This window comes from uncultured Serinicoccus sp. (assembly GCF_947487915.1).
Classification (GTDB): Bacteria; Actinomycetota; Actinomycetes; order Actinomycetales; family Dermatophilaceae; genus Ornithinicoccus.
The window spans coordinates 171,007-227,611 of the sequence record NZ_CANKYH010000009.1 but is presented as its reverse complement, the minus strand read 5'-3'; the positions used below and the strand labels follow the sequence as shown (position 1 = coordinate 227,611).

Sequence of the window (56,605 nt, the reverse complement as noted above, 5' to 3'; positions counted from 1 at the left end):
CGCGGATCGTGTGGGACCGGGTGACCGACACGCTCAGCGCGCGGCGCGGGGCGCAGCTGCTCGCGGTCACCTCCGGCGGGACCATCCCCGACCGCGGCATGTATGCCGTGATGCTCGCCACCGGCGAGGGTCCCGGGCGCCGGGTCGGCGAGCTCGACGAGGAGATGGTCTACGAGTCCCGCGTCGGTGACGTGTTCACGCTGGGCACCACGAGCTGGCGCATCGAGGACATCACCCACGACCAGGTGCTCGTCACCCCCGCACCGGGTCAGATCGGCCGGCTCCCCTTCTGGAAGGGAGAGTCCCTCGGACGCCCCGCCGAGCTCGGGGCGGCGGTCGGCGAGTTCGTGCGGCGGATCGCCGGGCAGCCGCGGGAGGCCGCGCTGGGCGAGCTCACCGAGCAGGGGCTCGACGGGTTCGCCGCCGACAACCTCGTCACCTACCTCGGCGAGCAGCGCGAGGCCGTGGGCCACCTGCCCGACGACCGCACCCTCGTCATCGAGCGCTTCCGCGACGAGATCGGCGACTGGCGAGTCGTCGTGCACTCGCCGTGGGGCAGCCCGGTGCACGCCCCGTGGGCGCTGTGCCTGGCCGCGCGGATGCGCGAGCGCTTCGGCACCGACGTGCAGGCGCTGGCCGCCGACGACGGCATCGTGCTGCGCCTGCCCGACCTCGGGGGCTGGGACGACGCGGGCGGCTCGGGTCCTGCGGACGACGGTGCAGACGGCTCCCGGGCGGGTGGCCCTGGTGATGGCGCCAGCGGAGCTCGGGGAGGCGGCTTGGAGGCGGCCCGGCTGGACGCTGAGATCGCCGAGCTGCTCACCCTCGACCCGGACGAGGTCGCCGACCTGGTGACCCAGGAGATCGGGGGCTCGGCGCTGTTCGCCGCCCGCTTCCGCGAGTGCGCGGCGCGGGCGCTGCTGCTGCCCCGGCGCAACCCCGGCAAGCGGCAGCCGCTGTGGCAGCAGCGGCAGCGTTCCGCCCAGCTGCTGGAGGTGGCGGCGCGCTACCCCACCTTCCCCATCGTGCTGGAGGCGGTGCGCGAGTGCGTCCAGGACGTCTACGACGTGGACGCGCTGCGCGAGCTCATGCGGCGGCTCGCCGCTCGCGAGGTCCGACTCGTCTCGGTGGCCAGCCAGCGCCCCTCCCCCTTCGCGTCCTCGCTGCTCATGGGCTACATCGCGCAGTTCCTCTACGAGGGCGACTCCCCCCTGGCGGAGCGGCGAGCGGCGGCCCTCTCGCTCGACGCCGGCCTGCTCGCCGAGCTCCTGGGCCGCGGGGAGGGCGCGGCGCTGCGCGACCTGCTGGACCCCGAGGTGGTCGCCCGCACCGAGGCCGAGCTGCAGCGGCTGGCCCCGGACCGCCGGGCGCGCGACCCCGAGGAGGTCGTGGACCTCCTGCGGGTGCTGGGCCCCCTCAGCCGGCAAGAGGTGACGGACCGCACGACCGAGGAGGCCCAGGACCAGGTCGAGGGCTGGCTCGCCTCGCTCCTGGACTCCCGGCGGGTCATCGAGGTGCGGATCGCCGGGGAGCAGCGGGTGGCCGACGCGCAGGACGCCGCGCGGCTGCGCGACGCGCTGGGGGTCGCGATGCCGGTCGGGGTTCCCGCGACCTTCCTCGAGGGCGTGGAGGACCCGCTCGGTGACCTGGTCGTCCGGCACGCGCGCACCCATACCCCCTTCACGGTCGAGTCGCTGGCGGCCCGTCTCGGCCTCGGCACCGCGGTGGTGCGGGACGCCGTGCGGCGCCAGGTGTCGTCGGGGCGGATGGTGGTCGGCGCGCTGGCCCCGTCCGGCACCGGCGAGGAGGACGTCTGCGACGCCGAGGTGCTGCGGCTGCTGCGCCGTCGCTCCCTGGCCGCCCTGCGGCAGGAGGTCGAGCCGGTCACCCAGGCGACCTACGCCCGCTTCCTGCCCCGGTGGCAGTCGGTCGGCGAGCTGCGCGGGCTGGACGGCACGGTGCGCGCGGTGGAGCAGCTGGCCGGGGCCCGCATCCCTGCCTCGGCGCTGGAGTCGCTCGTCCTGCCCGCCAGGATCGTCGACTACTCCCCCGCCATGCTCGACGAGCTCATGAGCTCCGGCGAGGTCCTGTGGCAGGGGCACGGGTCGCTGCCCGGCGACGACGGCTGGGTCTCCCTGCACCTGGCGGACACCGCGCACCTGACGATGACGCCGCCCCCGGAGCAGTCGGCCGGGGCGGGCGGACCGCAGGAGGACGCGACGGCCGACGACCTGGGCGGGACCGCGCGCGCGGTGCTCGAGGTGCTGGAGCGGGTGGCCGGCGGGGCCTACTTCTTCCGGGCGCTCAGCGACGCCGTGGGCTCGTTGGACGATCAGCAGCTGGCGGGCACCCTGTGGGACCTGGTGTGGGCGGGTCGCGTCGGCGCCGACACCTACGCCCCGGTCAGAGCGCTGCTGGCCGGCGGTCGCACCACCCACAAGGCCCGTCGCGCCCCGTCCCGCACGGGCCGCTGGTCACGCACCTCCGTGGGCCTGGCGGCCTCGCGTGGTGGTAGCGCCTCCCGCCCGGGTCGTCCGACGCGGTCCGGGCCCCCCGCCACCGTCGGCCGGTGGTCCCTCCTGCCCCCCGTCGAGACGGACCCGACCGTGCGCGCGCTGGCGGGCGCCGAGCAGCTGCTGGACCGCTACGGCGTGCTGACCCGCGGCTCGGTGGTGGCCGAGGGCGTGCCCGGCGGGTTCGCCGGGGTCTACCGCGTGCTGTCCGGGGCTGAGGAGGCCGGGCGGGTCCGCCGCGGGTATGTCGTGGAGGGCCTCGGCGCGGCGCAGTTCGGCAGCAGCGGGGCCATCGACCGGCTCCGCGCCCTCAGCCACGAGCGCCGGCCCGGGTCCTCGGCCGACGGGTCGGACCAGGGCCCCGAGGTCGTCCTGCTCGCGGCGACCGACCCCGCGAGCCCGTTCGGGGCCAGCGTGCCCTGGCCCGAGCGTGGCGACGACGAGGGCTCGCACCGCCCGGCGCGCAAGGCCGGCTCGATGGTCGTCCTGGTGGACGGCGCCCTGGCGCTCTACCTCGAACGCGGCGGCCGCCGGGCGCTCACCATGGAGCTGCCGCCCGAGGCCGCGCCCGACGTGGTCTGGCCCGCGGCTGCCCGCGCCCTCGTCAGCGCCGTCCGCCGCGGGTCGGTCAGCGGCCTGACGATCGCCACGATCGACGGCGGGGGCGCCCTCTCCTCCTCGCACCCGCTCGCCGCCACCCTGACCGACGCCGGCTTCCACACCGCGCCGCAGGGGTTGCGGCTCCGCCGCTGACGTCGCCCCCCTAGCCTGGGGTGGTGCACGAGCCACCCCGCAGCGTCACGTCGGACCAGGTCCTCAGACAGGTCCGCTCCCTGTGGGACAGCCGCGTGGTCGGTGTGGAGCACCTGGCCGTCGGGTTCGGGGCCTGGCACTGGCGCGCCGACGTCCCCGGCCGGGATGGACCCCCCCAGCCGGGCTACTTCGTCACCCTCGACCCTCCGTGGTGGCACTCGGCGGCGACCCTGGAGGCGACGTATACCGCCGCGGCCTCCTTGGGCGAAGCCCTCCCGTTCGTCCATCCGTGCGTGCGGACGTCCACCGGCAGGTTCACCATCCCCACCGGTGACGGCAGCCTCAGCCTGACGTCGTGGGTGCCCGGCCACCGACCAGGATCGCTCGGGCCGGAGGCGGTCCGGGCCCTGGCCGACCTCCATGCGAGCCGGCCGCCGGAGGGGATCCTCACCTGGGAGCCCTCGGTCGGACCAGACCTGGTGGACCACCTCGCGGAGTGGACACGCAGCGCGTGGACGGACGGTCCGCTCGGCGAGGCGGCGCGAGACGCCGTCCGGGAAGGAGCGGCCGACGTCCGACGGGGCTTCGCGGACTACCTCCGGCTCGTCCAGCGTCTCGACCCGCAGACCTACGTGCCGACCCACGGCGTGCCCGGAGTGCACAACCTGTGGCGATCGGACGACGGTCGCCTGCTGCTGCTGGACTGGGAGACCCTGCGCCTCGCACCCCCCGAGCGCGACGTGCTGGCGGGCTATGCCTCCGCGATCCCCCACGACCCGGCGTTGCTGGAGCTCTTCCGGCTGGAGTGGCAGCTGAGCGAGGTCGGCTCCTACAGCGACTGGCTCCGTGGCCCCCACGACGACGACGCGGACACCCGCACCGCCCTGAACGGGCTGCGCGCGGAACTGGACGGCCTGCGGACGTCGACTATCCGGTCGCGCCGGGCGGAGGGGAGCGCCTAGGCTCGGCGCCATGTGGATCTCCTGAGGCTGCCCCGCGCAGCACGACCGCCTGCCCGCTGCCCCAGGAGACCCATGTCCGTCACCTCCCACCTGCCGTCCGGCGACGCCGCCGGCCCGCTCCACCTCCGGGTGGACGGGGTGTCCAAGTCCTTCCCCACCCGTCGGGTGCTGACCGACGTGTCGCTCGTCGTGCCCTCCGGCGGACGGGCCTGCCTCATCGGCGAGAACGGCTCCGGCAAGTCGACGCTGCTGCGGATCGTGGCCGGACTGACCGCACCGGACGCCGGCCAGGTCCAGGCGCCCGGCACCGTGGGCCTGCACCACCAAGAGGTGCCCTTCGACCTCGGGCTCACCGTGGTCGAGGTGCTGGATGACGCCGTCGCCGCGGTCCGCCGACTGGCCGACCGGGTCGAGCAGGCGGCCGAGGCGCTGGCCCGTGCGGAGCCCGGCGCCGGTGCTGCGCTCGACGCGGCGATCGAGGACGCCCGCCGGCACGCTGCCTGGGACGTCGAGCACCGTGCCGAGCGGGTGGTCGACGGCCTCGGTCTGGGCCGTCTCCCCCGCGACCGCCGGGCCGGCGAGCTCTCCGGCGGTCAGCTCTCCCGGCTCTCGCTCGCCTGGACGCTGCTGCGCTCGCCCGACACCCTGCTGCTCGACGAGCCGACCAACCACCTCGACGACGCCGGCACCGCCCTGCTCACGGACCTGCTGCGCTCCTGGTCCGGGCCGGTGCTGCTGGCCAGCCACGACCGGGCCTTCCTGGACGAGGTGGCCACCACCGTGCTGGACCTCGACCCGACACCGGTGCCGCACGCCCGGGTCGCCGCCGACGACGACTCGCCCGGTTCGGGATACGGGCTGACCCGGTACACCGGCAGCTACACGGCATACCTGCAGCAGCGCCGGGAGGACCGGCGGCGCTGGGTGCGCCGGCACCGGGACGAGCAGGCCGAGCTGGTGCGGCTGCGGCGCAAGGTGGCCGACGACCACACCGTCGGCCACGCCGACCGGGGACCCCGCACCGAGGCCCGCGCCAGCAGGAAGTTCTACGCCGACCGCAACGCCAGGGTCGTGGCCCGGCGGGTCAACGACGCGAGCGCCGCGCTCGAGCGCCTCGAACGTGAGCAGGTGCGTCGCCCGCCCGCGCGGCTGCGCTTCCGTGGGCTCGGCGCACCTCAGGGTGGGCCGGCGGCGCGCGCCGGCGCCGACCCCCTGCTGCGCGCCGTCGACGTGCGCCTGCACGGGCGGCTCGCGCCGCTGTCCCTGGTCGTGCCGGCCCACGGGCGACTGCTCGTCACCGGCGGCAACGGCTCGGGAAAGTCCACGCTGCTCGACCTGCTGGCCGGCACCCTGCGCCCGAGCGGCGGGCGCATCACGTGGGCGCCCGGGCTCAGCATCGGCCTGCTGTCCCAGGAGCCGATGCCGCACCCGACGCGCGACACCGCCCGGTCGGAGTATGCGCGCCGGGTCGGCCACGAGCGCGCCGCCCGGCAGCCGCTGGCCGGCTTCGGGCTCCTCGCCGGCCGCGACCTCGACCGACCGGTGGCGGAGCTGTCGGTCGGCCAGCGGCGGCGTCTGGACCTGGCCGTGGTCCTGGCCGACCCACCGGACCTGCTGCTGCTGGACGAGCCGACCAACCACCTCTCGCTCCTGCTGGTCTCCGAGCTCGAGCTCGCGCTGCCCGCCTACCCGGGAGCGGTGGTCGTCGCCAGCCATGACCGGTGGCTGCGCGAGGACTGGTCGGGTGAGCGCCTGCACCTCCAGGAGCCCGCCCACGTGCAGTCCGCCGGGCCGGAGGAGACACTGGGCACGTGAGGGCACCCGACATCACCCGGCGGACGGGTCTGAACCGGACGGTGCTGCTGCGCCCCGGCGCGACCTGGCACGGGCGGCCTGCGGGGCGGGTGCTGGGCGCCACCGGGTTGTCCGCGACCGTCCGGGCCGCGGCGTCCGAGGCCGAGGTCGCGGTGGAGGGTGCGCCGCTGCTGGTGCTCGACCGTGCCCTCCGGGCCGGGGACGCGTGGGCGGAGGGGGTCGCCGAGGAGTGGGTCGACGCGTTCGCGCACCTGCTGCGGACCGTGCGCAGCCCGACCGCCGCCGACCGTGCGGCCCGCGCCGAGTGGACCGAGGCGGACTGGGCCCGGTGGGAGACGGCCGCTCGTGTGGTCGTGTGCGGTGGCGTCGTCGCCGGCGAGCTGGGGTCCCGTGCCTCCGGAGACCCCCGGCTGCGGGCGCACGGCGCGGAGGTGGCGCCCGACCCGGGCCGGGCCGCGCTGGTGGGCCTCGCGGTCGGCGTCGGTGACGACCCGGGCGTCGTCCTCGACCTCGGTCACTCGAGCATCAAGGCGTCCCGGGTCCGCCAGGGCCTGCTCGGGCCCTCGGTGGCGGTGGCCGTCCCCTGGACCCCCTTCGAGACGCGCACCTGGCCGGCCCCCACCGCCCTCCTGGACCTCGTGGCCCAGGCGTGCCGACGGGTCCTCCCGGACGACCACGAGACCGGTCCGCTGCGGGTGCGCGTCGCCATCGCCAACTACGTCGTGGACGGACGGCTGGACGACGACGAGACCTACGGCACGATCGCCCGGCCCGAGGAGGACCCCCGCGCCCGCCTCTCCGGCGAGCTGTCGGCCCGCCTCGGCCGGCCGGTCCAGGTCGACCTGCTGGTCAACGACGGAGCGGCTGCCGCCCTGTCCGTGCCCTCGCCCCTCCCGGCGGCCGCGGTCATCAGCATCGGCACGTCGCTCGGGACGGGGTTCACCGGTGCCTGAGGGCGACGCGGTCTGGCGGACGGCGCGGCGGTTGCACCAGGCCCTGGCCGGCGAGGTTCTCGAGGGCTCGGACGTGCGGGTACCCGCCCACGCCACGGCCGATCTCTCCGGACGCCGGACCCTGGAGGTCGTGCCCCGCGGCAAGCACCTGCTGCACCGGGTCGAGGGTGACGTCACCGTCCACAGCCACCTGCGGATGGAGGGGTCCTGGCGGGTCCACCCGGTGGCGCGCCGGCACGCGCTGGCACGACGGCATACCGTGCGGATGCTGGTGTGGACCGGGCGCCGGGTCGCCGTCGGGGACTCCCTGGGGATGCTCGAGCTGGTCCGCACCAGCGAGGAGCACCGGGTGGTCGGCCACCTCGGTCCGGACCTGCTGGACCCGGCGTACGACGGCGAGCTCGCCCTGTCCAACGTGCGCTCCGACCCGGCACGGACCGTCACCGAGGCCTGCCTCGACCAGCGCAACGTGGCGGGCATGGGCACGATCTTCACCGCCGAGCCGCTCTTCCTGCTCGGCATCAACCCGTGGACCCCCGTCGGAGAGCTGGACGAGGAGCAGGTGCGCGAGCTGCTCGAGCTGGCCCGCCGACTGCTGGTCGTCAGCTGCCGGGCGGGCCGGACGACCATCACCGGACGGGGTGACGTCAACGATGACGACGCGTGGGTGCACGGGCGCATGGGGCTGCCCTGCAAGCGCTGCGGGAGCACGATCCGGCTGGCGCCGATCGGCCGCCAGCCCCAGGAACGCGTGATGTTCTCCTGCCCCCGCTGTCAGGGAGGTCGCGCCCCGACCGACGACGGGCGCCCGCAGTCGCCCCTCGGGCACGGGCGGCGGCCGAGCTACTGACCCTCTCCTGCGGTCCCGGCACGCACGCGGGTCAGGCCCGGGTCCCGGGCAGGATGCGGCGCACCGCGTCGCGGGTCCGTCGCGCCCGGGCCCGCGACTCCCGGCGCGCCCGCCCCCGCAGCCGGGACCACCGCTCCTGCGGCGGGTGGGCCTCGAACCAGTCCACGAGGGCCTGCTGCGCCGCGGCGCGGTCCTCGCCCCGCACGTCGTAGTCGCGCACGGCCTGCTCCTCGGCGGGGCTCATCGGCGGGGCCACCCGGTGCAGCCAGTCCGAGACCTCCTCCCGGTAGGGCTGCGGGACCAGCTCGAGCGCGGGGTCGAACGAGCGCGAGAGCCACGGCAGCGGGTCCGGGCCGACCTTGCGGGCGACGAGGCGCAGCAGGGCGCTGTCGCCCCCGTCGGCGAGGTAGCGGTGGACGGCGTGGGCGATCACCGGCTCCACCTTGATCGGGTCGGCGAGCAGGTGGGCCCGCGGCTCGGCCCCGCGCCACTGGCGCTCGAGCGTCGATGCCGAGGGCCATCGACCGGTCACGGCACCGGCGAGCAGCGTCTTGCGGGCGCACTTCGCGCACCGGCCGCACGGCGAGCCGAGCCGGGGCCCACGCACGCACGACTGCGCGGCCGCGCCCAGCGCGTGGGTGTGGACGATCCTGCTGGTGACCAGCTCGGAGACACCGGCGATGGGCACGCACACCGGGAGCCCGACCGCCTGGAAGACCGGGCCCCACTCGGCCACGAAGGGCGAGTCGGCGAAGTCACGGTAGTGACCGCGCTGCAGCCGGTAGGTCGCCTCCAGCGGGGCACCCCAGGCGATGACGTCCACCCGGTCCCGGTCGGCGTGCAGCAGGAGGGGGACGGCGGTGGTGAAGTCGTGCGGGAAGCCCATCGACTCGCGGAGGTACTCCACGTCGCTGCCCACGACATCGACCCGGCGACCGTGTCGCCGCACGACCTCGCAGGACTCCTGCGCGGCCCGGGTGTCGAACATCGTGGCGCGCCGCTCGCCCTCCGGCGCCCGTCGGAGCAGGTGGTAGGAGCGGGTGGTCTCCGGCATCACGGCGAGTGTGGCGACGCTGTCGGTCCCGCCGCTGAAGCACAGCCCGGGCACCCCCGGCTCGGGCCTGCGCCGCGGGGGCAGGGCCGGGTCCACCGACCCGAGCCGCAGCCCCGGTCCCGAGGCCAGGGCTCCAGCCAGGGCGGGGCTCCCGGACAGGTTGCTGGTCACCGGCGTCTGGCGGCGGATCCACGGGCGGGCGCAGAGCACGGCGGAGAGCACCAGCAGGTCGGGGTGCAGGCTGCGCGGGGCGACGGTGACCGCGAACGACGCGGTATGCCTGGCCAGCGCGCCCTTGCGGGTGTCGGGCTCGCGGTCGCCCGGGGTCAGCGTGATGTGGACCCGGCCGGGCTCGTGGTGGATGTCGAGGTGCATCAGCGATGCGCCGTGGTCGGGCTCAGGCGGCGGAGACCACGGAGTCGCGGCGACCGACGCGGCGCGGGTCGATCGGCTGCGCCAGACCCTCGGTGAGGACCGTCGTCATCTGCGTCTCGGCGGTCTCGGTGAGGCTGACCCGGTCGGCGACGGTCGAGAGCATCTGGGACAGCGGCACGTCCAGGGCGCGGCAGATCGAGGCCAGCAGCTCCGAGCTCGCCTCCTTCTCCCCCCGCTCGATCTCGGAGAGGTAGCCCAGCGAGCAGGACGCCGAGGCACTGACCTCCCGCAGCGTCCGGCCCTGCGTCTGCCGCGTCTCCCGGAGGGCGTCCCCGAGCTCGCGTCGTAGGAGCACCATGGTCATCCCTCCTCACCTCTCGCGTCCGCTGTGCCCGGTGCCGCTGCGTCGACCCATGCCGACCCGGGGGCCGGACCGGATGCCGTGGCGGCACCTCGTACCTCTACCGTACCGTCCCCGCCCGACACACCTCTCCTCAGGCAGTCCTGCAGCAGGTCGAGCGCGACGCTCACCGTCGCCCTCCTGATGTGGTCACGGTCACCATGGAGGGAGAACATCCGGTGGCCCACCACCTGTTCCCGGCGGGCGACGGCCACGTGCACCGTGCCCGCGGGGGCGCCCTCGCTGGGTCCCGGCCCGGCCACCCCGGTCGTCGAGACGCACCAGTCGGCCTGCAGCACCCGGGCCCCTCCGAGGGCCATCGCCTCGGCGCACTCCTGCGAGACCGCCCCGGGCCCCTCCAGCACCATGTCACCGACCCCCAGCACCTGCTCCTTGACCGGGTTGGCGTAGGCGACGACCGAGCCGCGCACCGCGCCGCTGGCGCCCGGCACGTCGGTCAGCGCGGCGCACACCAGGCCCCCGGTCAGCGACTCGGCGGTGACCACGGACTCCTCGCGAGCCAGGAGGTCCCGCACCAGCACCGCGGCTCGCGACTCACCCGCGGACCCTGTCATGACGCGGCGGCGGTCGGCGGCCTGCCCGCCGGCGCCAGGGCCTGACGGACGTAGTCGACGCCGGTCACGACCGTGACCAGGGTCGCGGCATACATGACCCACAGCCCGAGGTCCTGGAACCAGCCCGCGACCGGTGCCAGGAGCACCGCGATCCCCACGGCCTGCAGCACCGTCTTGAGCTTGCCGCCCTTGCTCGCCGGGATGACCCCGCGCCGGATGACGACGAAGCGCATGAGCGTGATGCCGACCTCCCGCACCAGGATGACGACGGTGACCCACCACGGCAGGAGGGAGAGGAGGGAGAGGCCGACGAGGGCGGTGCCGATGAGCGCCTTGTCGGCGATCGGGTCCATGAGCTTGCCGAAGGCGGTGATCAGCCCCTGCCGGCGGGCGAGGTGGCCGTCCACCCAGTCGGTGCCGATGGCCACGAGGAAGACGGCGAGCGCCCACCACCGCAGCCCGAGGTCGTCCCCGCCACCGCTGAGCAGCAACCACCCGAAGAGGGGGACCAGGGCGATCCGCAGGACGGTGAGCGCGTTGGGCAGGTTCCAGGGAGAGACGCGCTGCGAGGCCGTGGCGGTCGCCAGGTCAGGTCCGTCGGGGTCGTGCGGGCCGATCATCGGCCGGGCTCCTCGCTGCCGGGGGACGCGATGGGACATGCCACCAGATCCACACCCTCGGTGTCCACCACCCGCGCCGTGACGACGGCACCGGGGACGAGCGCAGGCATCCGGCCCTCCTCGTCCACGAGGTAGGTCACACCGTCGACGTCCGGGCCCTGCTGGCCCGCGCGGCCGACGAGCCGCAGGTCCTCGTCGTCGTCCTCGACCGCCTCGACGAGCACCTCCACGTGCGTCCCGACCCGTTCGGCGGCCCGCTGGGCGGTCAGCTCCTCGACGAGCGCACCGACGTGCTCGACGCGCTCCCGGATCACCTGCTCGGGGACCTTGTCGGCATACCCCTCCGCCTCGGTGCCGTCCTCGTCGGAGTAGCCGAAGACGCCGACCACGTCGAGGCGCGCCGCCCCGAGGAAGTCGGTCAGCTCGGCGACGTCCTCCTCGGTCTCGCCCGGGAAGCCGACGATGACGTTGGTCCGTATGCCAGCCTCGGGGACGCGGGAGCGCACCTGCTCGAGCAGGCCGAGGAAGGACTCACGGTCGCCGAAGCGGCGCATCCGGCGCAGCAACGGTCCGGAGGCGTGCTGGAAGGAGATGTCGAAGTAGGGCACCACGCCAGGGGTGCCGGCCATGGCGTCCAGCAGGTCGGGACGGATCTCGGCCGGCTGCAGGTAGGACACCCGGACCCGCTCGATGCCCGGCACCCGGGTCAGCTCGGGCAGCAGCGCGTCCACGAGGCGCAGGTCACCCAGGTCCTTGCCGTAGGACGTGGTGTTCTCGCTGACGAGGAACAGCTCCTTGACGCCCCGCTCCCCCAGCCAGGCCGCCTCGGCGAGGATCTCCTCCGGCGTCCGCGACACGAAGGCGCCGCGGAACATGGGGATCGCGCAGAACGCGCACCGCCGGTCGCAGCCCGAGGCGATCTTGAGCGGGGCCCACGGCCGTCCGTCCAGGCGGGCGCGGACCACCCGCGGACCGGTGGCCGGTGCCACCTGCTCGAGAGGGACGGCCGGCTCGACCCCGGTGCGGGTCGGAGTCCCCCCCGGCTGCTGGTGGCCGGGCAGCGCCACCCCTGCGCTGGAGGTATGCCGTGCGCTGGGTGAGATGGGCAGCAGCCGGCGCCGGTCGGCGGGGACGTGCGAGGGCACGCTCCCGCCCCCGAGGATGGTGCGCAGGTGCTGGGACATGTCCCCGTAGGAGTCGAAGCCCAGGACGGCGTCCGCCTCCGGCAGCTCCGTGGCGAGCTGCTCGCCGTAGCGCTCGGCCATGCACCCCACGGCGACCACCTTCTGGGTGCGCCCGGTGCGCTTGAGGTCGTTCGCCTCGAGGAGGGCGTCGATCGAGTCCTTCTTGGCCTGCTCGACGAAGCCGCAGGTGTTGACCACCGCCACATCGGCGTCCGCGGCGTCCTCGACCAGGGTCCAGCCCTCGGCCGCCAGTCGCCCCGCCAGCTCCTCGGAGTCCACCTCGTTGCGGGTGCACCCCAGGGTGACGACGGCGACGCTTCGCGTGGACTCCAGCATCCCTCGAGTGTAGGTGCGCCCTCCCCGTGCCTCGGCCGTCGACGCCGCCCCCCGGCCCGGGACGCGGCCCCCGTGGTCAGATGTGCCCATGGACGAGCAGGCGGACCCCGGGTCCGGGAGCGGTCGGCACCTGGTCATCGACGGGCACAACGACCTGCCCTGGGCGCTGCGCGAGCTGGTCGGCACCGAGCGCGGCCCGGAGGTCGACCTGCGCGTGGCCACGCGGGGCCGTGGTCTGCACACCGACCTGCCCCGGCTGGGCCGGGGAGGGGTGGGCGGGCAGTTCTGGTCGGTCTACGTCCCGTCCTCGCTGGGCGAGGCTGAGGCCGTGGCGACCACGCTCGAGCAGATCGACCTCGTGCACCGCCTGGTCGAGCGGTATGCCGACCGCCTCACGCTGGCGACCACCGCCGCGCAGGTGCGCGAGGCGATGGCGCAGGGGCGGGTCGCCTCGCTGCTGGGCGCCGAGGGCGGGCACTCGATCGGCTCGTCGCTGGGTGTGCTGCGGGTGCTGCACCGGCTGGGGGTCCGCTACCTCACCCTCACCCACAACCACAACACCCCCTGGGCCGACAGCGCCACCGACGCTCCAGAGCACGGCGGCCTGACGGACTTCGGCCGCCGGGTGGTCGGCGAGCTCAACCGCCTGGGCATGCTCGTGGACCTCTCCCACGTCGCGGCCACGACGATGCGTGACGCGCTGGCGGCGGCGACGGCACCCGTGCTGTTCAGCCACTCCAACGTCCGCGCCCTCTGCCCCTCGCCGCGCAACGTGCCGGACGACGTGCTGGCCTCGATGGCCGCCGCGGGAGGGGTCTGCATGGCGACCTTCGTGCCGCAGTTCGTCTCCCCCGCCTGCTGGCGTTGGCAGGTCGACGCACGCGAGGCGGCGCAGGACGCGGGGCTCGACCCCAACGACCACCCGACGATGACCCGCTTCGCCGTCTCCTGGGAGCAGCGTCACCCCCGGCCGGTGGCGACGCTCCGGCAGGTGGCCGACCACCTGGACCACCTGCGCGCCGTCGCCGGCGTCGCGCACCTCGGGCTGGGCGGGGACTTCGACGGCACCGAGCAGGTCGTCGTCGGGCTCGAGGACGTCTCGACCTACCCGGCCCTGCTCGCCGAGCTGCGGGACCGGGGGTGGTCCGCCGCCGACCTGGACGCGCTGGCCCACGGCAACGCCCTGCGCGTCCTGCAGGACGTCGAGAACGCGGCGACGGCCTGACCGAGGCCCTAGAGCCAGGGCGGCAGCTGCGGCAGCCCGCCCCCGGTGGCCGCGACCGGCAGCGTGACCGGGCGCCCGGTCACCCAGGCCGCCAGCGCGCGGACGTCGCCGACCACCTGCGGCGCCCCCGGCCCGGGGCGACCGACCTCCCAGCGGGCCCGGCCGTCCTCCTCGCGCAGGACCAGGCTCGGGTGGCCCTCCACGCGGGACCGCTGCCGGGAGACGTCGCCCAGGAGGGCGTGGGCGAAGGCTACGGGCAGGTCCTGGTCGCAGGCCCCGGCGCCCAGGTCGAGCGCGTGCAGGAAGACCTCCCGCGCCCGGAGCCAGGGGATCGTGTCCGCCGCGATCGCGGTGCCCTGCCGGACGCGCACCCGGACCTGCCACTGCTCCGCCCCCAGCTGCCCCATCCCCTGCGCCAGCGCCTGCGCCTCCTCGCGCGAACGCACCCGCAGGACCTGCGCCGGGGCGCCGGCCAGCTCCTCGATGTCGGCGTCGCGAGCCTGCGGCGAGGCATACATGGGCGTCTCGACGCCGGTGCGGGCCCAGGTGACGAGGTGGCCCAGGGCGCGGGCGTTGAGCGCGACGTGCGCCACGACGTGCGCCCGGCTCCACCCGGGCAGCAGCGAGGGTGCCCGCAGCGCCTGGTCCTCGACGGACGCGAGCGTCGACTCCCAGAGGCCGGTCCCGGCCGCGACCCACTCCCACGAGCTGCGGCGCCCGGGAGCCACGTCAGTCACGCCCCGTGAGCGACCAGGCGTCCTCGCTCTCGGGTTCCTCCTCGTCCTCGACGTAGCTGCCGCTGATCGGGTCGCCGTCGTAGCGGGTGTCCCGAGGGGCCGGGTGGGCCGGCGCGCCGTCTCCGCGCGGGGAGCCGGACAGCTCCTCGTCGCCGGCGTCGTCCTCGGCGTCGACCTCCGTCGGGTCAGCGTCGAAGGGGGCGGTGTCGGACTCCACCTCGGGTCGGGGCGGGTCCTGACCCTGCATCAGCGCGAGGGTGGTCGCGAGGTCGTCGGGCTTGACCAGCACGTCGCGGGCCTTGCTGCCCTCGGACGGTCCCACGATGCCCCGGCTCTCCATGAGGTCCATGAGGCGGCCCGCCTTGGCGAAGCCGACGCGCAGCTTGCGCTGCAGCATCGAGGTCGAGCCGAACTGGGTCGTGACGACCTGCTCGGTGGCCTGGAGGAGGAGATCGAGGTCGTCGCCGATGTCCTCGTCGATCTGCTTCCTGGCCGGAGCGGCGATGACCTCCTCGACGTACTTCGGCTTGAGCTGCCCGGTGACGTGCGCGACGACGTCGTGGATCTCGGACTCGGTGACCCAGGACCCCTGCACGCGCATCGTCTTGCTCGCGCCCATGGGCAGGAAGAGCGCGTCGCCCATGCCGATGAGCTTCTCCGCACCCGGCTGGTCCAGCACGACCCGCGAGTCGGCCAGCGAGGACGTCGCGAAGGCCATCCGGCTCGGCACGTTGGCCTTGATGAGGCCGGTGACCACGTCGACGCTGGGGCGCTGGGTGGCGAGCACCAGGTGGATGCCGGCAGCCCGGGCGAGCTGGGTGATGCGCACCACCGACTCCTCGACGTCGCGCGGGGCGACCATCATGAGGTCGGCGAGCTCGTCCACGACGACGAGCAGGTAGGGGTAGGGCTGCAGCACCCGCTCCGACCCCGGCGGGGGCGTGACCTTGCCGGCCCGGATGGCCTTGTTGAAGTCGTCGATGTGCTTGTAGCCGAACGCCGCGAGGTCGTCGTAGCGGTGGTCCATCTCCTTGACCACCCAGGCGAGCGCCTCGGCGGCCTTCTTGGGGTTGGTGATGATGGGGGTGATGAGGTGCGGGACGCCCTCGTATGCCGTGAGCTCGACCCGCTTGGGGTCGACGAGGATGAGGCGCACCTCGTCGGGGGTCGACCGCATGAGGATCGAGGTGATCATCGAGTTGACGAAGCTCGACTTGCCGGAGCCGGTGGCCCCGGCGACGAGCATGTGCGGCATCTTGGCGAGGTTGGCGATGACGTAGCCACCCTCGACGTCCTTGCCGACGCCCATGACCATCGGATGGGTGTTGTTGCGCGCCGTCTGGCTGCGCAGGACGTCGCCGAGGCTGACGTTCTCCCGGTCCGCGTTGGGGATCTCCACGCCGACCGCCGACTTGCCCGGGATGGGCGACAGGATGCGCACGTCGGCGCTGGCGACGGCATACGCGATGTTCTTGGACAGCGCGGTGATCCGCTCCACCTTGACGCCGGGTCCGAGCTCCACCTCGTAGCGGGTGACGGTCGGCCCCCGGCTGAAGTCGGTGACCTGGGCGTCGATGTTGAAGTCCTCGAGCACGCCGGTCAGCGCCTCGACCACCTTGTCGTTGGCCTCCGAGCGTTCCTTGTGCGGGGTGCCGGGCTTGAGCAGCGCGGACTCCGGGAGGGTGTAGGTGATGTCGCCGGCGAGTTGCAGCTGCTCCACCCGCTGTGGCAGCTGGGCCGTCGGCGGTGCCTCGAGCTCGGACTTCGCCGCCTTGGCCTTCTCGACCGCGGTGGGGGCGGCCGGCCGCTTCTGCCCGGGACGGGGCCCGGGGATCTCGTCCGTGGAGTCGCCCTGGGCGTCCCGGGCCGGAGCCGCCCTCGGCCCGGGCCGGGGGGCGGCCTTCGCCGTGGTCCCGCCGGTCGCCGGTGGCGTGACCTCCCCCGCGCTGTCGTCGCCGGCCGCGGCCTTGCGGGCCCCTGCCCGCCGGGCACGCCGCGCCGCGCGGTCGACCTCCGCGGCCTGGTCGAAGGGCACGTCCCCCTCCCGTGGGCCGTCGACGTCCCCGGCGCCGCGGCGACGACGCGGCAACGGGTTGCCGTCGGCGTCGACCTCGTCGAAGCGGGCGGAGTCGAAGAGCTGCTGCTCGACCTCGCGGATCCGGTCGGGGATGCGGTGCACGGGGGTGCGCGTGAGGACGAGGAACCCGAAGACACCCAGCAGGGTGAGCACGATGTAGGCCCCGGTCACGGTGATGGCCGACGCCGGGATGGAGGAGGCCATGAAGCCGAGGATCCCGCCGGAGCGCTGCAGCACCGCCGAGCCCTCGGCGTAGTCGGGGTTGCCGGTCGCGAGGTGGGTGATGCCGCTGGCGGACACGAGGATGGCGGTCATGCCGATGCTCATCCGGTTAGTCGCCTGCTGCTCCCCCGGGGCGCGGAAGAGTCGGACGGCGAAGAAGAGGAGCACCGCCGGCAGGACGAGCGCGACCCGCCCGAAGGTGCCTGCGGCCGCGACGTGGATGACGTCACCGACGTAGCCGTCCAGGCCCCACCACTCCCGCAGGGCCACGACCAGGGCCAGGGCGAGCAGGAGGAACCCGGCGCCGTCGCGCCGGTGCTCGGGGTCCAGGTCGTGGGCCGTGTCGGTCATCGCCCGCACCGTGCCCCCGGTGACCCCCGCGATGCCGCGCAACGCCCGGCCCGGGAGCGAGGGGCCGTCGGCCGGCCGGGAGGCGGCGGGCTTGCCCCGGCCCGAGCCGGCCGAGCCGCGGCCCTTGGTCGTCGTCGATCGGCTCGCGGGGCGCCGGGAGGCGCCGCCGGAGCCGGCTCGGGTCGAGGTCGCAGTCTTGGCCACGGTCGCACCGTACCCAATGGTCACCGTCGTCACACCGGTCCCACGCCGTCCGTCGCCCGACCGGGGTTCGCCGTGCCCGTCGTGACGGGGCACCCGGCCACCCGCTGACAGGTGTCACGCCCCCCGTGCCGCTGCGCCGTCTAGCGTCGAGGCATACCGTCCGACCAGCGAGGAGCTGCCATGACCATCCCGGTGCAGGGCCGACCCGGCCCGTTCGACACGACCGGTGCGACGGGCGCCCCGCCGCCGCTGCCCGTGCCCGGGACGGGCGGGGCGGAGGAGCTGCCCGGGCAGCCGAGACCGGGGCGGGTGGGCGGCTTCCCGGCGTGCGGCCCGCACGGCCGGGGCGGCCTGACCGCCAGCCGGGACAGGGTCGTGCGGGCGGCAGCGCTCATCGGGCTGCTCATCGCCGTCTGGGCGGTGAGCGGCGGCGGACACTTCTGGCCGGTCTGGGTCATGATCGGGTGGGGCTTCTGCCTGGTGCCCGACGTCGCGCGGATCCTCGACGGGCGAGCGGGACGTGGCCGTGGCCCGTTCTGAGTACGCTGGAGCGGTGAGCCAGACACCGCAGGGACCGCACGACCCGGTCGAGGGGAGCTTCCCGCTGCAGCCCTACCGGCCGCACACCGAGCTCGACCCCGAGATGCGCGAGCGGGCGCTGCAGCGGCTCCAGCAGCGCAAGGAGTTCGCCCAGCACCTGTCGGTCTACCTCATCGTCATGACGCTCCTGACCGCCATCTGGCTGGTGTCCGGCATGGGCTACTACTGGCCCATCTGGCCGATGCTGGGCTGGGGCGTCGGCGTCGCGATCCACGCCACCACGCTGCGTCTGGACCGCGAGCCCACCGAGGCGCAGATCGCCGCGGAGGCGGCCCGCCTGCGTCGCCGGCTCGGTCGCCCCGACCACCCCGAGGACTGACGGCAGCCGACCCGGCTCAGGCGTCGATGACGATGGGGATGATCATGGGGCGGCGGCGCAGCTTGTTGCCGACGAAGGACCCGACCGTGCGGCGGATGACCTGCTGCAGCTGGTAGCTGTCCTGGGTGCCCGTGCGCTGGGCCTCCTCGAGCGCCGCGACCAGCTTGGGGCGGACCCGCTCGAAGACGTCCTCGCCCTCGGCGAAGCCGCGGGTCTGGATCTCGGGACCGGCGGCGATCGCCCCCGAGGAGGCGTCCCGGACGAGGATGATCGTCACGAAGCCCTCGTCGCGCAGGATCCGGCGGTCCTTGAGCAGCGTCTCGTCCGCGGCGCCGACGAGCGAGCCGTCGACGTAGACGTAGCCGCAGTCGACGGCTCCCGCGATGCGGACCTGCCCGTCGAGGAGGTCCACCACGACGCCGTCCTCGGCGATCACGACGTTGTCGCGGGGCACGCCCGTCTGGACGGCGAGGTCGGCGTTGGCCACCATGTGCCTCCACTCGCCGTGCACCGGCAGGACGTTGCGGGGACGCACGACGTTGTAGCAGTAGAGCAGCTCGCCGGCGCTGGCGTGCCCGGAGACGTGCACCAGCGCGTTCTCCTTGTGCACAACGTCCGCCCCGCGGCGGGTCAGCCCGTTGATGACGCGGTAGACGGCGTTCTCGTTGCCGGGGATGAGCGAGGAGGCGAGCAGCACGGTGTCGCCCTCGCCCACGTCGATCTTGTGGTCGCCACCCGCCATGCGGGACAGGGCCGCCATGGGCTCGCCCTGCGACCCCGTGCAGACGAGCACCTGCTGGTCGTCGGGCAGCCGGGTCAGCCGGTTGAGGTCGACGAGCACGCCGTCCGGGATGCGCAGGTATCCCAGGTCCGCAGCGATGCCCATGTTGCGGATCATCGAGCGACCGACCATGGCCACCTTGCGGCCTGACTCCTCGGCCGCGTCGAGCACCTGCTGGACGCGGTGCACGTGCGAGGAGAAGCAGGCGACGATGATGCGGCGGGCGGCGTTGTGGAAGACCCGCTCGATGGCCGGGGCGATCTGCCGCTCGGGCGTCGTGAAGCCCGGGACGTGGGCGTTGGTCGAGTCGGTCATGAACAGGTCGACGCCCTCCTCCCCCAGCCGGGCGAAGGCACGCAGGTCGGTGATCCGGCCGTCCAGCGGCAGCTGGTCCATCTTGAAGTCGCCGGTGTGCAGGATCGTGCCGCCGGACGTGCGGATGAAGACGGCCAGGGCGTCGGGGATGGAGTGGTTGACGGCGACGAACTCGCAGTCGAACGGGCCGAGCTGCTCGCGCCCGCCCTCGGTCACGCCGAGGGTGAGCGGGGTGATCTTGTGCTCCTTGAGCTTGGCCTCGATGAGCGCGAGGGTCAGCTGGGAGCCGACCAGCGGGATGTCCGGCTTGAGCCGCAGGAGGTAGGGGACGGCGCCGATGTGGTCCTCGTGCCCGTGCGTCAGCACGATGGCGACGATGTCGTCCAGCCGGTCCTCGATCGCGGTGAAGTCGGGGAGGATGAGGTCGATCCCGGGGTGGTGCTCCTCGGGGAAGAGCACGCCGCAGTCGATGACCAGCAGCTTGCCGCGGTGCTCGATGACGGCCATGTTGCGGCCCACCTCACCGAGCCCCCCGAGCGGGATGACGCGGACGCCCCCGTCCGGCAGCGGCGGGGGCGCGGACAGCTCGGGATGGGGGTGGCTCATGGCGCACCAGGGTAGCCCCCCGGTGCGGCGTCCGACCGCCGCGGCGACGGGCCCGCGGGGCGGCCGATCGCGCTCGGCTGTCGGGGTGCGCCTCTAGAGTGGGCGGCATGCAGGCATACCTCGACCTCCTGGAGCGGATCCGCACCGAGGGGGTGCGCAAGGAGGACCGCACCGGCACCGGCACGCTGTCGGTCTTCGGCCACCAGATGCGCTTCGACCTCACCGAGGGCTTTCCCGCGCTGACGACCAAGAAGCTGCACCTGCGCTCGATCGTCGGCGAGCTCATCTGGTTCCTGCGCGGCGACACCAACGTCCGGTGGCTGCAGGAGCGCCGGATCACCATCTGGGACGAGTGGGCCGACGAGCACGGCGACCTCGGCCCCGTCTACGGGCACCAGTGGCGCTCCTGGCCGGCCCCGGACGGGGGGACCATCGACCAGATCCAGCGGCTGGTCGAGGGCCTGCGCGCCCACCCGGACTCGCGGCGCCACGTCGTCAGCGCCTGGAACGTCGCCGACGTCGACCGGATGGCGCTGCCGCCGTGCCACACGATGTTCCAGTTCTACGTCGCGCCGGCGGCAGCCGACGACCCCGACCGGCGGGGCTGGCTGTCCTGTCAGCTCTACCAGCGCAGCGCCGACACCTTCCTCGGCGTGCCGTTCAACATCGCCTCCTACGCCCTGCTGACGCACCTGGTGGCGCAGGTCACGGACCTGCGGGCCAAGGACTTCGTGCACACCCTCGGTGACGCCCACCTCTACCTCAACCACCTCGACCAGGCCGCCGAGCAGCTCACCCGCACCCCGGGGCCGCTGCCGACCCTGTGGCTCAACCCCGAGGTCCGCGAGATCGACGCCTTCGAGATCGAGGACATCGAGGTCCGTGACTACGTGGCCGCCCCCACGATCAAGGCGCCGATCGCCGTATGACGCCCGGCCCGGTGCAGCGCCCCCCGGACGGGCGCCTGGTGCCCGCGACCTACGTCGTCCTGCAGCGCGAGGGCTCGCACGGCACCGAGGTGCTGCTGCAGCTGCGCCGCGGCACGCCGTTCATGGACGGCTGGTGGGCGTGCGGCGCGGCCGGCCACGTCGAGGCCGGTGAGTCCTTCCCGCAGGCGGGGGTCCGCGAGGCCGAGGAGGAGCTCGGGGTGACCCTGCGCGCTGCCGACCTGCACCACGTCGCGACCGTGCACCGAACCTGCGCCCTCCCCGACCCGGTCGAGCAGCGGGTCGACGTCTTCGTCACCACCAGCTCGTGGGAGGGGGAACCGCACGTCGTCGAGGCCGACCGGGCGGCCGAGCTGCGGTGGTGGCCGCTGGACGCCCTCCCCGACGCCGTCGTGCCGCACGAGCGCCGGGCGCTGGACGCCCTGCGGGAGGGCCGCACCGGCTCGCTGCTGATGCACGGCTTCCAGCAGTCGCTCACGCTGGTGGCGGCGGTCGGCCGCAACCGGGTCATCGGGGACGGGTCCGCGATGCCCTGGCACCTGCCGGCCGACCTGCGCTTCTTCAAGGAGACGACGACGGGCGGGGTCCTCCTCATGGGCCGCGGCACCTGGGACTCCATCGGCCGCGCCCTTCCCGGCCGGCGGACGGTCGTGGTCACGCGGCAGCGCGACTGGTCGGCCCCAGGTGCTGACGTGGCGCACTCCCTCGCCGAGGCCCTGCTCATCGCCGGCGACACCGAGGTGTTCGTCGTCGGTGGCGGGGAGATCTACGCGCAGACGATCGAGCACGCCAGCCGGCTGGTCCTCACCGAGGTCGACCTGGAGCCGGAGGGCCGGACCCGATTCCCGCCCGTGGACCCGGCGGTGTGGCAGGAGGTCTCCCGCGAGCCCGGCCCGGGGGACGACGCGATCGGCGCGTGGGTGGTCCTGGAGCGCCGGGCCGCGCCGGTAACGGGCTGAGCGACCCGGGGCCGACCCGGCCACGCCGCGGCGTAGGGTCGAGGCCGTGAAACCCTCAGACCTGACCGCGATCCGCACCCTGTCCTCCCCCAGCGTGCGGCCGGACGGTGGCGACGTCGTCTTCGCCGTCAGCAGGCCGGACACCAAGGACAACCGCTACCGCTCCAGCCTGTGGCGCCTCGACCTGACCGACGAGGGCGCCGAGCCGGTCCGGTTGACGAGCAGCACCCGCGACTCCTCCCCCCGCTACTCCCCCGACGGCCGGTTGCTGGCGTTCCTGCGCGCCGGCGAGGACGGCCCCGCCCAGCTGCACGTCATGCGCGCCGACGGGGGCGACGCCCGCGTCCTGACCGAGCAGAAGCTCGGCGTGAGCAGCTTCGACTGGTCACCCGGGAGCACCCATCTGGCCTACGCGGCACGGGTCCCGGAGGACGGCCGCTACGGGACCGACGACGACGTCAAGCCCGACCAGGAGGCCCCGCGCCTCATCAGCCACAGCACCTACCTCGCCGACGGCCTGGGCTACGTGCTGGACCGTCCCAGCACGATCTTCCTGCTGGACCTCACGGACCTGCCCAGCGGTGACGCCCCCGACGCCGACGAGCTCCCCACCAGCACCCGGCTCACCCAGGGCGGGGGCGACGACACCGAGCCCACGTTCATCCACGGCGGCACCCGGGTCGCCTTCCTCGCCTCGCGGGACCGACGGGGCACCTGGGTCCCGGACACGCTGGTCCGTGACGTCTGCTCGGTCGACCTGCGCGGCAAGAGCTTCCGGAGGCACACCGACGGCACCGGCAGCGTCGCCAGCGTGACGGTGGGCACCGACGGCACGGCGGTCTACGGGGCGAACGAGCTGGGCAGCTCCAAGCAGGACTTCGTCGCCCGCAACGCCGTGCTGCGGCGGCTCGACGGCCCGGGCGTCGCCCTGACCGACGCCGAGTCCGACCACCTGGCCTGTGCACCGGTCATCACCACGGACGGCCGTGTCGTGGGGGCCTTCGAGCACCGCGGGGACACCGTGGTCCGCGACGTCGGCTCGGGCCACGTCCTCCTCGAGGGACACGTGTCGGTGTCGGCGCTGGCCACCGGAGGCGACCTGGTGGTCGCCGTCGCCGGCACCCGCACGTCATACGCCGAGCTGTTCGTCGGGCGGCCGGGTGAGACCCTCACCGCGCGCACGGACTTCGGGCGCCACCTGAGGGACGCGGCTGACCCGATCGAGCCGGAGGAGCTGTCGGCGGCGGCGAACGACGGCTACCCGGTGCACGGGTGGCTCTTCCGGCCCACCACCCGGCCGCGGCGCAAGGCGGGCCACCCGGTGGTCCTGATGATCCACGGGGGTCCCTACACGCAGTACTCCGGCAACCTCTTCGACGAGGCGCAGGTCCTCGCCGGCGCGGGGTATGCCGTGGTCATGGGCAACCCGCGCGGCGGCTCCGGCTACGGCGCGGAGCACGGGCGGTCGGTCAAGGAGGCGATCGGCACGGTCGACGTCGCCGACCTCACCGCCCTCCTCGACCATGCGCTGACCCTCCCCGGGCTCGACGAGTCGCGCGTCGGGGTGCAGGGCGGGTCCTACGGCGGGCTCATGACGACCTGGCTCGTCGGTCACTCCGACCGGTTCACCGCCGCGATCAGCGAGCGCGCGGTCAACGCCTGGGACTCCTTCGCCGGCACGAGCGACATCGGGTGGTTCTTCGCCGACGAGTACGCCGGGGCCTACCAGCACGAGCAGTCGCCGCTGACCTGGGCCGACAACATCACCACGCCGACGCTCATCATCCACTCCGAGCGCGACTTCCGCTGCCCCCTGGAGCAGGGCCAGCGGCTCTTCGCCCGGCTGCGGCGCAACGGGGTGCCCACCCAGCTGCTCATCTTCCCGGGCGAGGGCCACGAGCTGACCCGCAGCGGCCAGCCACGGCACCGGCAGCAGCGCTTCGAGCACATCCTCGCCTGGTGGGACCAGCACCTGCGCTGAGCCGTCGGCCGGGCGCCGGTCGGACCCGTGCGGGCGACGCCGTCAGTCCAGCTCGGGGCCGTGCACCCGCTCCTCCGGGGTGCGGTGGTGGTAGGTCACCAGCTCGCTGACGCTGCGCCGACCGATGGCATACCGGCCCTCATCCGGCTCGAAGAGGCGGTACTCCGCGAGCGCGGCCTTCTTGACGGCCCGGGCCCGCTCGTCGAGCACGACCCGCTCGGCCCGCTCGTCGAGGACCTGCGGGACGGGGAGGAAGAACTTCGCGTCGGCGACCAGCCCCAGCCGGTGGGCGCGGCGCAGCGCCCGACCGGCCGTGGCGTGGTCGGGGTGCGGGTCGAGGTAGCTCATCGTCCGGTGCGCCGCTCCTGGTCGGCGCCGGGCGTGCCGGCGGATGACGGCCAGGACCGAGTCCTCGGTGATGCCGCCGTCGGGCAGCCCCACGCGGTACACGTCGCGACGCTCGACCCCGAGCCGGGCGACCGCGGCGGTGAACTCGCGGTCGCGCGCGGCGACGAACTCGTCGAGCCCGATCTCCCTACCCAGCCGCCGCCGCAGGCTGTGGATCGCCTGCGACCCCTCCCCCGGGGTGAGCAGCACGATCACGTGCCGGCGGTCCGGCTCGGAGGCGATGGCCCCGCCCATGAAGATCGACTCGTCGTCCGGGTGGGGGACGTACCAGACCGTCACCCCCCGGGTCAGCCGTCTGGTGCGCGCGACCCGCTTGGCCTGCTGCGCCGCGGGCTCGGGCATGCGCGCGATGGCGGCGCGGACCCCTCGGCGCACCGCCCGGCGCCACTGCGGCTGCCCGTCGTCGGCGTCGGCGGCCCGCGGGGTGTGCGCGGGCGTGGCCTCCGAGCGAGCGGGGGCCACGGGCGGCGAGGAAGGCGACGTCGGGCGCGCCGCGCCTCCTGCCGTGGCCGACGTCACCGCCCGGGTCGCGGCGGGCGTCGTCGTCCCCGACGTCGGCTTCGCGGCCGGGGGCCGGGGCGGCTTGAGCAGGTAGCGGTAGGTGGGACGCTGGTGCGGGGTCCACTCGAACTTCCACGGGTACTTCCCCGCCCCCAGGTCGAACTCGTCGGCCAGGTCGTGCTCGGTCACGTGCTCCAGGATCGCCAGCTGGAGCACCTTCCCCATTCGGTAGCGCTCGAACTCGGGCAGGTAGGCGCTGTTCCAGGACAGCAGCCGGCGGCCGTCCCGGAAGACGGTGCGGTAGGCCAGCACGCGACCGGTCGCCGGGTCCTCGCCGTCGAGGAACGCGAAGGTCAGCGCGTCGTCGGTCGTGGTGAACACCTGACGGATGTGCTCGGTCCGCCGGTCGTCGTCGTAGAGCGAGTGCCGCTCGGAGCGCGCGTGGGTCTCGATGAGGTGGTTCTTCTCCGCGCGGTGCACCTCGGCGATCCGGTCCAGGATGCCGTGCTCGTCGCCGGTGAACGTGTGCAGGTGCACGTCGTGCTCGCGCCGCAGCTTGCGGAGGTACTTGCCGGTGTGGGACGGCGCGGACCAGGGTCCGCGCAGGTCGATCCAGGGGTTCTCGATGAGGAAGGCGAGCCGGCGGTGGTGCACCTGGGAGGTGCGGACGTGCCACGCGAACGCCGACTCTGACGGTATGCCGGTCAGCTGCACCACCTGCGCCTCGTCGGCGTCGACGACACGGTCCAGCTCGGCGAGGACGTGGCCCGAGATGGTCTGCGGGCTGGCCACGGACGGGCCGGCGGCGTGGAGCACGGACAGGTAGTCGCCGTGGGACGCCCAGCGCAGGACCGTCACCGGCTCGCCCTCCCGCTTCTCGGGGCGGAAGGCGAACGGCCCCACCCCGACGAGCTGGCCCTCCTGGCGCACCAGCACCACGTGCAACCGGTAGCCCGGGGCGTGCCGATAGCTGGCCCACCAGGCGGAGACGAAGCGGTGGCTCGTGTAGTAGGACTCCCCCGGCCGCTCCAGCGCCTCCCACTCCTCGCGCAGCGCGGCCAGGTCCTCGGTGGTCCGGCAGATCGACGTCTCGATCATCGGGCGGGGATCTCCACCCAGGTCGGGAACGTGAGCGTGCGTCCGCGGTCCTTGAGGAAGACGTGCTGGCGGGTGCGCCGGGCCCCGAACGCGGCATACGAGGCGCGGGACGCCTTGTTCTTGCGGGAGATCATCGTCACCCCCCGCACCTTGCCCTCCTCGGCCAGGAGCTCCAGCCGGCGCGCGATGGAGAAGGCGTGCAGCCCGCGCCGCCGGTGGGCGACGAAGACGTGGTCGTCCCAGAAGTACGCCTGGCGCGGGGACACCCGCAGCCGCAGGTGGATCCGGGCGTTCTCGGTGTCGCCGTAGGTGAGGTGGCAGTAGCCGCACGGCTCACCGTGCTCGTCGCGGATGACGAGGGTGCGGTCCGCGGGGTGCTGCAGCCGCTCCACGAGCAGCCGGTGCTTGCGCTCGTTGAGGTCGTCGGGGTAGTCGCGCCGCATCTGGTCCAGCACGGCCTCGGTCGCGTCCTCGAGGGTCCGGGACGGATCGACTTTCGGACGGGGGCCCTGCACGGGGAAGACGTAGGTGTCCAGCACCTCGCGCTTGCGCCAGGACTGCTGCCACGACGCGGGAATCAGGGACGTCAGCGGCATGCCGGTCATGCTAGTCGACACCCCGGGCGGGGCCGCGGACTCCGTGCGGCGGCGCCTCAGGTCGACAGGTGCTCCGGCAGGCGGTCGAGCACGTCGTTCCAGCCCTGCTCGTCGCCGTCGGTGAACAGTCAGCGCTCACCTGTCCCGAGAGCGCCTGCCCAGGAGGTAGCTGCCGACGGTGAGCAGCGCCGCGCCCAGGCAGACCGCGATCGGCCCGACGACGTCGGCCCAGGAGAAGACCCGGTAAGGCTCGATCTCGACGTCGCCGAACCACCCGAAGGTCACCGGGCGGTTGAGCAGCGTGACCAGGCCGGCGACGACGCCGACCGCCCCCGCCCCCGCGAGCAGGAGGGGGAGCGCACCCCGTCGACGGTCCATCAGACCGGGGGGATGGAGCGGTGCCGGGTGGAGAAGTGCCGGTCCCGGCGCGCGGCATACCGGAGCCGGTGCACGACCTCGGCGCGCAGGTCCTCCGGCTCGGTGATGGCGTCGATGACGAGGTCGGAGGCGAGCCGCTCCAGGTCGACGTCCTCGAGGTACTCGGCGCGGCGGGCGGCGATGAAGTCCTGCCGCTCCTGCGGGTCCGCGATCTCGGCGATCTTGTTGGCGTAGACCGCGTTGACGGCGGCCTCCGGCCCCATGACCGCGATCCGGGCGGTGGGGAGCGCGATGGTCGCCTCGGGACCGAACCCGGGCCCGCCCATGGCGTAGAGCCCGGCGCCGTAGGCCTTGCGCAGCACGATGCACAGCTGCGGCACCGTCGCCTCGGACACCGCCGAGACCATCTTGGCGCCGTGCCGGATGATCCCGCCGCGCTCGACCTCCGAGCCGATCATGAACCCCGGCACGTCGGCGAGGTAGAGCAGCGGGATGCCGTAGGCGTCGCACAGCCAGATGAAGCGGGCGGCCTTGTCGGCCGAGTCGGTGAAGAGGACGCCGCCCTTGACCGCCGAGTTGTTGGCCACGATGCCCACGCTCTGCCCGTCGACCCGCCCGAGGCCGACCACGAGCTCGGCGGCGAACAGCGGCTTGATCTCGAAGAAGCTGTCGTCGTCGACCAACCCGTCGATGACGTCGTGCACGTCGAAGGGCACCGACTCGGCCTCCGGCACGGTGTGCCGCTCCAGCGGCCGCGCGGGCTCCTCACCCTCGTAGGCGGGGACCGGGGCGCGCCACGACTCGGGCAGGTAGGAGAAGAAGTGCCGGGCGAGCTCGATCGCCTCGGTGTCGTCGGCGGCCAGCAGGTCCCCGACCCCGGAGACGGTGCAGTGCATGCGCGCGCCGCCCATCTCCTCCAGCGAGACCTTCTCCCCCACGACCATCTCGGCCATCCGGGGGCTGCCGAGGTACATCGAGGCGTTGCCCTCGACCATGATGATGAGGTCGGTGAAGCTCGGGATGTAGGCGCCGCCGGCCGCGCTCGGCCCGAAGAGGCAGCAGATCTGCGGCACCTTGCCGGACAGCGCGACCTGGTTGTGGAAGATCCGGCCCGCGCCGCGGCGGCCGGGGAACAGGTCGACCTGGTCGGTGATGCGCGCGCCGGCCGAGTCGACGAACCAGAAGATCGGCAGCTCCTCGCGCAGCGCCGCCTCGGTCGCCCGGATGATCTTCTCGACGGTGCGCGCGCCCCACGACCCGGCCTTGACCGTGGGGTCGTTCGCGACGACGATCGCCGCCCGCCCGTCCACCTCACCCCGACCGGTGACCACACCGTCCGCCGGGAGCGTGCCCGCGGTCGCGTGGGCATACCGGCCGTCCTCGACGAAGGTGCCCTCGTCGAAGAGCAGCGCGATGCGCTCCCTGACGTAGAGCTTGCTCTGGGAGTCCAGCTTGGCGCGGGCCCGGTCGCTCGGCTCCGCCGAGGCACGGTATGCCGTGCCCAGCCGGTCGCGGAGGTCGGCAACCCGTGGGTCCCCGGGAGTGTCGGCCGCGCTGCTGCTCATCAAGGTCCGTCCTCTTCTGTGCTGGCGTCCGGCGGGTGGCGTCCTGGCTCAGCGGGCGGGCAGGCCCAGGCCGCGGGCGATGACCATGCGCTGGACCTCCGAGGTCCCCTCGCCGATCTCCAGGATCTTGGCGTCCCGGTAGAACCGGGCGACGGGGTACTCCTCCATGAAGCCGTTGCCGCCGAAGACCTGGGTAGCGATCCGCGTGGCGCTGACCGCGGCCTCGGTGGAGTAGAGCTTGGCGATGGCGGCGGCCTGCTTGACCTCGGCCACCCCGCGGCGCCCGGCCTCCTGCTCGTCCTTGAGCCAGGCGGCCTTGTAGGTCAGCAGCCGGGCCGCCTCGACCATGACCGCCAGGTCGGAGATCTGGAAGGAGACGCCCTGGTTGACCGCGATCGGCCGCCCGAAGGCCTGCCGCTCCTGACTGTAGGCCGTGCACTCCTCGAGCATCCGCTGGGCGCACCCGACGGCAAGCGCCGAGATCGCGACGCGGCCGTCGTCCAGCGTCTTGAGGAACTGCCGGAAGCCCTGACCGCGCTCGCCGAGCAGGTTGTCCTCCGGCACCCGGCACCCCTCGAAGGTGAGCCCGTGCGTGTCCGAGATGTGCCAGCCGAGCTTGCGGTAGGCCGGTTCGACGACGAAGCCGTCGGTGCCGGCCGGGATCATGATGGCGCTGATCTCGGGTCGGCCGTCCGCGGTCTCGCCGGTCTTGGCGGTGACCGTGACGACCGAGGTCAGGTCGGTCCCGGAGTTGGTGATGAACGCCTTCGCCCCGTCGACGACCCAGTGACCGTCCTCGAGCCGGGCCCTGGTGCGGCTGGCCCCCGCGTCGGAGCCGGCGTCCGGCTCGGTGAGACCGAAACCGGCCAGCGCGCGACCGGCCAGCAGGTCCGGGAGGTAGGTCTCCTTCTGCTCCTGGGTGCCGAAGGACAGGATCGGGTTGATGCCGAGGCCGACGCCGGCCGACAGGGTGATGCCGATCGACTGGTCGATGCGACCCAGCTCCTCGATCGCCAGGCAGGTGTAGGTGAAGCCGCCGTGCTCGGTACCCGCGCCGCCGAACTCCTCCGGGGCGTTGAGGCCGAACAGCCCGAGCTCACCCATCTGCGGGATGAGGTCTTCCGGGAAGTGGGAGTCCTTGTCCCACTGCTCGACGTGGGGGGCGATCTCGCCCTCGGCGAACTCGCGGACCAGGCCGCGGAACTCCTCGTGGTCCTCGGTCAGTTCGAACATCGGTGTCCGCATCCTTGCTCGCCTCGACGGTGGCGACGGGGACTCCCGCCGACGTCCTCACCATCCTGCTTGACGTTGACGCCAAGGTCAAGCAGGATGGGCGCAACGACCTTGACGTTAGGACAAGCACCGTGATCGACACCACGACGACGTGGACCATCGCCCAGATGGCTGACGACTACGACGTCACCCACCGGGCCCTGCGGCACTACGAGCACCTCGGGCTGCTCGCCCCGGACCGCGAGGGGCAGCGACGCATCTACCACCGCCGCGAGCGGACCCGCCTCGCGCTCATCCTCCGGGGCCGCCGGCTCGGCTTCTCGCTCGAGGAGATCGCCACGATCCTCGACATGTATGACGACCAGCCCGGCGAGGTCGGCCAGCTGCGCTACCTGCTCTCGCAGATCGGCGACCGTCGCGCGGACCTCGAGCGCCGGCGTCGCGACATCGAGGACAGCCTGCGCGAGCTCGACGAGCTGGAGCAGCGCTGCGCGGAGGACGTCGCGCGCCTGTCGTGACCCTCTCGGGCCGCTCGCGGGTGCCGCGACGAGGCCGTGACGCCTGGCCGCGAACGGCATACCTCTCCGGCTAGGGTGACCCCCATGCCGATCAGCAAGGTCCTCATTGCCAACCGGGGCGAGATCGCCGTGCGCATCGCCCGTGCCTGCAGCGACGCAGGCCTGGGCTCCGTCGCGGTCTACGCCGACCCCGACCGCGACGCGCTGCACGTCAAGGTCGCCGACGAGGCGTACTCCCTGGGCGGGACGACCCCCGGCGAGTCGTACCTGGTGCAGGACAAGCTGCTGGACGTCGCCCGCCAGGCCGGGGCGGACGCGGTGCACCCGGGCTACGGCTTCCTCGCCGAGAACGCCTCCTTCGCCCAGGCCGTCATGGACGCCGGGCTCACCTGGATCGGCCCCTCCCCCGAGGCGATCGACGCGCTCGGCGACAAGGTCAAGGCCCGGCACATCGCGCTGGAGGCGGAGGCGCCCCTGGTCCCCGGCACCACCGACCCCGTGGCTGGTCCCGAGGAGGTCGTGGCCTTCGCCGAGGAGCACGGGCTGCCGGTCGCCATCAAGGCGGCCTACGGCGGCGGCGGCCGGGGGCTCAAGGTCGCCCGCACGATGGAGGAGATCCCCGACCTCTTCGACTCCGCGGTCCGGGAGGCGGTCACCGCCTTCGGGCGCGGCGAGTGCTTCGTCGAGCGCTTCCTCGACCGGCCCCGCCACGTCGAGACCCAGTGCCTCGCCGACCAGCACGGCAACGTCGTGGTCGTCTCGACGCGGGACTGCTCGCTGCAGCGCCGCAACCAGAAGCTCGTCGAGGAGGCGCCGGCGCCGTTCCTCACCGGGGAGCAGCACGCGGAGCTGGTCCGGGCGAGCAAGGCCATCCTGCAGAAGGCGGGCTATGTCGGCGCTGGCACCTGCGAGTTCCTCGTCGGGCCCGAGGGCGACATCTCCTTCCTCGAGGTCAACACCCGGCTGCAGGTCGAGCACCCGGTGACCGAGGAGGTCACCGGGGTCGACCTCGTGCGCGAGCAGTTCCGGATCGCCGACGGCGAGGAGCTGGGCTTCGAGGACCCCGCCCCGCACGCGCACTCCTTCGAGTTCCGGCTCAACGCCGAGGACGCCGGCCGTGACTTCCTCCCGGCGCCGGGCACCGCCACGGTCTTCCGTCCGCCGTCGGGCCCGGGCGTGCGTCTCGACTCCGGCGTCGTCGAGGGGGACACCGTGGCGGGCGCGTTCGACTCGATGCTGGCCAAGCTCATCGTCACCGGGCGCACCCGCCAGCAGGCCCTGGAGCGCTCGCGCCGGGCGCTCGCGGAGTTCGAGCTGGAGGGTATGCCGACCGTGCTCGCCTTCCACCGCGCCGTGGTCTCCGACCCCGCCTTCGCCCCGGAGGACCCCGAGGCGCCCTTCACCGTGCACACGCGCTGGATCGAGACCGACTTCGACAACCAGATCGAGGCATACTCCGGCCCGACCGCGGACGCCCCGGAGGAGACCGAGCGGCAGACCGTGGTGGTCGAGGTCGGCGGCCAGCGCCTCGAGGTGTCCCTCCCCGCCGGACTCGCCCTCGGGGGCGGGGGTGGCGCGGCGGCCGGCGGCCGCAAGAAGGCTCCCAAGCGCTCGCGCGGCGGAGGTGGCGGCGCGGCCGTGTCCGGCGACGCGGTCACCGCGCCCATGCAGGGGACCATCGTCAAGATCGCCGTCGAGGACGGTCAGTCCCTGGCCGAGGGGGACGTGGTCGTCGTGCTCGAGGCGATGAAGATGGAGCAGCCGATCAAGGCGCACAAGGCCGGCACGGTCAGCGGCCTGTCGGCCTCCGTGGGCGACACCGTCACCACCGGCGCCGTCATCTGCGAGCTCACCGACTGAGCCCTCCCGGGCCCGATCCGACGGCCGACCGCCGACGGCGCAACCTCATACCACCGAGCGTCATGAATGGTTGCTGGTGACCCCACCGAGCGCCGTGAATGGTTGCCGCTGGTGGCCCACGCCAACCATTCACGGCGCCCGGTCCGCCTGAGACCAACCATTCGCGGCGCCCGGTCGCCCTCAGGGCAACCATTCACGGCGCCCGGTGGTATGAGGGGGGGTCAGTCGGCGATCTCGTGCAGCTGGCGGGCGGCCTCGGACAACGAGCCGCTCATCGAGGGGTAGACCGTGAAGGTCGCCGAGAACTGGTCGACGTTGAGCCGGTTCGCGACGGCCAGCGCGATGGGGAAGATCAGCTCGCTGGCGCGGGGGGCCACCACGACGCCCCCGACGATGGTGGCGCTGCCGCTGCGGGCGAAGAGCTTGACGAAGCCGTCCTGGAGGTTCTGCATCTTGGCGCGCGGGTTCTTGGTCAGCGGCAGCATGACCGCGCGGGCGTCGACCCGCCCCTCGTCGACGTCGGCCTGGCTGACGCCGACCGTGGCGATCTCGGGGTCGGTGAAGATGTTGGAGCTGACCTTGCCCAGGGACAGCGGCGCCACCGCGTCGCCCAGCGAGTGCGCGACCGCGATCCGGCCCTGCATGGCCGCGATGGAGGCGAGCGGGAAGACGCCGGTGCAGTCGCCCGCGGCATACACCCCCGCGGCGCTGGTGCGGGAGACTCGGTCGACCTCGACGTGCCCCGAGCGGCTCAGCCGCACCCCGGCCTCCTCCAGCCCCATGTCCGTGGTGTTGGGGATCGAGCCGACCGCCAGCAGGGCGTGGCTGCCCTCCACCTCGCGGCCGTCCTCCAGGGTGACGACGACCCCCTCGCCGTCGCGCCGCACGGCCCCGGCGCGCGAGCGGTTGAGCACCGTCATGCCGCGGCGGCGGAAGACCTCCTCGACGACGTTGGCGGCGTCGGCGTCCTCGCCCGGCAGCACCCGGTCCCGCGAGGAGATGAGGGTCACCCGGCACCCCAGCCCGAGGTAGGCGTGGGCCAGCTCGGCGCCGGTGACGCCCGAGCCGATGACGACCAGGTGCTCGGGCAGCTCGGCGAGGTTCCAGATCTGCTGCCAGGTGAGGATCCGCTCCCCGTCCGGCTGCGCCGACTCCAGCACCCGCGGACGCGCGCCCGTCGAGACGAGGATGACGTCGGCTTCCAGCTCCCGGCGGGTGTGCTCGTGGTCGCAGTCCTCGTCGTGCGGTGCCGGCTCCTCCCCCGACAGCACGTCGTCGACGCCCTCGAGGACCTGCACCCGGCCCGAGCCCAGCAGGCTCCCGGCGCCCTGGATGACCTCGACGCCGGCGGACTCCAGGCGCTCGCCGATGTCCCTGCTCTGCGCCCGGGCGAGGTCCATGATCCGGCTGTTGACGTCGGTGATGTGGGCGGTCACGCCCTGGTCGCCGGGCACCTGCGCCCCGTCGAAGTGGACGCCGATGCGCTTGGCCGCGCTGAAGCGGTCCATGAAGTCCGCGGTGGCGATGAGGGCCTTGCTGGGCACGCAGTCGGTGAGCACCGCGGCACCCCCCAGCCCGGAGCGCTCGACGATCGTGACCTCCGAGCCGAGCTGAGCGGCGGCCAGGGCGGCCTCGTAGCCACCGGGACCTCCCCCGATGACGACGACGGACTTGTTGGCGGCACTCACGTGCCCATCAAACCATCGCTACCCTGACCCGATGACTACTGGTGCTCCTCCCGACCTCGACGACCCGGCCACCGACCCGTTGGAGGTTGCGGCGGCCGCGGCTGACGTCATCGCGCGCCGGACCGGCGCCGACCGGCACGACATCGCCCTGGTGCTGGGCAGCGGGTGGAAGCCGGCGGCGGACGCGCTGGGCCGCGCCGACGCCGAGGTCGACCACGCCGACGTGCCCGGTTTCGCCGCCGCCGCCGTGGCCGGGCACTCGGGCACGATGCGGTCCATCCCGCTGAGCAGCGGCCGCCGCGCCCTCGTCTACGGCACGCGCACCCACTTCTACGAGGGCAAGGGGGTCCGCTCCGTGGTGCACGCCGTGCGCACCGCCGCCGCCGCCGGGTGCTCCACCATCGTGCTCACCAACGGCTGCGGCGGGCTGCGCCCCGAGTGGGCGCCCGGCACCCCGGTGCTCATCAAGGACCACCTCAACCTGACGGCTACCTCGCCCATCGAGGGTGCGAACTTCGTGGACCTCACCGACCTCTACTCCACCCGGCTGCGCGACCTCGCCCGCGAGGTCGACCCGGACCTGGACGAGGGGGTCTACGTGCAGTTCCCCGGCCCGCACTACGAGACGCCCGCCGAGGTCCAGATGGCCAAGGTGCTGGGTGGCGACCTCGTCGGTATGTCGACCGCCCTGGAGGCGATCGCCGCCCGCCAGGCGGGGCTCGAGGTGCTCGGCGTCTCCCTGGTCACCAACGCGGCGGCCGGCATCAGCGAGGCACCGCTGGACCACCAGGAGGTCATCGACGCCGGGACCGCCGCGGCCCAGCGTTGCGGCGAGCTGCTGGCCCGGATCGTCGAGCGCATCTGAGGCACCACCCGCACCGGACGCCTGGCAGGCACACACCAGGCAGGACCGACACCGCAGGAACCCATCCACCGCTTCGCGAGGAGTGACCATGAGCGAGACCGACGACCTGGTGACCACCGCCAGATCCTGGCTGGACGACGACCCGGACCCGGCGACCAGGGCCGAGCTCGACGCCGTCCTCGAGGCCGTCGAGAAGGGTGACGAAGGGGCCCGCGCCGACCTGGCCGACCGCTTCTCCGCCTTCCTGGAGTTCGGCACCGCCGGGCTGCGCGGCGAGCTCGGCGCCGGCCCGAACCGGATGAACCGCGCCGTGGTCATCCGCACGGCCGCCGGGCTGACGGCATACCTGCGGGCCCAGCTCGAGGCCGCCGGCGACGCCACCCCGGGCCCGGCGGTCGTCATCGGCTTCGACGCCCGGCGCAACTCCGACGTCTTCGCCCGCGACACCGCGGCCGTCGTCACCGCCGCCGGGGGCCGGGCCATGGTGCTGCCCCACCCGCTGCCGACGCCGGTGCTGGCCTTCGCCATCCGGCACCTGGGCGCCGACGCCGGGGTCATGGTCACCGCCAGCCACAACCCCCCGCAGGACAACGGCTACAAGGTCTACCTCGGTGACGGCTCGCAGATCGTCCCGCCGGCGGACGCCGAGATCGCCGCGCAGATCGACGCGGTCGAGAGCGTCGCCGGGGTCCCGCTCGCACGGGACGGCTGGGAGACGCTGGACGAGGGGGTGCTCGAGGCCTACCTCGACCGGGCCGTGGCCGTGCTCGACCCGGACAGCCCGCGTGACCTGACGATCGTCCACACCGCCCTGCACGGCGTGGGTTCCGAGGTCGTCCGTCGGGCCTTCGAGCGAGCCGGGTTCGCCGCGCCGGCACCGGTCCCGAGCCAGTCCGACCCCGACCCGGACTTCCCCACGGTCCCCTTCCCCAATCCCGAGGAGCCCGGCGCCATCGACGCCGCCCTCGAGCTGGCCGGCCAGGTGCGCCCCGACCTGGTCATCGCCAACGACCCGGACGCCGACCGGTGCGCCCTCGCCGTCCAGGACGCGCACGGGTGGCGGATGCTGCGTGGCGACGAGGTGGGCGCCCTGCTCGGGCAGCACGTCATCGACCGCGGTCGGGTCGGCGGTGAGCGCCGCGTGCTGGCCCGCTCCATCGTCTCCTCGCGCCTGCTCGGCGCGATGGCGCAGGCGGCCGGGCTGGAGCCGGCCGAGACGCTGACCGGCTTCAAGTGGATCGGTCGCGTGCCCGGGCTCGCCTACGGCTACGAGGAGGCCCTCGGGTACTGCGTCGACCCCGCCTGCGTCCCGGACAAGGACGGTGTGACGGCCGCTCTCCTGGCCGCCGAGCTGGCCGCGACGCTGAAGTCGCGGGGGCAGACCCTCACCGACCTCCTGGACGAGCTGGCCGTGCGGCACGGCGTCCACCAGACCGACGCCTTCTCCGTGCGGGTCAGCGACCTCGCGCAGATTCCGCCGGTGATGGCGCGGCTGCGCGAGGAGCCCCCGGCCGAGCTGGGCGGGGTCCCCGTCGAGCGCCTCGACGACCTCGCCGACGGGGTCGACGGGCTGCCCCCGACCGATGGTCTGCGCTTCCTGCTGACCGATGCCACCCGGGTCGTCGTGCGGCCCAGCGGCACCGAGCCCAAGCTCAAGGTCTACCTCGAGGCGGTCGTCGGGGTCGAGGACCCGGCCGGCCTCGCCCAGGCCCGCGAGGAGGCCGGTCGACGGCTGCAGCGCGTGCGCGAGAGTATGCAGCAGCTGACCGAGGTCTGACCGGCCCGGGCCTCCCGGGGCCCGGAGGGAGAGGAGGGAGCACCCATGGCAGCGGCGGACGCGACCCTGCGGGGAGATGTCGTGGGCACCTACCGGGCCCTGCCCGCCCGGGTGCTGGGCTGGGTCATGGTGGGCTGCGCGGGCATCCTCGCGGCCCTCACCGTCTGGGACCTGCTCTCCGGCCACCGGGACGGTGCGGTGGGCGCGGTGGCGCTCGTGGTGGGTGTCTCCGCGGCCGCGTGGGTGCTCTTCCTGCGCCCCCGGGCGGTGCTGCACGAGGACGGCGTGCTCCTGGTCAACGTCGTGCGGGACACCGCCGTGCCGTTCGCGGCGGTCGACGAGATCACCCACCAGTGGGCGCTGGAGCTGCACGACACCGAGGGCCGGCGGCACAGCGCCTGGGCGGTGCCGGCCAAGCGGGAGCGCAGCCGCCCGACCCCCGTGGACGACTTCGCCCAGACCACCCGGCGGCGTGGCGACGGGGGCACCAGCGCCCAGACCGTCGCGGACGAGGTCCAGCGGGCGCTGCAGCGCTGGCGGCTCGACGGCGGCCAGCTCGAGGAGGGGGCCACCGGGGTGACGAGCACGCCCGCCCGGCCCGCGATCGCGGTGCTGTCCCTCGCCGTCCTCCTGGCGTTGCTCGCCGTGCTGCTCTGAGCGCAGGTCCCCGGCGGCGGCGCCCTGGACCGCGACCTAGACTGTTCCCCCATGGACCCGGCCCCCGCCCCCGCCCGTGTCCTCGTGCTCGCCGGCCCCAGCGGCGCCGGCAAGTCCAGGCTCGCCGCGCACCTGCACTCGGCCCACGGGTGGCCGGTGGTGCAGCTGGACGACTTCTACCGAGAGGGCACCGACCCGGACCTGCCGATGAGCCCCCTGGGGCTGCCCGACTGGGACCACGTCGACTCCTGGGACCTCGACGCCGCGCTGGAAGGCTTGGAGCAGCTGTGCCGGGCGGGCACGGCCCAGATGCCGGTCTACGACATCAGCCGCTCGGCCGTGAGCGGGACCCACGAGGTGAGCCGGGGGCGGCATACCGTGGTCGTGGCGGAGGGGATCTTCGCCGCCCACACGACGCCGGGCCTGCGCTCGCGCGGGCTGCTGGCCGATGCCTGGTGCATCCGCAACCGGCCCTGGCTCACCTTCAGCCGCCGCCTGGCCCGTGACCTGGCCGAACGCCGCAAGCCGCCGCTGACCCTGTGGCGGCGCGGCCACGTCCTGCGGCGTGCCGAGCCGGGTATCGTGGCCGCCCAGGAGGAGCTCGGCGCGCGCGCCATGACCGCGCGCGAGGCACAGCTCCTCGCCCGGGGGCTGACCGCGTCGTCGGGTCCGCGGACGTCGTCGATCGATCGAGGAGCAGGGGGATGACCCAGCCACCCTTCGGGCCGCCGCCCGGTGACACCGGGCGCGGCGAGCCGTCGTCGCCTCCCCCACCCATCCCGCAGGCCCCCCCGGGGCAGTCCGTGGGAGGGGCGCCGCAGTGGCAGCAGCCGCCCGGAGGGCACCCGCCGCGGCAGGACGCCGCCGGCCCGGCGCGGTGGCAGCAGCTGCCGCCCGAGCAGCTGACCCGTCTGCACCAGCCCGGCGTCGTGCCCCTGCGGCCCCTGACCCTCGGCGACATGTTCGGCGGCTCGCTGCAGACGATGCGGCGCAATCCCGAGGCGACGATCGGGATGGGCCTCGTCGTGCTCTCCGTCGTGCTCGTCCCCTCGCTCCTGCTGACCCTGCTCGCCACCCGCTCGGTCTCCTCGGTGGACCAGCTGGGGGCCGAGCTCATCCTGCTCCTCGTGGGAGGTCTCCTCAGCTCGCTGGCCTCGATCGCCCTCACCGGGATGATCGTGCACGTCGTCGGCGAGGCCGTCCTGGGCGACCGGGCCAGCCTCGCCTCGACCTGGGCCACGGTGCGCGGGCGTCTGCTCGCCCTCGTGGGCACCGTGCTGCTCCTCGGCGTGCTCTTCACGGCCGCCCTGGTCGCCCTGGTCGCCGCCGTCGTGGGTCTGGTGGTCGGCCTGGGCGAGTCGGGCCTGGCGATCCTCCTGGTCGTGCTCGTGTCCGTCGCGTTCGTGGTGGGCCTGGTCTGGGCGGGCTGTCGGCTGAGCCTCGCCCCCGCCCCGGTCGTGCTCGAGCGGGTGGGGCCGTGGCGCGGGATCGCCCGCGCCTGGGCCCTCACCCGGGGCGCCCAGGCCTGGCGCGTCGTCGGCATCACGCTGCTGGCGGGGATCGTCACCGGCATCCTGGCCGCGATCGTCCAGCTGCCCGTCGTGGCCTTGGTCTCCGCGCTGGTCGGTCCGGAGGTCGTCACCTCCCCCCTGAGCCCGGTCACCGTGCTCACCGACCACGCGCTGCAGCTCGTGGTCGGAGCGCTGACCATCCCGTTCACCGCCGGCGTGACCGCCCTGCTCTACCTCGACCAGCGGATCCGGCGCGAGGGTCTGGACGTCTCGCTCGTCGCGGCCGCCCAGGAGCGCGCCGCGACCCGGTCCCGCTGAGTCCGGCACCCGTATGCCCGTGTCCGCCCTGCACACCCCGCACCTCGGGCTGCCCGCCCAGGGAGCGGTGGACCCGGACCGCGACGAGGCGCGACGGTGGCTCCAGGAGGAGCTGGACGCCGGCGACTACCGGCTCGAGGTGCCCTGGTGGCTCCGCCTCTGGCGGTGGGTCACCGACCGTCTGCCGGACCCGGCGGCCCTGGGCCCCCTCCCCCCGTGGACGACCTGGGTCGTCCTGGCCGCGGTCGTCGTCGCCGTGCTCGCCGTCGCGCTCTTCGTCACGCGGGACCGGTGGCGGACGGGGCGGCTGGCCCCCGCCGGGCGGGCGGGGGCCGTCCTGGGCGGTCGGCGCCGGTCCGCGGCGGACTACCGCGACGCCGCGCGCGCGGCCCTGCAGGCGGGGCGGGCCGACGAGGCCGTGCTGGAGGCCTACCGGGCGATCGCGGCCGGAGCGACCGAGCGCACCCTGCTGGAGGACCGTCCCGGCCGCACCGCCCACGAGGTGGCGGTCGAGCTCGGACACGTCTTCGCCACCCACGCGGCCTCGCTGCAGCGTGCCGGCGACACCTTCGACGCCGTCCGCTACGGGGGCCACCGCGTCGACACCGACCAGGCCCGAACGGTCGTCGACCTCGACGCCGCCCTCGCCGCGGCCCGCCCCGAGCTGCCTGGGGAGCGGCGCCCCGAGCTGGTGGTCCCGTCGTGAGGGCCGTGCGCCGGTGGGCACCGTGGGTGCTGCTCGTCCTGGTCGCGGCCGTGCTGGCCGCCCTCCTCAGCACGCCTCGCTCCGGCGAGCCGCTCAGCCCGGTCAACAACGGCCCCGACGGCGCCCAGGCGCTGGCCGAGGTGCTGCGCCAGGAGGGGGTGGACGTCGAGATCGTGGCGGGCACCACGGGGCTGGACCCGCCCTCGCTCGGCCCGGGGACCACGGTCCTGCTCCCGCACACCCGCTACCTCGGCCCCGAGACGGGTCCGGACCTCGTGGCCGGACTCGCGGACCTCGACCAGCTGGTGGTGCTGGCCGACGGCACCGGCGGTGTCGGCGCCTCCCTCGGGCTGGACGTCGAGGAGTCGTGGGGGGCCGGCATACCGGTGGCCGCCGACTGCTCCGTGCCCTGGGCGCGGGAGGGGGATCAGCTCGTCGGCTGGGACGTCCTGCTGGCCGCCGGGTCGCAGGACCGGCCCGCGACCACGGCGTGCTTCCCCCCGGGCGAGGGGCACAACCTCGGCGGGGCCCGCGAGGGGGCCGTGCTCGTGCTGGAGCAGGACGGGTCCCGCCCGCGCACCGTGGTGGCCGGCATCGGCCCGACCTGGACCAACGCCCGCATCACCGAGGGCGCCAACGCCGCGGTGGCCCTGCGGCTGCTGGGCGGCAGCGACCGCCTGGTCTGGGTGCAGCCGCAGCCCTCCGACCTGGGGCTGGAGGCGGCCGGCTCGCTGTGGGACGTGCTGCCCAGCACCCTGACCCCGGCGCTGTGGGTCGTCGGGGGTGGGGTGCTGGCGCTCGCCCTCTGGCGGGGCCGCCGCCTGGGCGCCGTGGTGACCGAGCCCCTTCCCGCCGTCGTCCGGTCGACCGAGACCACCGTGAGCCGGGCCCGGCTTTACCACCAGGCTCACGACAGCCGGCACGCCGCCCGCGCGGTCCAGTCCGGGGCCCGACGGCGGCTCGCCCCGCTGCTGGGGCTGCCCACCACCACCGGCGCCGACCGCCTCGCCGAGGTGGTCAGCCGGGTGAGCGGGCGCCCGCTCGACCAGGTCCGGCACCTGCTCCTGGAACCGGGCGCCGCGGGTGACGATGCAGGCCTGCTCGTGCTGGTGCGCGAGATCCACGCGCTGGAGGACGAGCTGCGCCGCCGGGACCGACCGGTCGCCACCGACCCCACCGACTACCCTGACCACGGGGGCTCCGCACCCGCCGCGCAGCGCCCCGGCACCAGCGACAGCACCGCCGAGAGGACACGATGACCGAGCAGCCACCCCCTAGCCAGGGGAGCCCCGACCCAGCCGCGGCGCCGCCGGACGCGGACGCCGCGCGCGCGGCGCTGCACGCCGTGCGGACCGAGGTCGCCAAGGCCGTCGTGGGCCAGGACCAGGCCGTGTCGGGGCTCATCGTCGCGCTGCTGGCCCGGGGGCACATCCTGCTGGAGGGGGTCCCGGGCGTCGCCAAGACGCTGCTCGTGCGCACCCTCGCGACCGCGCTGTCGATCGACACCAAGCGCGTGCAGTTCACCCCGGACCTCATGCCCGGTGACGTCACCGGCTCGATGATCTACGACAGCGGCCGCGGTGAGTTCGCCTTCCGCCCCGGTCCGGTCTTCACCAACCTGCTGCTGGCCGACGAGATCAACCGCACGCCGCCGAAGACGCAGTCCGCGCTGCTGGAGGCCATGGAGGAGCGGCAGGTGACCGTGGACGGCGCCTCCCGGCCGCTGCCCTCCCCGTTCCTCGTCGCCGCCACCCAGAACCCGGTCGAGTACGAGGGGACCTACCCGTTGCCCGAGGCCCAGCTCGACCGGTTCCTCATGAAGGTCACCCTCCCGCTGCCCCCGCGCGAGGACGAGGTGCAGGTGCTCGAGCGGCACGCCGCCGGCTTCGACCCCCGCGACCTCGCCGCCGCCGGGGTGCAGGCCGTCGCCTCCCCGCAGGACCTGCAGGCCGCCTCCGCCGCGGTCCGCGGCGTGCAGGTCTCCCCCGAGGTCGTGGGGTATGTCGTCGACCTCGCCCGCGCGACCCGCGAGGCTCCGTCCCTGCAGCTCGGCGTCAGCCCCCGCGGCGCGACGGCCCTCATGAGCACGGCGCGAGCGTGGGCCTGGCTGTCCGGCCGTGGTTTCGTCACGCCGGACGACGTGAAGGCGCTCGCCCGGGCGACCCTCGGGCACCGCGTGGCCCTGCGCCCCGAGGCCGAGCTCGAGGGCGTGACCGCCGACTCGGTGCTGGAGTCCGTGCTGACCAGCGTCCCGGTCCCCCGCTGAGCCGCCCCGCGCGATGATCCTCCGTGGCCCCGTCGTGGCGCTGGCCCTGCTCGGGCTGCTCCCGGTCCTCCTGTGGCCCGCCGCCGCCGGTCTGGTCGCCGGCGGGTGGCTCGTGGGGGTCGCCGCGCTCGTCGTCGCGGACGCCGTCGCGGCGCCCCGGCCGACCTCGCTGGAGCTGCACCGCTCCCCGGTGGCGCAGGTCCGGCTGCGGGAGGAGACCACCACGACGCTGCTGGTCACCAACCCTGCACGCCGTCGTGTCCGCGGTGTGCTGCGGGACGCCTGGGTGCCCTCGGCGGGGGCGCAGGAGCCGACGCGGCACCCGCTGGACCTTCCCCCCGGCGAGCGACGCCGGGTGGTCACGACCCTCCGGCCGACCCGACGAGGGGACCGGCCCGCCGCCGGGGTCACCGTGCGCACCCATGGCCCGCTGGGGCTCGCCGGGCGCCAGTCCACCGTGCTCGTGCCCGGTGCCGTGCGTTCGCTGCCGCCGTTCCGGTCCCGGCGCCACCTCCCGGCCAAGCTGGCCCAGCTGCGCCAGCTCGACGGGCGGTCCGCGGTGCGGACCCGCGGGCAGGGCACCGAGTTCGACTCCCTGCGCGACTACGTCGAGGGCGACGACGTCCGGTCCATCGACTGGCGGGCCACCGCGCGCCGTCAGCACGTGGTGGTGCGCACCTGGCAGCCGGAGCGCGACCGCCGGGTCATCCTCGTGCTCGACACCGCGCGCACCAGCGCCGCCCGGGTCGGGGACGAGCCGCGGCTGGACGCCGCGATGGACGCGGCCCTGCTGCTGGCCGCGCTCGCCTCCCGGGCCGGCGACCGCGTCGACCTGGTGGCCGGCGACCGGGCCGTCCGCGCGCGGGTGGGGTCGGGCACCACCGCCGGCCGGTCCGGGCTCCTGCACCAGCTCGTGACGGCCATGGCACCGCTGGAGCCCGCCCTGCTGGAGGCGGACTGGCCGATGCTGGCCGGGGCCGTGACGACGCTGACCCGCCGCCGGGCCCTCGTGGTGCTCCTCACCCCGCTGGAGCCCGCGGCGCTCGAGGAAGGGCTGCTGCCCGTCCTGCCCTCGCTCACCGCGCACCACCGGGTCGTGGTCGCCTCCGTCGCGGACCCGGCCCTGCGCGACCTGCAGCGGCGCGCGGACGACGTCGCCGGGGCCTACGCGTCCGCCGCGGCCGAGCGCACCGAGGCCCTGCGGCACCGCACCGCCACGGCCCTGGCCCAGCTGGGGGTGACCGTCCTCGACGAGCCGCCGGAGCAGCTGCCCGTGGCCCTGGCGGACCACTACCTCGCCCTCAAGGCCCAGGGCCTGCTCTGAACGCCCCACCCGGCGGGACGGCGTCGCCGACGGGTCATGGGGTCAGCCGGCCGTCGGCGCCGTCGCCGCCTGCAACTCCTCACCGACGTCCCCGCTGACGCCCCGGCGCACCGCGCGCCGCCCCAGGGTGAAGACATACGCGAAGAAGAGGGCGAGCGCCAGGGCCCCGATCCCCACCCGTGCCCACGTCGGCAGCGGCGAGGGCGTGACGAAGCCCTCGATGAGACCGGAGACCAGCAGCACGAAGACCAGACCGATCGCGACCCCCGCCGCCGTCCTGCCCTCGGCGGCCAGGTTGGCCAGCCGGGTGCGCCGGCCGGGCGCCACCCAGGCCCAGAACAGCCGCAGCCCCACCCCGGCCGCGACGAAGATCGCCATGAGCTCGAGCAGCCCGTGCGGGGCGATCAGCCCCCAGAAGACGTCACCACGGCCGTGCCGGTGCATGAGCGAGCCGATCACCGCGACGTTGGCGATGTTCTGCCACAGCAGCCAGATGACCGGCAGGCCGAGCACGCCCATACCGATGCAGCGGGCCGCGACCCAGGCGTTGTTGACCCAGACGAGGGTGGAGAAGCTGCTGGCGGCGTTCTCGGAGTAGTAGGACTCGAAGCTGACGTTGACGAGCTCGGTCACCTCCTCCGGCGAGAGCAGGGACTGCTCCACCACCGGGTTCTGCACCAGCCACCAACCGAGCACGAGCCCCACCACGACGTTGGCGAGGGCGGTGATGCCCCACCACCAGCGCAACCGGTAGAGCGCCGCCGGGAAGTCCTCGGCGAAGAACCGGCCGATCCCCGACCAGCTCGCCGTCCGCACCCGGGCCGCGCGCGCCCGGGCCCGCGCCACCAGCGTCGACAGGTGGGTCACCACGCCGGCATCGGGCGCGCTGGAGCGCACCAGCGACAGGTCGGTGGCAGCGCGCTGGTAGCCGTCGAGCAGCTCGTCGGCCTGCTCACCGTCGAGCCGGCGCTGCCGCGCGAGGTGGTCCAACCGCTCCCACGCCGCGCGCCGGCGCCCCACCAGGGCATCGAGATCCACCCGCCCACCGTAGGTCATCGGCCGACGCGCGCGGACTAGAGTTCGGCGTATGACGAGCCGGGGCATCTTCGAGGCGCAACGCTTCGTCACCAGCGAGGCGGTCGAGGTCGAGCTTCCCGCCGCCGCGCTGCCGACGCGCATGGTCTCCGGTCTCATCGACCTGCTCGTCGTCGCGGCCGGGGTCCTCGTGCTCGTCCTGCTGGTGCCGGGCGACCTCTTCGAGGCGGACGCCGCCCTCGGTCAGGTGTTCGTCATCGTGCTGACCGTGCTGGCCATGGCCGGCATCCCCATCACGCTGGAGACCCTCACCCACGGCCGCACCCTCGGCAAGCTGGTCATGGGTCTGCGCACCGTCCGCGACGACACCGGCCCCATCGGCCTGCGGCACGCGGTCATCCGCGCCCTGGTCGGCGCATTCGAGATCTGGATGACGCTCGGGAGCGTGGCGCTCATCACCGCGATGACCAACGAGAAGGGCAAGCGGCTCGGGGACTTCCTCGCCGGGACGTATGTCGTGCACGACCGGGTGCGGCTGCGGCTGCCCGAGCCGCCCCAGCCGGACCCGGCGCTGGCCGCCTGGGTGCAGGGTGCCGACATCGGCGTCATCCCAGACGCCCTCGTGGTCGCCACCCGCCAGTTCCTGGCCCGGTCCTCGAGCCTGACGTCCTCGGCACGCGCGCAGACCGGTGGGGAGCTGTATGCCGCGCTGCTGCGTCATGTGGCGCCGGCGCCGCCACCCGGCGCGCCCCCGGAGCAGGTCATGGCCACGGTGCTCGCGCGGCGCCGCCAGCGGGACGAGGAGCGTCTCGAGCGGGCCGACCGGCTGCGCGCCCGGGTCCTGCCCGAGGCCCGCTGAGCCGTGGTTCTGGACATGGCCTCGTGGGCGACGGGTCCCAGAACGCTATGTCCAGAACAGGTGGTCAGCCGTCGTAGGCGGGCTTGAGCACGTCCTCGATGAGCGCGAGCCGCTCGTCGAAGGGCAGGAAGGCCGACTTCATCGCGTTGACCGTCACCCGCCGCAGCTCCGGCACGCCCCACCCGGCCTGGTCCACGAGCAGCTGGGCCTCCCGGGTCATCGAGGTCGCGCTCATGAGCCGGTTGTCGGTGTTGAGCGTCACCCGGAAGCGCAGGGCGTCGAGCAGCCGGATCGCGTGCTCCGCGATGGAGGGGGCCGCGCCGGTCTGGACGTTGCTGCTGGGGCACATCTCCAGCGGGATCCGGCGGTCGCGCACGTAGGCGGCCAGCTCCCCCAGCGAGAAGGCACCCGGCTCCTGCTGAGCCCGGCCGATGGCGCCGGCCAGGTCGTCGGTGACCGGCGAGCCGTCCAGGCGGATGTCGTCCACGATCCGGATGCCGTGGCCGAGCCGCTCGGCCCCGCACCACTGGATCGCCTCCCAGATGCTGGGCAGACCGAAGGCCTCACCGGCGTGGATGGTGAAGTGGGCGTTGGCCTGGCGCAGGAACTCGAAGGCACCCAGGTGCCGGGTGGGCGGGAAGCCGTCCTCGGCCCCGGCGATGTCGAAACCGCAGACCTCCTCGGCCCGGTGGCGCACCGCGAGCTCGGCGATCTCCCGGCTCCGCGCCGCGTGCCGCATCGCCGTGAGCATCGCGCGGACCCGGATCGGGCCGGCCGGGGCGTCGGCGTCCCCGCGCGCCACCACCTCCTCGCCCTCGCGGAACCCGGCGTTCACCGCCTCGACCACCTCGTCCAGCCCCAGGCCGCCCTCGAGGTGCTGCTCCGGGGCATACCTCACCTCGGCGTAGACGACGCCGTCCGCGGCGAGGTCCAGCACGCACTCGCGGGCGGTCCGCCGCAGCGCCTCGGCCGTCTGCATCACCCCGACGGTGTGGGTGAAGGTCTCGAGGTAGCGCACGAGCGAGCCGCTGTCCGCCGAGGCCGCGAACCACCCCGACAGCGACTCGATGTCGTCGGCCGGCAGCGCGGCATACCCCTGCTCGCGGGCCAGCTCGAGCACGGTCGCGGGGCGCACGCCGCCGTCCAGGTGGTCGTGGAGGAGCACCTTGGGCAGTCGGCGGATCTGCTCGGTGCCGAGCGCGTCACCCATCGCGGTTCGCCCGCTCCAGGGTGAACGCGGGGGCGCAGACGGCGAGGTACTCCGCGCCGCCCGGCCCGGCCGAGTAGCGCACCCACTCCCCCGCACGGGTCAGGATGCACTCCCCGGCGCCGAGCTCGACCTGCCCCTGCTCGTGCTCGACCAGCAGGTGGCCGGCCAGGACGTAGGTGATCTCGTCGAACTCGGGCCGCTGCCCCGGCTCGTCCCACCCCGCCGGCGCGGTCATCCGCGCCACGGACACGGTGTCCTGCCCCGTGCTCGCGGCACCGGCCAGCTCCTGGATCAGCTTCTCCCCGGTCCCGGGCACCCGGACCGGCCGCAACATCGTCGGCATGACCAAGATCCTATTCTGGTGGGTATGTCGCACACGATCACCCCTGGCACCACGATGACCACGCAGGACGTCGCCGATCTCATCGACCACGCCCTGCTCAAGCCCGAGCTCACCCCGGACGAGGTCGAGCAGGCCTGTCGCGAGCTCGCGGCCGACGAGATCTGGTCGGTGTGCGTGCGTCCCTCCGACGTCCGCCTCGCGCTCGCCGCGGTGGACGGGCACCGGACCCGCGTCTGCACCGTCATCGGCTTCCCGCACGGCACCACCTCGACCGCGGCCAAGGTGGCCGAGGCGCGCCAGGCGCTGGCCGACGGCGCGACCGAGCTCGACATGGTCCTCAACATCGGCCGGCTGCGCGGGGGTGACCTCGACGCCGTCAAGCAGGACATCGCCGCGGTCGTCGAGGTCGGCCACGCCACCGACGTCCTGGTCAAGGTGATCATGGAGACCGCGCTGCTGGACGACGAGCAGAAGCAGGCCGCCTGCCGGGCGAGCCACGAGGCGGGCGCCGACTTCGTCAAGACCTCGACCGGCTTCGCCGGCGGCGGGGCGACCCTGCCGGACGTGCGGCTCATGCGGGCCACCGTGCCGGACAGCATGCAGGTCAAGGCCTCCGGCGGGGTGCGCGACATCGACACCCTCCTGGCGATGGTGGCCGAGGGCGTCACCCGCATCGGCACGTCCTCGACGCAGGCGCTGCTGGCCGGCGCCCGCGAGCGCGAGGAGGCCGGCACCCTCGTCGTGCCCGAGCCCGGGTCGGACGTCGAGGGGGCCGACGGGCAGGGCTACTGACGCCGGCCCGTACATCGCGCCGACCGGCGGGGCGCCGTCCGACCGCGCGTCCGAAGCGGTCCGACCGTGCGTCCGCTGCGCGGGTCGTCAGCTCACCCGGTCGATGACGATGCTGTCGGCCGTCTCCACCTCGTCGGCCGAGCCGACCGCCCACGCGCCGTCGAGGGCTGCGGCGGCCCGCTCGATGCGGCCGGCGTCGTCCGTGTGCAGGGTCAGGAGCGGCTGGCCCTGGCGGACCTCGTCGCCGGGCTTGGCGTGCATCACGACGCCGGCCGCGGCCTGCACCGGGTCCTCCTTGCGGGCCCGGCCGGCCCCCAGGCGCCAGGCCGCGACCCCGACGGCCAGGGCGTCGAGCCGGGTCAGGACGCCGTCGGCGTCGGCGACGATCTCCTGGCTCTCCTTCGACTCCGGCATCGGGGCGTCCGGGTCCCCGCCCTGCGCGGCGATCATCCGCCGCCACACGTCCATCGCGCGGCCGTCGGCGAGCGCGTCCGCCGGGTCGACGTCGCTGACGCCCGCGCCCTGAAGCATCTCCCGGGCCAGCGCGACGGTGAGGTCGACCACGTCCTGCGGTCCGCCGCCGGCCAGCACCTCGACCGACTCCGCCACCTCGACCCCGTTGCCGGCCGTCAGCCCCAGGGGGGTCGACATGTCGGTGAGCAGGGCCACCGTGTGCACCCCGGCGTCCTGCCCGAGGGCCACCATGGTCTCGGCGAGCTCTCGGGCGTCGGCCTCGGTCTTCATGAACGCGCCGGACCCCACCTTGACGTCGAGGACCAGCGTGCCGGTGCCCTCGGCGATCTTCTTGCTCATGATCGAGGAGGCGATGAGCGGGATCGCCTCGACCGTCCCGGTGACGTCGCGCAGGGCGTAGAGCCGCTTGTCCGCCGGGGCGAGGCCGGAGCCGGCCGCGCAGATGACCGCACCGACGCCCTCCAGCTGGTCCAGCATCTCCTCGTTGGACAGCGAGGCCCGCCAGCCCGGGATCGCCTCGAGCTTGTCCAGGGTGCCGCCGGTGTGGCCGAGCCCGCGGCCGGACAGCTGCGGGACGGCGACCCCGCAGGCGGCGACGAGCGGCGCCAGCGGCAGGGTGATCTTGTCGCCGACCCCGCCGGTGGAGTGCTTGTCGGCGGTCGGGCGGGAGAGGGAGGAGAAGTCCATCCGCTCCCCCGAGGCGATCATGGCCTTCGTCCAGTCGCTGATCTCCCGGCGGTCCATGCCGTTGAGCAGGATGGCCATCGCCAGGGCCGACATCTGCTCGTCGGCCACCACGTCACGGGTGTAGGCGTCGATGACCCAGGCGATCTCCTCGCCGCTCAGCTCCCCCCGGTCCCGCTTGGTCCGGATGATGTCCACGGCGTCGAAGGACTCGCTCATGCGCCCAGTGTGACGTATGCCGCGATCAGCCGTGGCGGCCGGTCCGGGCGAGCGAGCCGGAGGTCTGCACCACCCGCGCCACCTTGCTCCCGGCGGGCTCCTCGCCGCGGGCGGCGTCGACCTCCCGCGCCAGGCGCCGCAGCCCGGACTCGAACTCCTTGCGCCCGCTGCCCGGGCCCCCGTGGGCCCCGGAGAGCATCATCAGCGAGCGCTCGACGAGCTGGTCGATCTCCCCGAGCAGGCGCGCGACGTCCGCCCCGGTGCCGGTGCGTGCGGCGGTGTCCAGCTCCCGGCCCAGCCGTCCCAGGTGCAGCTGCCCCAGCGACACGACGGGGTCGGTCGAGGTGCCGGTCGGGTATGCCGCCGCGCCGTGGTCGTCGACGGCGCCGGAACCCTGCGGGGGCAGGGGTGGGGGCGGGGACTGGCCGGGGTAGCGGGGGACGTCGATCCGCGGCAGGTCTGAGGTGTCGCCCACGGGCTGCTGCGGGGTGGTGCCGGGCCGGTCGCCGGACGCCGGCCTGCCCCCGACGGACCCTGTGCGGCGCCCCTGGCCGGTGACCATGCTGAAGACGACGAGCCCGATGATGATGGGCACGATCGGCACGTCCCAGCCCGAGAAGACGTTGACGAGGACGACCAGGACCACGATGCCGAAGATCGGCACCCGGGTGGGCTTCTTCATACCTGTCTCCGCTCTCGCTGACCGGCCCTGGGTCGGTGTGACATCCTGGCCTGCGTGCTCATCGCTGACATCATGGCTCTCGTCGCGCCGCCGGTCACGGATCTGCTGCGGCGTTCCCGGAGTGTGACGCAGGACCCGCAACCGATGTTCCCCACCATCGTCGCCGTGCGCAACGACCGCGTCCTGGCGACGGTGTCGACCCTGCGCATCGAGGCGACGATGTCGGCCGCGACGACGATGGCCGTGGGGCTGGACCCGCAGGCGCTCGTGGTGGCCACCGAGGCGCGGCTGGACGACCGCCCGGCCCTGACCTACGCCGTGATGACCCGCGAGCGCCGCGCCCGGTGGGTCGTCCAGGAGATCCACGAGGACGGCCCGGAGGTCCGCTTCTCCGTCCCCGCCGACGGGGGCGAGCCGCGGGGACAGGCGGCCGGCACGCTGCGCGTGCTGGCCGAGGCCCTGGGCCAGCGTCCGATGGACGTCTCGACGGTGGCCCGCCAGGACCGCTCGGGCACCTTCGGCGAGGACACCTTCCTGCCGCCGGAGCAGGGGCGCGTGGTCGTCGACGCGGGCACGATGAGCACCCTGCACGAGCGGGTCGCCGAGATCGACGGCCAGGTGCTCTACCTCGCGCGCAGCCCGGAGGCCGGGCGGCTCGCCCTCGAGGCCGGCCTGCCCCGGGCCTGCCTGCTCTCGCCCGAGCCTCCCGCACGGTCATGACCTCCGCCCGCTACGGGGTGCGACCGCACTTCTGGCGGGTCATGGGGGGTGCCGCCGTCGTGGGGCTGCTCGCCGGCGCGGCCTGCGTGGTCTACCTCGCCGTCGAGCACGTGGTGACCCGGCTCCTCTGGGGCGAGGGGGGCACGCCGCTGGGCCTGTTCACCGGCTCGCTGGTGGGCGTGCTGGTCGTGCTGGCCGCGGGTGCCCTGGTCGGGTGGGTGCGGCACCGCACGGGGCTGACCGGTCCCGACCCCGACTTCATCGCGGAGATGATCGAGGGCGAGGTCCCGCTGCGGCGCGGGGTGCGCTACGGCCTCCTGGGCCTCATCAGCCTCGTCGGTGGCGGCTCGGTGGGGCCGGAGGCTCCGCTCGGCACGCTCGGCGGCGGGCTCGGCACCGCCGTGGGCCGGCGCTACGAGCGACGTGAGGAGGCCACGCAGGACCTCACCTTCGCGGGCATCTCCGGGGTGTTCGGCGCCCTGGGCACCTTCCCCTTCGCCGGGCCGATCGTGGCCTGGGAGGTCCACCACGACCGCTGGCACGAGGCACCGCACCGGATGCTGCCCGGCATCGTCTCGGCCACCACCGCGCTCGCGGTGGTCTACCCCCTGCTCGGCACGCCCTTCCTCTCCGTCTACGACCTGGGCGACTCCGACCTGCGCGTGTGGTGGATCGGCCTGGCCGTCGTGCTGGGGGTCGCCGGGGCGGCGCTGGGCGCGGTGTGCGTCCTGGCCATGACGCTCTCGCGGCGGTGGAGCGCCCGCGTCCCCCACGTGGTGGTCCGCGCCCTCGTCGGCGCCGCGGTCGTCGCCGCGGTGGGGTATGCCGTCCCCCTCACCCTCTTCTCCGGCCGCGCCCAGCTGAGCGGGGTCCTGGAGGGTGGCGTCGCCATCACGGCCGGGCTCCTCGTGCTGGTGCTCCTCGGGAAGGTCCTGACCTTCGTGGTCTCGATGAGCTGGGGCTTCTTCGGCGGTCCGATCTTCCCGCTGGTGTTCGTCGGCGCCGTCGCCGGGGTCCTCGTCCACCAGGTGGTCCCCGGCATACCGCTCGTCGTCGCCGTCCCGGCGCTCGCCGCCTCGGTGACGGCCGCCCTGGTGCCGTTGCCGCTCATGGTCATGGTCATCACGACCATGCTGTTCGGCCTGCAGCTGGAGCTCGGGGTCATCCCCGCGGTGGCCGTCGTCACGTCGACCGTGCTGGTGCGCGGCACCGGCCTGGCCGCGTGGCTCTCCGGTCCCAGCCGTCCCACCGGCACCACCGCGCGGGGAAACGAGCAGCGACCGGGGAAATAACCCGTGCCGCGGTACATATCCCCGCACGATGTGGCCGCTGTGGCTCGTGGGGCGCCGGCTCAGCGGCGCTCCAGGTCCTCCGGGCCGAACGCCTGCGGCAGCACCTCGTCCATGCGCAGCACCCCCTGGGGGGTCTGCAGGAGGCACTCCGCTCCGCCGTGCTCCCACACCAGCTGGCGGCAGCGACCGCAGGGCATGATCGTCTCGCCCCGGCCGTCGACGCACCACACCGCCACCAGCCGTCCGCCGCCACCGGCGACGAGGTCGGAGACCATCCCGCACTCGGCGCACAGCGTCACGCCGTAGCCGGCGTTCTCGACGTTGCACCCGGCCACCACACGACCGTCGTCGACCAGCCCGGCGACCCCCACGGGGTAGCCGGAGTAGGGCGCGTAGGCACGCTGGGTCATCGCGACCGCGGCGTCGTGCAGCGGCTGCCAGTCGATCTCGGACACGGGGGTCTCCTCGGGGGTAGGCGCTGGCCCGGCCCGGCTGACCGGGTCTGCCGCGGGCTCAGCTCTTGCTGTAGGGCACGCCCTCGGCGGCGGGCGGACGGACCCGCCCGACGAAGCCGGCGACGGCCAGGATGGTGATGACGTAGGGCAGCATGAGGAGCAGCTCGGAGGGCACGCCGCTGCCGATGCTGGACAGCACGTTGCCGAGGTTCTTGGAGAAGCCGAAGAGCAGCGCGGCCATGACCGCGCCCCAGGGGTTCCACTTCCCGAGGATCATGGCGGCCAGCGCGATGTAGCCCTGCCCGGCCGACATCTCCCGCCCGAAGGCGAGCCCCGAGCCGACGGTGAAGAAGGCCCCGCCCAGCCCGGCGATGGCCCCGCCGAGGATGGTGTTCCAGACCCGACGGACGTTGACCTTGATCCCCACCGTGTCCGCCGCCTTCGGGTGCTCGCCCACGGCCCTCGTGCGCAGGCCCCAGCGGCTGCGGAAGAGCATGAACTGCAGGCCGAAGATCAGGGCGTACATGAGGTAGACCAGGATCGTCTGGTTGAACAGCACCGGCCCGATGACGGGGATGTCCGCCAGCAGCGGGATCCGGATGCGGGGCAAGGGCATCCGGCTGTTCCACAGCGCCTTGTTGTCCGACAGCACGGTCGAGAACAGGAAGCCGGTCAGCCCGATGATGAGGGTGTTGAGCACGACGCCGACGATGATCTGGTTGACCCGGAAGGACACCGAGAACCACGCCAGCCCGGCCCCGACGAGGGCACCGGCGAGCGGTGCTGCGACGAGCCCGAGGTAGGCCGATCCCGCCGCGGAGGCGACGACGGCACCCATGAAGGCACCGAAGAGCAGCTGGCCCTCGATGGCGATGTTGATGATGCCCGAGCGCTCGCAGATGACACCCGACATGGCGCCGAAGACGAGCGGCACCGAGAGCGCGAGCGCCCCCGCGAGCAGCGAGACCATGGGGATGACCGTGCTGCGGCCGGCCCCGACGAAGGTGAGGAAGGCCAGGACGAAGGCGACCCCCACGACGACGTGCGTCCAGGCGGGCAGCGGCCGCCGCTCCCGCCAGCGCCAGAAGGAGAAGCCGGTGGCCGCGAGCATGACCACCAGCAGCACCACGAGGAAGCCCAGCGCCGGGACCGGGATGTTCGGGATGCTCACGACGTCGCCGCTCGTGCCGAACTGGAAGGTGGTGCGCGTGTCCGCGGGGGTGTCGAGCACCCAGGCGAAGAGGGTCACCAGGGCGGCGAGGGCGTAGACGACCGTCGCCTTGAGGCTCACCTTGGGGCGGGCCCGCTGGGGTCCCGCGCCCTCGGAGGGGGTGGCCTGCTGCGGCTGGGTGGCGGTGCTCATGCCGTCGCCTCCTGGGTCGTGCGGGTGTCGGCCTTGCGCCGTCGCCGGCGGTCGGGATCGGGCAGCCGGAAGACGGACCGGACCAACGGCGGCGCGGCGATGAACAGCACGATGAGCGACTGCACCACGAGCACGATGTCGATCGGGGTCGAGGTGAGCGACTGCATGAGGAAGCCACCGGCCTTGAGGGCGCCGAAGAGGATCCCGGCGAAGAAGGTCCCCCACGGGCGGGAGCGCCCCAGCAGGGCCACGGTGATGGCGTCGAAGCCGAAGGAGGCGGCCACCCCCGCCGTGAGCGAGCGCTCGGTGCCGAGGACCTGTCCGGTCGCGGCCAGCCCGGCGAGCGCGCCGGCGACGACCATGGTGATGATGGTGATCCGGCCGACCGACATCCCCGCCGTCCGGGCCGCGGCCGGGTTGGCGCCGACCGCACGGATCTGGAAGCCGACCGTGGAGCGCTCCATGAGCCACCAGACGAAGACCGTGGCCAGGATCGCCACGACGAAGCCCCAGTGCAGACGGAAGCCGTTGTCCGGCCAGAGCCACTGCGGCACGAGCAGCGGGTAGGTCGCGTCGGGGCTGACGGCCGGGCTCCGCTGGCCGGTGCGCCCCGGGTTGAAGCCGGGCTGCTTGAGGATGTAGCTGATGAGGTAGACGGCGATGTAGTTGAGCATGATCGTGACGATCACCTCGTTGGCCCCGAACCGCGCCTTGAGGACGCCAGGGATGCCTCCCCAGACGGCGCCGCCGATCGCGCCGCCGAGGATCGCGGCCAGCAGGTGGATCACCGGGGGCAGGTCGAAGGCGAAGCCCAGCCAGGCGGCCCCGATGGCGCCGACGATGATCTGCCCCTGCGCGCCGATGTTGAACAGGCCGGCGCGGAAGCCGACGGCGATGCCGAGGCCGGCCAGGATGAGCGGGACGGCGAAGACCATCGACTCGGTGAGCGGGTTCACCATGCCGGCGAAGGTCGCCGCCTGCCAGTCGAAGACCGAGCCGCGGAACATCGCGACGTAGGCCTCGGCCATGGCGCTCAGCCCGGCCGAGATGGTGTCGAAGGGCCGCGCGAAGAAGTAGGTCGCCGCCTCCCTCGTGTCCTCGTCGGCGAAGGCGATGAGGAGGCCGCCGATGAAGAGGGCCAGGACGACGGCGAGCACCGACATGAGGGCGCTGCCGCCGAGGATCTGCTGGAGGACACCGGGGCGCTCCTGCTCCCGCACGGTGGGTCCGCCGGTCTCGCTGCCCGCCTCAGCGGGAGGCGTCGCCGCGACGGACTGCTCCTCGCCGGCGTCGGGCCGGTTCTGCTCGTTCATGCCTGCTCCTCACCGAGATCGGCGGCACCGAGCACGGACCGGTGCTGCGCCGCCTGCTGCTGGGCGTCCTCGAGCGGGACGCCGGCCATCATGAGGCCCAGGACGTCACGGCTGACCGGGGTGCCGTCCTCCCCGACGGCGTCCACGATGCCGACGATCCGCCCGCGGTACATCACCGCGATCCGGTCGGCCAGCCCGAGCACCTCGTCCAGCTCGGTGGAGACGATGATGACGGGCGTGCCGCGGTCGCGCTCGGCGACGACCCGCCCGTGCACGAACTCGATGGAGCCGACGTCCAGCCCGCGGGTGGGCTGGGAGGCGACGAGCAGACGGAGCGGGCGGGACATCTCGCGGGCCAGCACCACCTTCTGCGCGTTGCCGCCGCTGAGGGTCGAGATCGGGTCGTGGACCGAGGTGTGGCGGACGTCGAACTCCTCGGTGCGCTGCTCGGCGTTCGCGGTGACCTTGGCCGGGCTCATGGAGACCCCGCGCGCGAAGGGCGGTGTGTCGTAGAGGTCGAGCACGAGGTTCTCGGCGATGGAGAAGCTGGAGACCACCCCGTCGGTCGACCGGTCCTCGGGCACGAAGCCGATGCCCGAGCGCAGGCGCTCCTTGACCCCGGTGCCCAGGATGTCCTTGCCGTCGAGGCGGACCGACCCGGAGTCGGCCTGCTCGATGCCGAGGATGACCTCCGCGAGCTCGGTCTGGCCGTTGCCCTGCACCCCCGCCACGCACAGGATCTCGCCCGCCCGGACGTCGAAGGAGATGTCGTCGACGAGGACGGTTCCGGTGGGGGCGACGACGGACAGACCCTCGACCTCGAAGGTCGCCTCTCCCGGCTGCGCCGGCTCCTTGTCGACGGTGAGGCTGACCGAGCGGCCGACCATGAGCGAGGCGAGCTCGGTCTCGGTCGAGGTCGGGCTGGCCTCGCCCACGACCCGGCCACGCCGGATGACGGTGATCCGGTCGGCGATCGCCCGGACCTCGCGCAGCTTGTGGGTGATGAAGACGATCGAGGTCCCGGACTCCTTGAGCTCGCGCATGATGCGGATGAGCTCGTCGGTCTCCTGCGGGGTGAGCACGGCGGTGGGCTCGTCGAGGATGAGCACCTGCGCGTCCCGGGACAGGGCCTTGATGATCTCGACCCGCTGCTGCACACCGACGGGCAGGTCCTCGATCCGGGCGTCGGGGTCGACCTGGAAGCCGAACCGGTCGGAGATCTCGCGCACCCGGCGGCGCGCCTCCTCCAGCCTGAGCACACCACCGGCGCCGGTCGGCTCGTAGCCCAGGGCCACCGACTCGGCGACGGTGAAGACGGGCACCAGCATGAAGTGCTGGTGCACCATGCCGATGCCGGCGGACACGGCGTCGCCGGGTCCCCTGAAGGTCGCGGGCGCGCCGTCGAGCAGGATCTGCCCGTCGTCGGGGTCGTAGAGCCCGTAGAGGACGTTCATCAGCGTCGACTTGCCGGCCCCGTTCTCACCGAGCAGGGCGTGGATCTCGCCGGGCTCGACGACGAGGTCGATGTGGTCGTTGGCGACCAGCGAGCCGAAGACCTTGGTGATGCCCTGCAGCTCGAGCTTCATCGCAGAACCTGCTTCATACATACCTCACGGGTGGTGCGGTCCGGGTCCCGGCGATCAGGGGGCGCCCGGGGGGTGCGGAGGGACAGCGTAGCGGCCCGGCCCGAGGTGGGCCGGGCCGCTGGCGGAGCGGGGTCTGCGCGTCGGTCAAACCGGTCCGGCAGACCCTCAGCTCACTGCTGCGGGCTGTTCGGCGACTCGACGGTGATCTCGCCGGAGACGACCATCTCCTCCAGCATCGCGACCGCCTCGTCGAGCGACATCTCCGCGCCGTCCGGCCCGGTCACCATCATGCCCTCGACGTCGCCGGCCATGTCGTGGTACTCGGCCAGTCCGACCCCGTCGTTCTCCAGCGTGCCGACGTAGGGCTCGTTGGTGAAGCCCCCGTCGACCGCCTCGGAGACGGTGGTCTCGACCGCCGCGCCGATCTCCTTCATGACCGAGGTGAGCATGAGGTCGGAGTACTCGGAGGCGGTGAGGTAGCCGTCGGAGTCCACCCAGATGATGTGCACACCGTCGGCCTCCGAGGCCGCCGCCGCCGCGCCGAGGCCGACCGGGCCGGCGACCGGCATGACGATGTCCGCGCCCTGGGAGATGA

At 74.0% G+C, this 56,605-nt stretch carries 50 protein-coding genes (2 of these 50 running past the window's edge); 26 read left to right on the top strand and 24 right to left on the bottom strand.

Annotation, left to right across the window (positions count from 1 at the left end):
* From Q0795_RS13790 to Q0795_RS13770, 5 genes are all read left to right on the top strand, one after another.
* A protein-coding gene (locus tag Q0795_RS13790) for a DEAD/DEAH box helicase (protein WP_298890531.1) crosses the window boundary here: on the top strand, positions 1–3,266 show its 3' portion. It extends 1,909 nt beyond the left edge of the window; only the last 3,266 of its 5,175 coding nucleotides appear in the window; the start codon falls outside the window, past its left edge; it ends in the stop codon at positions 3,264–3,266.
* A gap of 23 nt (positions 3,267–3,289) precedes the next feature.
* A complete protein-coding gene (locus tag Q0795_RS13785; RefSeq protein WP_298890530.1) occupies positions 3,290–4,228 on the top strand; it encodes a phosphotransferase in 939 nt (312 codons plus the stop codon).
* 72 nt (positions 4,229–4,300) lie between these two features.
* Entirely contained in the window at positions 4,301–6,043 is a 1,743-nt protein-coding gene (locus Q0795_RS13780) for an ATP-binding cassette domain-containing protein (protein WP_298890529.1), read from the top strand.
* Complete coding sequence (locus Q0795_RS13775; protein ID WP_298890528.1) at positions 6,040–6,996, top strand: hypothetical protein; 957 nt, start codon at positions 6,040–6,042, stop codon at positions 6,994–6,996. The genes Q0795_RS13780 and Q0795_RS13775 overlap by 4 nt, the downstream gene beginning before the upstream one ends.
* Complete coding sequence (locus Q0795_RS13770) at positions 6,989–7,846, top strand: DNA-formamidopyrimidine glycosylase family protein (protein ID WP_298890527.1); 858 nt, start codon at positions 6,989–6,991, stop codon at positions 7,844–7,846. Before Q0795_RS13775 ends, Q0795_RS13770 begins: the two co-directional genes overlap by 8 nt.
* Before the next feature lie 31 nt (positions 7,847–7,877).
* On the opposite strand, the gene Q0795_RS13765 is transcribed toward Q0795_RS13770, so the two are convergent.
* From Q0795_RS13765 to rimO, 5 genes are read right to left on the bottom strand one after another with little or no spacing between them, the layout of a single operon-like run.
* A complete protein-coding gene (locus Q0795_RS13765; RefSeq protein WP_298890526.1) occupies positions 7,878–9,275 on the bottom strand; it encodes a DUF6395 domain-containing protein in 1,398 nt (465 codons plus the stop codon).
* Positions 9,276–9,297: 22 nt separating this feature from the next.
* A complete protein-coding gene (locus Q0795_RS13760) occupies positions 9,298–9,633 on the bottom strand; it encodes a helix-turn-helix transcriptional regulator (protein ID WP_130013149.1) in 336 nt (111 codons plus the stop codon).
* A gap of 2 nt (positions 9,634–9,635) precedes the next feature.
* Positions 9,636–10,250, bottom strand: coding sequence for a CinA family protein (locus Q0795_RS13755; RefSeq protein WP_298890525.1), 615 nt, complete (start codon positions 10,248–10,250; stop codon positions 9,636–9,638).
* Positions 10,247–10,870 (bottom strand): CDP-diacylglycerol--glycerol-3-phosphate 3-phosphatidyltransferase, encoded by a 624-nt coding sequence (gene pgsA, locus Q0795_RS13750; protein ID WP_298890524.1) that lies wholly within the window; start codon positions 10,868–10,870, stop codon positions 10,247–10,249. The genes Q0795_RS13755 and pgsA overlap by 4 nt, the downstream gene beginning before the upstream one ends.
* Positions 10,867–12,390 (bottom strand): 30S ribosomal protein S12 methylthiotransferase RimO, encoded by a 1,524-nt coding sequence (gene rimO / locus Q0795_RS13745; protein WP_298890523.1) that lies wholly within the window; start codon positions 12,388–12,390, stop codon positions 10,867–10,869. Before rimO ends, pgsA begins: the two co-directional genes overlap by 4 nt.
* Before the next feature lie 88 nt (positions 12,391–12,478).
* Here rimO and Q0795_RS13740 point away from each other — a divergent pair, with 88 nt between their 5' ends.
* Positions 12,479–13,615: a dipeptidase gene (locus Q0795_RS13740; protein ID WP_298890521.1), complete on the top strand. Its 1,137-nt coding sequence runs from the start codon at positions 12,479–12,481 to the stop codon at positions 13,613–13,615.
* A gap of 8 nt (positions 13,616–13,623) precedes the next feature.
* Here Q0795_RS13740 and Q0795_RS13735 read toward each other — a convergent pair whose 3' ends face one another.
* Together Q0795_RS13735 and Q0795_RS13730 are read right to left on the bottom strand one after the other, a co-directional pair.
* A complete protein-coding gene (locus tag Q0795_RS13735) occupies positions 13,624–14,352 on the bottom strand; it encodes a maleylpyruvate isomerase family mycothiol-dependent enzyme (protein ID WP_298890520.1) in 729 nt (242 codons plus the stop codon).
* Positions 14,345–17,002, bottom strand: a complete 2,658-nt coding sequence (locus tag Q0795_RS13730; protein WP_298890612.1) for a DNA translocase FtsK — start codon at positions 17,000–17,002, stop codon at positions 14,345–14,347. The genes Q0795_RS13735 and Q0795_RS13730 overlap by 8 nt, the downstream gene beginning before the upstream one ends.
* 384 nt (positions 17,003–17,386) lie before the next feature.
* Between Q0795_RS13730 and Q0795_RS13725 the strand changes: the two genes are divergently transcribed.
* On the top strand, positions 17,387–17,746 hold the full coding sequence (locus Q0795_RS13725) for a 2TM domain-containing protein (protein ID WP_298890519.1): 360 nt from the start codon (positions 17,387–17,389) through the stop codon (positions 17,744–17,746).
* A 13-nt stretch (positions 17,747–17,759) separates the two neighbouring features.
* Positions 17,760–18,125 carry a 2TM domain-containing protein gene (locus Q0795_RS13720; RefSeq protein WP_298890518.1) on the top strand — a complete coding sequence of 122 codons (366 nt, stop codon included), beginning with the start codon at positions 17,760–17,762 and terminating at the stop codon, positions 18,123–18,125.
* 16 nt (positions 18,126–18,141) lie between these two features.
* Here Q0795_RS13720 and Q0795_RS13715 read toward each other — a convergent pair whose 3' ends face one another.
* Positions 18,142–19,827 carry a ribonuclease J gene (locus Q0795_RS13715; RefSeq protein ID WP_298890517.1) on the bottom strand — a complete coding sequence of 562 codons (1,686 nt, stop codon included), beginning with the start codon at positions 19,825–19,827 and terminating at the stop codon, positions 18,142–18,144.
* A 107-nt stretch (positions 19,828–19,934) separates the two neighbouring features.
* On the opposite strand from Q0795_RS13715, the gene Q0795_RS13710 reads away from it, so the two are divergent.
* The 3 genes from Q0795_RS13710 to Q0795_RS13700 are packed head-to-tail and all read left to right on the top strand — an operon-like array spanning position 19,935 to position 23,714.
* Entirely contained in the window at positions 19,935–20,756 is an 822-nt protein-coding gene (locus Q0795_RS13710) for a thymidylate synthase (RefSeq protein ID WP_298890516.1), read from the top strand.
* Positions 20,753–21,733 (top strand): dihydrofolate reductase, encoded by a 981-nt coding sequence (locus tag Q0795_RS13705; RefSeq protein WP_298890514.1) that lies wholly within the window; start codon positions 20,753–20,755, stop codon positions 21,731–21,733. The genes Q0795_RS13710 and Q0795_RS13705 overlap by 4 nt, the downstream gene beginning before the upstream one ends.
* Positions 21,734–21,779: 46 nt before the next feature.
* On the top strand, positions 21,780–23,714 hold the full coding sequence (locus Q0795_RS13700; RefSeq protein ID WP_298890511.1) for a S9 family peptidase: 1,935 nt from the start codon (positions 21,780–21,782) through the stop codon (positions 23,712–23,714).
* 42 nt (positions 23,715–23,756) lie between these two features.
* Here Q0795_RS13700 and Q0795_RS13695 read toward each other — a convergent pair whose 3' ends face one another.
* The 5 genes from Q0795_RS13695 to Q0795_RS13675 form a co-directional block, all read right to left on the bottom strand.
* Complete coding sequence (locus tag Q0795_RS13695) at positions 23,757–25,721, bottom strand: GNAT family N-acetyltransferase (RefSeq protein WP_298890509.1); 1,965 nt, start codon at positions 25,719–25,721, stop codon at positions 23,757–23,759.
* A complete protein-coding gene (locus tag Q0795_RS13690) occupies positions 25,718–26,317 on the bottom strand; it encodes a GNAT family N-acetyltransferase (RefSeq protein WP_298890506.1) in 600 nt (199 codons plus the stop codon). The genes Q0795_RS13695 and Q0795_RS13690 overlap by 4 nt, the downstream gene beginning before the upstream one ends.
* A 135-nt stretch (positions 26,318–26,452) precedes the next feature.
* Positions 26,453–26,695: a hypothetical protein gene (locus Q0795_RS13685; protein WP_298890504.1), complete on the bottom strand. Its 243-nt coding sequence runs from the start codon at positions 26,693–26,695 to the stop codon at positions 26,453–26,455.
* Complete coding sequence (locus tag Q0795_RS13680; RefSeq protein ID WP_298890502.1) at positions 26,695–28,260, bottom strand: acyl-CoA carboxylase subunit beta; 1,566 nt, start codon at positions 28,258–28,260, stop codon at positions 26,695–26,697. Before Q0795_RS13680 ends, Q0795_RS13685 begins: the two co-directional genes overlap by 1 nt.
* A gap of 48 nt (positions 28,261–28,308) precedes the next feature.
* Positions 28,309–29,493 (bottom strand): acyl-CoA dehydrogenase family protein, encoded by a 1,185-nt coding sequence (locus tag Q0795_RS13675; RefSeq protein ID WP_298890500.1) that lies wholly within the window; start codon positions 29,491–29,493, stop codon positions 28,309–28,311.
* A gap of 131 nt (positions 29,494–29,624) precedes the next feature.
* Between Q0795_RS13675 and Q0795_RS13670 the strand changes: the two genes are divergently transcribed.
* Positions 29,625–30,011, top strand: a complete 387-nt coding sequence (locus tag Q0795_RS13670) for a MerR family DNA-binding transcriptional regulator (protein WP_298890498.1) — start codon at positions 29,625–29,627, stop codon at positions 30,009–30,011.
* 84 nt (positions 30,012–30,095) lie between these two features.
* Positions 30,096–31,871, top strand: a complete 1,776-nt coding sequence (locus Q0795_RS13665) for a biotin carboxylase N-terminal domain-containing protein (protein ID WP_298890496.1) — start codon at positions 30,096–30,098, stop codon at positions 31,869–31,871.
* 221 nt (positions 31,872–32,092) lie between these two features.
* Here Q0795_RS13665 and Q0795_RS13660 read toward each other — a convergent pair whose 3' ends face one another.
* Positions 32,093–33,559, bottom strand: coding sequence for an NAD(P)H-quinone dehydrogenase (locus Q0795_RS13660; protein ID WP_298890495.1), 1,467 nt, complete (start codon positions 33,557–33,559; stop codon positions 32,093–32,095).
* 31 nt (positions 33,560–33,590) lie between these two features.
* Between Q0795_RS13660 and Q0795_RS13655 the strand changes: the two genes are divergently transcribed.
* The 9 genes from Q0795_RS13655 (at position 33,591) to Q0795_RS13615 (ending at position 42,983) form a co-directional block, all read left to right on the top strand.
* Positions 33,591–34,424 (top strand): purine-nucleoside phosphorylase, encoded by an 834-nt coding sequence (locus Q0795_RS13655; protein ID WP_298750482.1) that lies wholly within the window; start codon positions 33,591–33,593, stop codon positions 34,422–34,424.
* 88 nt (positions 34,425–34,512) lie between these two features.
* Positions 34,513–36,201: a phospho-sugar mutase gene (locus Q0795_RS13650; protein WP_298890493.1), complete on the top strand. Its 1,689-nt coding sequence runs from the start codon at positions 34,513–34,515 to the stop codon at positions 36,199–36,201.
* A 45-nt stretch (positions 36,202–36,246) separates the two neighbouring features.
* The gene (locus Q0795_RS13645; protein ID WP_298890491.1) at positions 36,247–36,858 is read left to right on the top strand and encodes a hypothetical protein; all 612 of its coding nucleotides are present in this window, start codon (positions 36,247–36,249) and stop codon (positions 36,856–36,858) included.
* A 51-nt stretch (positions 36,859–36,909) separates the two neighbouring features.
* Positions 36,910–37,566: an ATP-binding protein gene (locus Q0795_RS13640; protein ID WP_298890489.1), complete on the top strand. Its 657-nt coding sequence runs from the start codon at positions 36,910–36,912 to the stop codon at positions 37,564–37,566.
* A complete protein-coding gene (locus tag Q0795_RS13635) occupies positions 37,563–38,687 on the top strand; it encodes a hypothetical protein (RefSeq protein ID WP_298890487.1) in 1,125 nt (374 codons plus the stop codon). Before Q0795_RS13640 ends, Q0795_RS13635 begins: the two co-directional genes overlap by 4 nt.
* 19 nt (positions 38,688–38,706) lie before the next feature.
* Positions 38,707–39,393, top strand: coding sequence for a DUF4129 domain-containing protein (locus Q0795_RS13630; RefSeq protein WP_298890485.1), 687 nt, complete (start codon positions 38,707–38,709; stop codon positions 39,391–39,393).
* The gene (locus tag Q0795_RS13625; RefSeq protein ID WP_298890483.1) at positions 39,390–40,652 is read left to right on the top strand and encodes a DUF4350 domain-containing protein; all 1,263 of its coding nucleotides are present in this window, start codon (positions 39,390–39,392) and stop codon (positions 40,650–40,652) included. Before Q0795_RS13630 ends, Q0795_RS13625 begins: the two co-directional genes overlap by 4 nt.
* Positions 40,649–41,659, top strand: a complete 1,011-nt coding sequence (locus Q0795_RS13620) for a MoxR family ATPase (protein WP_298890482.1) — start codon at positions 40,649–40,651, stop codon at positions 41,657–41,659. Before Q0795_RS13625 ends, Q0795_RS13620 begins: the two co-directional genes overlap by 4 nt.
* Before the next feature lie 13 nt (positions 41,660–41,672).
* A complete protein-coding gene (locus Q0795_RS13615) occupies positions 41,673–42,983 on the top strand; it encodes a DUF58 domain-containing protein (RefSeq protein ID WP_298890480.1) in 1,311 nt (436 codons plus the stop codon).
* A gap of 42 nt (positions 42,984–43,025) precedes the next feature.
* Here the strand turns inward: Q0795_RS13615 and Q0795_RS13610 are convergent, their stop codons facing one another.
* Complete coding sequence (locus Q0795_RS13610; protein WP_298890478.1) at positions 43,026–44,021, bottom strand: stage II sporulation protein M; 996 nt, start codon at positions 44,019–44,021, stop codon at positions 43,026–43,028.
* A 49-nt stretch (positions 44,022–44,070) separates the two neighbouring features.
* On the opposite strand from Q0795_RS13610, the gene Q0795_RS13605 reads away from it, so the two are divergent.
* Positions 44,071–44,877, top strand: coding sequence for an RDD family protein (locus Q0795_RS13605; RefSeq protein ID WP_298890476.1), 807 nt, complete (start codon positions 44,071–44,073; stop codon positions 44,875–44,877).
* Positions 44,878–44,941: 64 nt separating this feature from the next.
* Here Q0795_RS13605 and Q0795_RS13600 read toward each other — a convergent pair whose 3' ends face one another.
* Both Q0795_RS13600 and Q0795_RS13595 read right to left on the bottom strand, forming a co-directional pair.
* Complete coding sequence (locus Q0795_RS13600) at positions 44,942–46,087, bottom strand: adenosine deaminase (RefSeq protein WP_298890474.1); 1,146 nt, start codon at positions 46,085–46,087, stop codon at positions 44,942–44,944.
* Complete coding sequence (locus Q0795_RS13595; RefSeq protein ID WP_298890472.1) at positions 46,080–46,430, bottom strand: cupin domain-containing protein; 351 nt, start codon at positions 46,428–46,430, stop codon at positions 46,080–46,082. Before Q0795_RS13595 ends, Q0795_RS13600 begins: the two co-directional genes overlap by 8 nt.
* 24 nt (positions 46,431–46,454) lie before the next feature.
* On the opposite strand from Q0795_RS13595, the gene deoC reads away from it, so the two are divergent.
* Positions 46,455–47,222 (top strand): deoxyribose-phosphate aldolase, encoded by a 768-nt coding sequence (deoC, locus tag Q0795_RS13590; protein ID WP_298890470.1) that lies wholly within the window; start codon positions 46,455–46,457, stop codon positions 47,220–47,222.
* A gap of 87 nt (positions 47,223–47,309) precedes the next feature.
* Here deoC and Q0795_RS13585 read toward each other — a convergent pair whose 3' ends face one another.
* Both Q0795_RS13585 and Q0795_RS13580 read right to left on the bottom strand, forming a co-directional pair.
* A complete protein-coding gene (locus Q0795_RS13585; RefSeq protein ID WP_298890468.1) occupies positions 47,310–48,599 on the bottom strand; it encodes a thymidine phosphorylase in 1,290 nt (429 codons plus the stop codon).
* 25 nt (positions 48,600–48,624) lie between these two features.
* On the bottom strand, positions 48,625–49,281 hold the full coding sequence (locus Q0795_RS13580; protein ID WP_298890466.1) for a hypothetical protein: 657 nt from the start codon (positions 49,279–49,281) through the stop codon (positions 48,625–48,627).
* Positions 49,282–49,335: 54 nt separating this feature from the next.
* On the opposite strand from Q0795_RS13580, the gene Q0795_RS13575 reads away from it, so the two are divergent.
* A complete protein-coding gene (locus Q0795_RS13575; protein ID WP_298890464.1) occupies positions 49,336–50,001 on the top strand; it encodes a hypothetical protein in 666 nt (221 codons plus the stop codon).
* Entirely contained in the window at positions 49,998–51,293 is a 1,296-nt protein-coding gene (locus tag Q0795_RS13570) for a chloride channel protein (protein ID WP_298890462.1), read from the top strand. The genes Q0795_RS13575 and Q0795_RS13570 overlap by 4 nt, the downstream gene beginning before the upstream one ends.
* A gap of 59 nt (positions 51,294–51,352) precedes the next feature.
* On the opposite strand, the gene Q0795_RS13565 is transcribed toward Q0795_RS13570, so the two are convergent.
* The 5 genes from Q0795_RS13565 to Q0795_RS13545 all read right to left on the bottom strand — a co-directional run.
* The gene (locus Q0795_RS13565; RefSeq protein ID WP_298890460.1) at positions 51,353–51,748 is read right to left on the bottom strand and encodes a cytidine deaminase; all 396 of its coding nucleotides are present in this window, start codon (positions 51,746–51,748) and stop codon (positions 51,353–51,355) included.
* A 58-nt stretch (positions 51,749–51,806) separates the two neighbouring features.
* Positions 51,807–53,111 carry an ABC transporter permease gene (locus Q0795_RS13560; protein ID WP_298890458.1) on the bottom strand — a complete coding sequence of 435 codons (1,305 nt, stop codon included), beginning with the start codon at positions 53,109–53,111 and terminating at the stop codon, positions 51,807–51,809.
* Complete coding sequence (locus Q0795_RS13555; protein ID WP_298890456.1) at positions 53,108–54,424, bottom strand: ABC transporter permease; 1,317 nt, start codon at positions 54,422–54,424, stop codon at positions 53,108–53,110. The genes Q0795_RS13560 and Q0795_RS13555 overlap by 4 nt, the downstream gene beginning before the upstream one ends.
* On the bottom strand, positions 54,421–56,010 hold the full coding sequence (locus Q0795_RS13550) for an ABC transporter ATP-binding protein (protein WP_298890454.1): 1,590 nt from the start codon (positions 56,008–56,010) through the stop codon (positions 54,421–54,423). The genes Q0795_RS13555 and Q0795_RS13550 overlap by 4 nt, the downstream gene beginning before the upstream one ends.
* 170 nt (positions 56,011–56,180) lie before the next feature.
* Positions 56,181–56,605, bottom strand: the end of a protein-coding gene (locus Q0795_RS13545; RefSeq protein ID WP_298890453.1) for a BMP family ABC transporter substrate-binding protein. Its footprint extends 745 nt past the window's final position; the window shows 425 of its 1,170 coding nt (coding positions 746–1,170); its start codon lies beyond the right edge, outside the window — the gene reads right to left on this strand; it ends in the stop codon at positions 56,181–56,183.

Excerpts from the sequence above, each read along its gene's own strand:
- Q0795_RS13560 (WP_298890458.1), bottom strand. The coding sequence starts at position 53,111 with ATGAGCACCGCCACCCAGCCGCAGCAGGCCACCCCCTCCGAGGGCGCG.
- Q0795_RS13635 (WP_298890487.1), top strand. The coding sequence starts at position 37,563 with ATGACCCAGCCACCCTTCGGGCCGCCGCCCGGTGACACCGGGCGCGGC.
- Q0795_RS13620 (WP_298890482.1), top strand. The coding sequence starts at position 40,649 with ATGACCGAGCAGCCACCCCCTAGCCAGGGGAGCCCCGACCCAGCCGCG.
- Q0795_RS13655 (WP_298750482.1), top strand. The coding sequence starts at position 33,591 with ATGACTACTGGTGCTCCTCCCGACCTCGACGACCCGGCCACCGACCCG.
- Q0795_RS13615 (WP_298890480.1), top strand. The coding sequence starts at position 41,673 with ATGATCCTCCGTGGCCCCGTCGTGGCGCTGGCCCTGCTCGGGCTGCTC.
- Q0795_RS13600 (WP_298890474.1), bottom strand. The coding sequence starts at position 46,087 with ATGGGTGACGCGCTCGGCACCGAGCAGATCCGCCGACTGCCCAAGGTG.
- Q0795_RS13550 (WP_298890454.1), bottom strand. The coding sequence starts at position 56,010 with ATGAAGCTCGAGCTGCAGGGCATCACCAAGGTCTTCGGCTCGCTGGTC.
- pgsA (WP_298890524.1), bottom strand. The coding sequence starts at position 10,870 with ATGATCGGCCCGCACGACCCCGACGGACCTGACCTGGCGACCGCCACG.
- Q0795_RS13675 (WP_298890500.1), bottom strand. The coding sequence starts at position 29,493 with ATGTTCGAACTGACCGAGGACCACGAGGAGTTCCGCGGCCTGGTCCGC.
- Q0795_RS13650 (WP_298890493.1), top strand. The coding sequence starts at position 34,513 with ATGAGCGAGACCGACGACCTGGTGACCACCGCCAGATCCTGGCTGGAC.
- Q0795_RS13570 (WP_298890462.1), top strand. The coding sequence starts at position 49,998 with ATGACCTCCGCCCGCTACGGGGTGCGACCGCACTTCTGGCGGGTCATG.
- Q0795_RS13780 (WP_298890529.1), top strand. The coding sequence starts at position 4,301 with ATGTCCGTCACCTCCCACCTGCCGTCCGGCGACGCCGCCGGCCCGCTC.
- Q0795_RS13595 (WP_298890472.1), bottom strand. The coding sequence starts at position 46,430 with ATGCCGACGATGTTGCGGCCGGTCCGGGTGCCCGGGACCGGGGAGAAG.
- Q0795_RS13580 (WP_298890466.1), bottom strand. The coding sequence starts at position 49,281 with ATGAAGAAGCCCACCCGGGTGCCGATCTTCGGCATCGTGGTCCTGGTC.
- Q0795_RS13640 (WP_298890489.1), top strand. The coding sequence starts at position 36,910 with ATGGACCCGGCCCCCGCCCCCGCCCGTGTCCTCGTGCTCGCCGGCCCC.
- Q0795_RS13605 (WP_298890476.1), top strand. The coding sequence starts at position 44,071 with ATGACGAGCCGGGGCATCTTCGAGGCGCAACGCTTCGTCACCAGCGAG.
- Q0795_RS13725 (WP_298890519.1), top strand. The coding sequence starts at position 17,387 with ATGACCATCCCGGTGCAGGGCCGACCCGGCCCGTTCGACACGACCGGT.
- Q0795_RS13555 (WP_298890456.1), bottom strand. The coding sequence starts at position 54,424 with ATGAACGAGCAGAACCGGCCCGACGCCGGCGAGGAGCAGTCCGTCGCG.
- Q0795_RS13665 (WP_298890496.1), top strand. The coding sequence starts at position 30,096 with ATGCCGATCAGCAAGGTCCTCATTGCCAACCGGGGCGAGATCGCCGTG.
- Q0795_RS13645 (WP_298890491.1), top strand. The coding sequence starts at position 36,247 with ATGGCAGCGGCGGACGCGACCCTGCGGGGAGATGTCGTGGGCACCTAC.
- Q0795_RS13730 (WP_298890612.1), bottom strand. The coding sequence starts at position 17,002 with ATGACCGACACGGCCCACGACCTGGACCCCGAGCACCGGCGCGACGGC.
- Q0795_RS13585 (WP_298890468.1), bottom strand. The coding sequence starts at position 48,599 with ATGAGCGAGTCCTTCGACGCCGTGGACATCATCCGGACCAAGCGGGAC.
- Q0795_RS13705 (WP_298890514.1), top strand. The coding sequence starts at position 20,753 with ATGACGCCCGGCCCGGTGCAGCGCCCCCCGGACGGGCGCCTGGTGCCC.
- Q0795_RS13760 (WP_130013149.1), bottom strand. The coding sequence starts at position 9,633 with ATGGTGCTCCTACGACGCGAGCTCGGGGACGCCCTCCGGGAGACGCGG.
- rimO (WP_298890523.1), bottom strand. The coding sequence starts at position 12,390 with ATGCTGGAGTCCACGCGAAGCGTCGCCGTCGTCACCCTGGGGTGCACC.
- Q0795_RS13755 (WP_298890525.1), bottom strand. The coding sequence starts at position 10,250 with ATGACAGGGTCCGCGGGTGAGTCGCGAGCCGCGGTGCTGGTGCGGGAC.
- Q0795_RS13680 (WP_298890502.1), bottom strand. The coding sequence starts at position 28,260 with ATGAGCAGCAGCGCGGCCGACACTCCCGGGGACCCACGGGTTGCCGAC.
- Q0795_RS13710 (WP_298890516.1), top strand. The coding sequence starts at position 19,935 with ATGCAGGCATACCTCGACCTCCTGGAGCGGATCCGCACCGAGGGGGTG.
- Q0795_RS13690 (WP_298890506.1), bottom strand. The coding sequence starts at position 26,317 with ATGCCGCTGACGTCCCTGATTCCCGCGTCGTGGCAGCAGTCCTGGCGC.
- deoC (WP_298890470.1), top strand. The coding sequence starts at position 46,455 with ATGTCGCACACGATCACCCCTGGCACCACGATGACCACGCAGGACGTC.
- Q0795_RS13685 (WP_298890504.1), bottom strand. The coding sequence starts at position 26,695 with ATGGACCGTCGACGGGGTGCGCTCCCCCTCCTGCTCGCGGGGGCGGGG.
- Q0795_RS13715 (WP_298890517.1), bottom strand. The coding sequence starts at position 19,827 with ATGAGCCACCCCCATCCCGAGCTGTCCGCGCCCCCGCCGCTGCCGGAC.
- Q0795_RS13740 (WP_298890521.1), top strand. The coding sequence starts at position 12,479 with ATGGACGAGCAGGCGGACCCCGGGTCCGGGAGCGGTCGGCACCTGGTC.
- Q0795_RS13695 (WP_298890509.1), bottom strand. The coding sequence starts at position 25,721 with ATGATCGAGACGTCGATCTGCCGGACCACCGAGGACCTGGCCGCGCTG.
- Q0795_RS13765 (WP_298890526.1), bottom strand. The coding sequence starts at position 9,275 with ATGCACCTCGACATCCACCACGAGCCCGGCCGGGTCCACATCACGCTG.